Source organism: Moraxella sp. HMSC061H09 (genome assembly GCF_001809255.1).
GTDB classification, from domain to species: domain Bacteria; phylum Pseudomonadota; class Gammaproteobacteria; order Pseudomonadales; family Moraxellaceae; genus Moraxella; species Moraxella catarrhalis.
This window is the reverse complement of record NZ_KV796849.1, coordinates 1-57,671: the sequence shown is the minus strand read 5'-3', so window position 1 is coordinate 57,671 and position 57,671 is coordinate 1. Positions and strand designations below refer to the sequence as shown.

Below are 57,671 nucleotides of genomic sequence, written 5' to 3'. Positions count from 1 at the left end.
ATCAACAGGTACCGTGGTGATTGATACCCCAAAAAATGGTACAGAGCAATGGTTGGTGGATATGGTTGCCCGTCAAGCGCGTGAAGTTGGCATTGGTATGCCTGAGGTGGGTATTTTTGATAATGCCCAGCCCAACGCATTTGCGACTGGCTGGAATAAAAATAAGGCATTAGTTGCAGTATCGACAGGGCTGATCCATACGATGACACCTGATGAAGTCGAAGCGGTGCTTGCACACGAAATTGGCCATGTTGCCAATGGTGATATGGTGACTTTGGCACTGATTCAAGGTGTGGTCAATGCCTTTGTGATGTTCTTTGCGCGTATCATTGGTAATTTTGTGGATCGTGCGATCTTTAAAAATGAAAGCAGCTCACCTGGCATTGCCTATTTTGTCACCAGCATGGTGATGGATATTTTGCTTGGGATTTTGGCATCTGCGATTGTCATGTGGTTTTCTAGATTGCGTGAATATCGTGCTGATGAAATGGGTGCACGTTTGGCTGGTCGTGATAAGATGATCAGTGCACTCAATGCCTTGCGTCCTGCTGAGGCACGCCCAGATCAGATGCCTGAAGCAATGAAAGCATTTGCGATTGCAAGTGGTCAATCTCAAGGTTTTAGCATTGCCAGCTTATTTCGCTCACACCCCACTTTAGATGATCGTATCGCTTCATTGCAAAAATTTCATGGTTAATCTTTACTAGCTATTTTATCATCAAAAAAAGACTGCTTGATTGAGCAGTCTTTTTTTGATTATAAACAAAAGGGATTAAGCTGATCGTCTGACTTATCATCATGTTGCTTAAGCACTTCTTCAAATGGCTCAAGTGCAGGCTCTAAGCTTGCAGCTTCGTTTGGTGGTAGCACTTGTTTGGGATTGAGTGCATATTGACCAAGGAGCTGAGTCAGCTTAGCAGGCGACAGCTGTACGCTTAGGATTTGATGGCCCAATTCATCAAAGCTTTCTGACTCAATGACGCCAAGCTCGTGCAAGGTATTTTTTAGGGCGCCTGCATGGTGAGGTAAGGTCAGCGTATAATGGTTTAGCTGTCCTGATAAAAGTTCTTGGACTGCTAACATCAGCTGGTTTATGCCCAAATTTTCTTTGGCAGACACATAGACCCGATGTGGCACGCCATGGTCTTGATAATGTATTTTGGCAGGTTCACCACTTTTGTCAATTTTATTAAATACCAATAAAATCGGCGCATCTGCCTGTATTTGCTCAAGCACATCATTGACCGCCTCGATTTGAGCGTGCATATCCTCGCTGGCGGCATCAATCACATGCAGCAACAAATCCGCCTCAAGCGTCTCCTCTAGTGTCGCATGAAAGCTTTCTACCAGCTCATGTGGCAAATGGCGTACAAATCCTACCGTATCTGCCAGTACCACATTACCGACACCTGGCCATTTGACACGCCGTAGTGTTGGGTCAAGGGTCGCAAAAAGTTGATCGGCAGCATAGATATTATCGTCAGTTAAGCGGTTAAATAGCGTTGATTTGCCTGCATTGGTATAGCCGACCAATGATATGGTTGGAATGTCTGATTTTTGGCGTTTAGCACGACCTTGTTTACGGGTTTGTTTGACCTTATCAAGCTTGGCTTTGAGCTGTGTCACCCGAATCTGGAGCAATCGGCGATCCGTTTCTAACTGAGTTTCACCAGGACCACGCAGGCCAATACCACCTTTTTGGCGTTCTAGATGCGTCCAGCCACGCACAAGGCGTGTGGCAAGGTGATTGAGCTGTGCAAGCTCAACTTGTAACTTACCTTCATGCGTGCGTGCACGCTGTGCAAAGATATCCAAAATCAGCCCCGTGCGGTCAAGCACACGGCATTTGATCAATGATTCTAAGTTTCGCTCCTGACTTGGCGTGAGTGTGTGATTAAAAATCACAATAACATCATCTGTATTATCGTCATTGGTATCACGAAAACGCTTGACTGCTTCAGCGATTTCTTCGGCTTTGCCTGTACCAACAAAGTATTTGGCATGTGGCTTACTGCGACTGCCTGTGATGATTTCTATTTCGTTTGCACCTGCTGAATGTACTAACAAGCGAAATTCTTCTAGGTCATCAGGATCGGTGATTTGATGAATGTCTAAGTGAACCAAAATGGCATTTTCTCCGCCTTCGTGTCTGTCAAAATATTGCAATACGAATCCTTAAAATTAATATGTAAAATGCTTTAATGGGGATTACCTACCCAAAAAATCAAGTTATGGTATGATAAGGTATTTGAAAGCTTGAGTGTATTTTATGTCTTATTCTATGACCAAATCCATTCGCCACCGTAATAAAGTCATGACTTTTGATGTGCCAAAGGTGATGGGCGTACTTAATATGACACCAGATTCATTTTCAGATGGGGGGCGTTTTAACCATTTGGATGCTGCTTTGGTTCACGCCGAGCAGATGATCGCCTATGGTGTTGATATCATTGATATTGGTGGAGAATCCACACGCCCCTATGCCCCAAAGGTTAGTACTGATGAAGAGCTTGAGCGTGTGATACCCATCATCGCCGCTATTCGTGAAAATTTTGGTGAAGATTTGTGGCTGTCTGTGGATACCAGTGACCCTGCGGTGATGCTTCAGGCAATTGGTGCAGGTGCCGACATTGTCAATGATGTGCGTGGTCTAAGCCGAGAGGGCGCTTGTGATATGGTGGCTGATCTTGAGTGTCCTGTGGTCATCATGCACAGCCGTGGTACGCCTGATACCATGACTCAGACGATGAATGAGTTGACAAGTTATAACGATGTGCTTGCTGATGTCATCACTGAGCTTCAAATAAGAATTGATAAGGCGATGGACGCAGGCATTAGGCAAGAAAAAATTATCATTGATATTGGTATGGGATTTTCAAAAAATTATGAACATCACATTCAAATTATGCAAAATTTACAGCAAATCATTCAGCATTTTCAGATGCCTATGTTGTTTGGTGTATCCCGCAAGCGATTTTTGGGTGAGGTTTTAACCAATAGCGAACTTGAATATCTTAAAAATCATCAACCGATTGAGAGAGATAATTTGGGGACGCTTGCACATTTTATCGCACTACAGCAAGGCGTGCATATTGTGCGTGTACATGATGTTAAGCCGATGGCACAAGCCGTGCGACTGTGGCAGGCGTTATACGGCTAATTAAGTGGTGAGTGGTTAAGTTCGGCCAAAAGTGTCAATGCACTCAAGGCGACCACGGGCGCAGTTTCTGTACGAAGCACACGCTCGCCAATCCGCCATGGCACAAAACCATGATGAATCGCCAAATCAATCTCTCTTGGGCTTAAGCCGCCTTCGGCACCGATCAACAGGCTGATATTTTTTGGTACAAGTTTGTTAAAAGTAGGGTTATTTTCACTAAGTGCAAGTACCAGTTTCAGTTCATCTTGACAATTGGCCACCCATTCATCAAGTAAGATGGGTGCGATAATGTTTGGAATGATATTCATACCGCACTGCTCACAAGCAGCGACGGCAACACTTTGCCAATGTGTGAGTTTCTTAAAATCTCTGTCGTATTTGAGGTGGGCTTGGCAACGGTCGCTGGTCAATAGATGAATACAATGAACGCCCATTTCGGTGGCTTTTTGTATGGCATAATCCATACGATCACCACGGCTCATCACCAAGCCGATACTGGCACGAAACGGCGGTGTACGGTTGATGGGGTGATAGGCGTCAATCTTGACGCTGGCAGATTTTTTATGAATATGTGTCAGCGTTACTGTGTACTCACCGCCCATCCCATCAAATAAAAAGGCACAATCACCAACCGAAGCGCGCAGCACCTTGCACCAATGATGTGTGACATGATCAGGCAGGGCGATGATTTGTCCAATCAGGTTGGTGGTGAGCGGTGTATCAACAAAAAATCTTGGCATATTTGACCGGTTAAATGACTTAAATTAAACCCAAATCAGCGACCAATGTCGTATTGGGCTTGGTGTGAGTGATATGATTAATATAAGGCAGGCATGCTTTTTGCCAAGCAATCAGTAAATATACCTAGCGATCAGAATGATAAAAAACTGTGCTATGCGGTATTCTCAAAGATGTCTAAATCTTACTATTATAGCAAGATTTAATCAATTTGAATAAAATTATCGCAGCTTTTTGAATGATTTGGCGTCATTTTAAGTAAAAAAAATGGCACAAGCCTAAACTGTGCCATTTTTTATATTAATTAATAATTAAGGTTGGGCAGGCTTAATGAGTGGCAATAACGCCCCGTAGCCTTGTTTTTCCATGTCCGCTTTGGGGATGAATTTTAATGCATCGCCATTGATGCAGTAACGCAGTCCGCCCCGTGCCTTTGGACCATCAGGGAACACATGCCCCAAATGTGAATTGGCAATGCGTGAGCGTACCTCGGTGCGTATCATATTATAGCTTGTGTCGGTATGCTCGCTGATGACTTGTGGATCAATCGGCTTGGTAAAGCTTGGCCAGCCACAGCCTGAGTTGTATTTATCGGTAGATAAAAACAGTGGCTCACCGCTGACAATGTCTACATACAGCCCATCATCAAACAGATGGTCGTAGGCATGGCTAAATGCCCGCTCCGTGCCTGCGTTTTGGGTGATATCATATTGAGCCTTGGTTAAGCTTTGTTTTAAATTATCTTTAGTAAAAGCTTGGTAGCGTCTTGGGTCAAGGGCCTCTTGAACGGTGCTTGCCTTTGGTAGGGTGGGAGCTTTACTCGTGATTTTATCATTGGCAAGACTTAGATCCACATGACAGTAGCCATTTGGGTTTTTGGTGAGATAATCTTGGTGATACTCTTCAGCAGGGGAAAAATGCCTTAGAGGTAGATTTTCGACGACAATGGGTGCTTTATATTTTTGTTGTAATTCATTTAAAGCATTCTCAATAATCGCTTTGTCGCTTGGATCGGTATAATAAACGCCTGTGCGATACTGTATGCCACGGTCATGACCTTGTTTATTGACGCTGGTTGGGTCAACAATCCTAAAATAATATTGTAATAGAGTGTCCAAATCCACCTTATCGGCATCATAAACCACTTTGACGGTCTCGGCGTGTCCTGAGCCTGCAATGACTTGCTCATAGCTTGGATTGGCGATTGTTTCATTGCCATTGGCATAACCACTGACAGCATCTACCACGCCATCGATACGCTCAAAGTAAGCTTCTACACCCCAAAAACAGCCGCCCGCCAGATGGATGGTTTTGGTATTTAAAGGCTGGCCTTGATCGTTATAATATACACCATCTTTATTTTTAGTGGGCATGGCGGTCTGACCACCTTGGGTTTTAAGCTGGTCTAGCTCTTGTGGATTTTTTGCCAAATAAGACACTTGCTCAAAGCTAAGATTGCCTTTATTAAGATACACAAGTTGCCCATTTTTGTCCAAGATTGCCCAGCTGGGGTAGACCTGTACACCAAGTTCTTTAATGAGTTGGCCGCTACTGTCAATGAGCACGGGCAGATTTGGATAATCTGCTTGTAGCACTTGATACCAGTCGGTAAAATCTTGGGTATTTTTTTCGTTTAAGTGAGTGGGGCTGGCAACGGTAATGATGTTAAAGCCTGCCAAATTAGGGTCATCACGCCAATCATGCGTTTCTTGTAAGGTGGCTAAACACAAAGGGCACCAGCTTGCCCAAAACTTCACCAAAGTTGGCTTATTTGGGTCAATGACGCTTTTGCCTGTGTCGCCCAAACCTTGGGTAAGCTGGGGCAGGGCGGATAATTGTGCCAAGGTGTTGCTAGGTAACATATTTTGGTGCGTTATGGATGGTGTATGAATTTTGCTGGGTTTACCGCAAGCAGAGAGCATAGTTAGGCTAGCAAATATACCAAAACTGATGGCAAAGATATGTGATCGTAAGCGTGGCTTTGTCATAAAAGCTCCTTGTTGGATTGTTGATTGATAAGACGCTTTTGATGTGATGAACCTTAAAATCAGTCATCAAAGCTGATTTTATCATCTTGTGATTTGGATGTCATTACTTAAATGATACGACTATGCCAATTATATCATAGATTATTGGGGCTTTTGGTGAGATGTGGGTGATTTGGTCTTAATCTGTCAAGGTAATTATGAGTAAACATATCCTGATGACATAACAAAAGCGGTAATAGATTTACCGCTTTTGTCTGATGAATTTATCATATAATACTGATTAATACTTATAATCTTCTGCTTTAAACGGGCCATCTATCGGCACACCGATGTAGTCCGCTTGGGTTTGGGTGAGCTTGGTGATGACCCCATTAAATCCTGCCACCATGGCGGCAGCGACTTCTTCATCAAGCTTTTTAGGCAGGACTTTGACATACAGGCTGTCTGCTTTTTTGTCCACTGGCAAATTGGCAAATTTTTGTTGATACAGATACATCTGTGCTAGCACTTGATTGGCAAAAGAGCCGTCCATTACCCTAGAGGGATGCCCTGTGGCATTGCCCAAATTTACCAACCGACCTTCAGACAACACCAGCAAATAATCACGCTCATCATCAGAGCGGTAGACTTGATGCACTTGTGGTTTGACTTCAACCCATCGCCAGTTATCACGCATAAAGTTGGTGTCAATCTCGGTATCAAAGTGTCCGATATTACAGACCACCGCCCCAGATTTCAGGGCGGTTAACATGTCGCTGTTGCAGACATGATAATTGCCTGTGGTGGTCACGATAAGGTCGGTGTCTTGTAAGAGCGTAGTGTTCACGCCTTGACTTGGCTCACCATTGATAAAAGGCGAAACCAATTCATAACCGTCCATACACGCTTGCATGGCACAGATGGGGTCAATTTCGCTGACTCGCACAATCATGCCTTCTTGACGCAGGCTTTGGGCTGAGCCTTTGCCCACATCACCATAGCCGATGACTAAGGCACGGCGACCAGCCAGTAGCATGTCGGTGGCACGCTTGATGGCATCGTTCAGACTGTGGCGACAGCCGTATTTGTTGTCGTTTTTGGATTTGGTGATGGCATCATTGACATTGATGGCAGGGACTTTGAGTGTGCCTTTATTCAGCATGTCCAGCAGACGATGCACGCCTGTGGTGGTCTCTTCACTGATGCCATGAATGCCCTTGAGCATCTGTGGATAGTCATTGTGGATAAGGGCAGTCAAATCGCCACCATCATCTAAGATGAGGTTGGCATCCCAAAGTTTGCCCTGATTTTGAGAGCCACTGCCATCATGAATTTGTTGGCGTAAACACCACTCGTATTCTTCTTCGGTTTCCCCTTTCCATGCAAACACAGGGATACCAGCGGCCGCCATGGCAGCGGCGGCGTGGTCTTGGGTGCTAAAAATATTGCATGATGTCCAGCGGACTTGGGCACCCAAGGCAACCAAAGTCTCAATCAGCACCGCTGTTTGAATGGTCATGTGGATACAGCCTAGGATTTTAGCGCCCTTAAGTGGTTGCTGGTCTTGATAGCGTTTTCTTAACCCCATCAGGGCTGGCATCTCAGCTTCTGCCAAGGCAATCTCACGGCGACCATAATCGGCTAAACGGATATCAGCGACTTTATAATCGGTGAAGTTTTGGGTGGTACTTGGATTGATTGAGGTAGGCATATCTTTATTCCTAAGCTATTTTAAAGTATTTTTAACAATAATTTTGATTAATTTGAGATAATTGATGCTAAAAGGTTGAATGACCAAACCATCGCTAACAATCAATAAAAGACATTTTAAGCATAAAAAGCAAATGTGTCTTGATGGCTTATTATAACAGTTATTATGATAAATTTGGGTAGAAAGTTAAATGGATCGTTGGGTAAGTTTGTTGGCTATCCTTAATTAATTATAATTTTTTAACAATGCTTTTACTTTATTTTAAAAATAGAGTAAAAAATGGTTGGCTTTGGGTTTTTATCTCACTATGGTAGATAAAATTGATACAAAATGGTTTGTATTATCACTTGTATTTGTATTATAATTTTACTTATTTTTACAAACTATACACTAAAATCAAAAATTAATCACTTTGGTTGGGTGGTTTTAGCAAGCAAATGGTTATTTTGGTAAACAATTAAGTTCTTAAAAACGATACACGCTCATAAACAGATGGTTTTTGGCATCTTCAATTTGATGCCTGCCTTGTGATTGGTTGGGGGTGTATTGATGTATCCAAGTACAAAAGCCAACAGGTGGTCATTGATGAATCAATCCAAAAAATCCAAAAAATCCAAACAAGTATTAAAACTTAGTGCCTTGTCTTTGGGTCTGCTTAACATCACGCAGGTGGCACTGGCAAACACAACGGCCGATAAGGCGGAGGCAACAGATAAGACAAACCTTGTTGTTGTCTTGGATGAAACTGTTGTAACAGCGAAGAAAAACGCCCGTAAAGCCAACGAAGTTACAGGGCTTGGTAAGGTGGTCAAAACTGCCGAGACCATCAATAAAGAACAAGTGCTAAACATTCGAGACTTAACACGCTATGACCCTGGCATTGCTGTGGTTGAGCAAGGTCGTGGGGCAAGCTCAGGCTATTCTATTCGTGGTATGGATAAAAATCGTGTGGCGGTATTGGTTGATGGCATCAATCAAGCCCAGCACTATGCCCTACAAGGCCCTGTGGCAGGCAAAAATTATGCCGCAGGTGGGGCAATCAACGAAATAGAATACGAAAATGTCCGCTCCGTTGAGATTAGTAAAGGTGCAAATTCAAGTGAATACGGCTCTGGGGCATTATCTGGCTCTGTGGCATTTGTTACCAAAACCGCCGATGACATCATCAAAGATGGTAAAGATTGGGGCGTGCAGACCAAAACCGCCTATGCCAGTAAAAATAACGCATGGGTTAATTCTGTGGCAGCAGCAGGCAAGGCAGGTTCTTTTAGCGGTCTTATCATCTACACCGACCGCCGTGGTCAAGAATACAAGGCACATGATGATGCCTATCAGGGCAGCCAAAGTTTTGATAGAGCGGTGGCAACCACTGACCCAAATAACCCAAAATTTTTAATAGCAAATGAATGTGCCAATGGTAATTATGAGGCGTGTGCTGCTGGCGGTCAAACCAAACTCCAAGCTAAGCCAACCAATGTACGTGATAAGGTCAATGTCAAAGATTATACAGGTCCTAACCGCCTTATCCCAAACCCACTCACCCAAGACAGCAAATCCTTACTGCTTCGCCCAGGTTATCAGCTAAACGATAAGCACTATGTCGGTGGTGTGTATGAAATCACCAAACAAAACTACGCCATGCAAGATAAAACCGTGCCTGCTTATCTGACGGTTCATGACATTGAAAAATCAAGGCTCAGCAACCATGGCCAAGCCAATGGCTATTATCAAGGCAATAACCTTGGTGAACGCATTCGTGATGCCATTGGGGCAAATTCAGGTTATGGCATCAACTATGCTCATGGCGTATTTTATGATGAAAAACACCAAAAAGACCGCCTAGGGCTTGAATATGTTTATGACAGCAAAGGTGAAAATAAATGGTTTGATGATGTGCGTGTGTCTTATGATAAGCAAGACATTACGCTACGCAGCCAGCTGACCAACACGCACTGTTCAACCTATCCGCACATTGACAAAAATTGTACGCCTGATGTCAATAAACCTTTTTCGGTAAAAGAGGTGGATAACAATGCCTACAAAGAACAGCACAATTTAATCAAAGCCGTCTTTAACAAAAAAATGGCGTTGGGCAGTACGCATCATCACATCAACCTGCAAGTTGGCTATGATAAATTCAATTCAAGCCTGAGCCGTGAAGATTATCGTTTGGCAACCCATCAGTCTTATCAAAAACTTGATTACACCCCACCAAGTAACCCTTTGCCAGATAAGTTTAAGCCCATTTTAGGTTCAAACAACAAACCCATTTGCCTTGATGCTTATGGTTATGGTCATGACCATCCACAGGCTTGTAACGCCAAAAACAGCACTTATCAAAATTTTGCCATCAAAAAAGGCATAGAGCAATACAACCAAAAAACCAATACCGATAAGATTGATTATCAAGCCATCATTGACCAATATGATAAACAAAACCCCAACAGCACCCTAAAACCCTTTGAGAAAATCAAACAAAGTTTGGGGCAAGAAAAATACAACAAGATAGACGAACTTGGCTTTAAAGCTTATAAAGATTTACGCAACGAATGGGCGGATTGGACCAATAAAAATAGCCAACAAAATGCCAATAAAGGCACGGATAATATCTATGAGCCAAATCAAGCGACTGTGGTCAAAGATGACAAATGTAAATATAGCGAGACCAACAGCTATGCTGATTGCTCAACCACTCGCCACATCAGCGGTGATAATTATTTCATCGCTTTAAAAGACAACATGACCATCAATAAATATGTTGATTTGGGGCTGGGTGCTCGCTATGACAGAATCAAACACAAATCTGATGTGCCTTTGGTAGACAACAGTGCCAGCAACCAGCTGTCTTGGAATTTTGGCGTGGTCGTCAAGCCCACCAATTGGCTGGACATCGCTTATAGAAGCTCGCAAGGCTTTCGCATGCCAAGTTTTTCTGAAATGTATGGCGAACGCTTTGGCGTAACCATCGGTAAAGGCACGCAACATGGCTGTAAGGGTCTTTATTACATTTGTCAGCAGACTGTCCATCAAACCAAGCTAAAACCTGAAAAATCCTTTAACCAAGAAATCGGAGCGACTTTACATAACCACTTAGGCAGTCTTGAGGTTAGTTATTTTAAAAATCGCTATACCGATTTGATTGTTGGTAAAAGTGAAGAGATTAGAACCCTAACCAAAGGTGATAATGCAGGCAAACAGCGTGGTAAAGGTGATTTGGGCTTTCATAATGGACAAGATGCTGATTTGACAGGCATTAACATTCTTGGCAGACTTGACCTAAACGCTGTCAATAGTCGCCTTCCCTATGGATTATACTCAACACTGGCTTATAACAAAGTTGATGTTAAAGGAAAAACCTTAAACCCAACTTTGGCAGGAACAAACATACTGTTTGATGCCATTCAGCCATCTCGTTATGTGGTGGGGCTTGGCTATGATGCCCCAAGCCAAAAATGGGGAGCAAACGCCATATTTACCCATTCTGATGCCAAAAATCCAAGCGAGCTTTTGGCAGATAAGAACTTAGGTAATGGCAACATTCAAACAAAACAAGCCACCAAAGCAAAATCCACGCCGTGGCAAACACTTGATTTGTCAGGTTATGTAAACATAAAAGATAATTTTACCTTGCGTGCTGGCGTGTACAATGTATTTAATACCTATTACACCACTTGGGAGGCTTTACGCCAAACAGCAGAAGGGGCGGTCAATCAGCATACAGGACTGAGCCAAGATAAGCATTATGGTCGCTATGCCGCTCCTGGACGCAATTACCAATTGGCACTTGAAATGAAGTTTTAACCAGTGGCTTTGATGTGATTTTGGCATGCCAAATCCCAATCAACCAATGAATAAAGCCCCCATTACCATGAGGGCTTTATTTTATCATCGCTGAGTATGCTCTTAGCGGTCATCACTCAGATTAGTCATTAATTTATTAGCGATTAATTTATTAGTAATCACGCTGCTCTTTGATGATTTTAAGTGATGGGTATTCAAGAACGATGTCATACTCAGCACCGTTTTTATAGGCTTCTACTTCAAAGACAGGCTTGCCTAAAAAGTCATCAACTTCTATATCGCCGACTTGATAGCCACGAGCAGCAAGCATTTGAATGGCTTTTTGACGATTTTGGGCAAAGTTGCTGTCGCCATAAGCTTGTGCTTTAATACGGTCGTTAGCAACTGCGGTGGTAGAGATACCAACGGCAGGCAACAAAACAGCAGCACTTAGTACGCCAGCCAACAGTTTATTGGTTAAATTTTTCATAGTAGTTTCCTAATTATTATCATTGTAATTCATGTTTATCGTTATAAACAATCGTTATAAATAACTGTGTCGTGATAACCATTAATCACAAGTGGGTTAAATGCCTTTTGCCCAATGGCAAATAGGCACAATGCTCTGCTTGTTCTATGATGGTCTATTATGATCATCATTTTATTGACCTATTTTTTTAATCGTAATGTTTGTTTGATGTTAGTATAAATTTTATCAATCAAACAATCACAAATTATATCAATCATAGACGGTAAACAGGCTTCATATTTTACGCATATTTCCCCAGATGTCTGTAGTGTTTCATAGATGATTTGTAAAACAATTGTCGGTCATTATTATCAATTGTAAACTGATGGCTAATTTGTAACCTTATGGCTAATGATAATATGAATAAAGCGTTATACTGTATCAAATAATGAGTAAAAACCATCAATGGCATCTTATTTATCATCAGGTTGTGTTAATAAGATGCCAATTAAGCGACTAATTTTGTAAATTAATTAATAATCATTCATATTTGTATTTTTAAATACCATAAAAAATGGTAAAATATGCTCGCTTTTTTGATAGGAGCTGTCATGACAATCACGCCTGTTTATACCACATTCACCCCCACCAAAACACCCATAAGATTTTTTATGGCTGGCTTGACTTTTCTAATCGCTCATATCAGCCATGCCGATGATGGTCGCACCGACAATCAAGAGCCAATCAATCAAGAAATAGCCACCCTTGAACCCATCATTAACCATGCTCAGCCTGAGTTATTGTCCCATGATGCATTAACACCAAAAATAGAACCAATACTGGCACAAACACCAAATCCTGCCGAAGATACGCTCATCGCCGATGAGGCGTTACTGCTTGATAACCCTGATTTGCTCAATCACGCCCTAAATTCTGCTGTCATGACCAATCATATGGCAGGCGTTCACGCATTATTGCCCATTTATCAAAAACTGCCCAAAGACCATCAAAATGGCATTTTACTTGGGTATGCCAATGCCTTGGCTGCTTTGGATAAGGGCAACGCCAAAAAAGCCATTGATGAGCTGCGTCGCATCATCGCCATCATGCCTGAATATAATGTGGTGCGTTTTCATCTGGCAAGGGCATTATTTATGGACAAACAAAATGAAGCCGCCCTTGACCAGTTTAATAAATTACATGCTGACAACTTGCCAGAGGAGGTGCGGCAGGTTGTTGGGCAGTACAGACAAGCGTTAAAACAACGAGATTCATGGACATGGCAAGTAGGCATGAATCTGGCCAAAGAAGACAACATCAATCAAACCCCCAAAAACACCACGCAAGGTCAATGGACTTTTGACAAACCCATTGACGCCATCACCCTAAGCTACCAATTGGGGGCGGATAAAAAGTGGTCTTTGCCCAAAGGGGCATATGTGGGAGCGAACGCCCAAATCTATGGCAAACATCATCAAAATCACAAAAAATACAACGACCATTGGGGCAGACTGGGGGCAAATTTGGGCTTTGCTGATGCCAAAAAAGACCTTAGCATTGAGACCTATGGTGAAAAAAGATTTTATGGGCATGAGCGTTATACCGACACCATCGGCATACGCATGTCGGTTGATTATAGAATCAACCCAAAATTTCAAAGCCTAAACGCCATAGACATATCACGCCTAACCAACCATCGGACGCCTAGGGCTGACAGTAATAACACTTTATACAGCACCTCATTGATTTATTACCCAAATGCCACACGCTATTATCTTTTGGGGGCGGACTTTTATGATGAAAAAGTGCCACAAGACCCATCTGACAGCTATGAGCGTCGTGGCATACGCACAGCGTGGGGGCAAGAATGGGCGGGTGGTCTTTCAAGCCGTGCCCAAATCAGCATCAACAAACGCCATTACCAAGGGGCAAACCTAACCAGCGGTGGACAAATTCGCCATGATAAACAGATGCAAGCGTCTTTATCGCTTTGGCACAGAGACATTCACAAATGGGGCATCACGCCACGGCTGACCATCAGCACAAACATCAATAAAAGCAATGACATCAAGGCAAATTATCACAAAAATCAAATGTTTGTTGAGTTTAGTCGCATTTTTTGATGGGATAAGCATGCCCTACTTTTGTTTTTGTAAAAAAATGTACCATCATAGACAATATCAAGAAAAAATCAAGAAAAAAAGATTACAAATTTAATGATAATTGTTATTGTTTATGTTATTATTTATCAATGTAAATTTGCCGTATTTTGTCCATCACAAATGCATTTATCATCAATGCCCAAACAAATACGCCAAATGCACATTGTCAACATGCCAAAATAGGCATTAACAGACTTTTTTAGATAATACCATCAACCCATCAGAGGATTATTTTATGAAACACATTCCTTTAACCACACTGTGTGTGGCAATCTCTGCCGTCTTATTAACCGCTTGTGGTGGCAGTGGTGGTTCAAATCCACCTGCTCCTACGCCCATCCCAAATGCAGGCAATGCAGGTAATGCTGGCGGTACAGGAAATACAGGCGGTACTGGCAGTACTGATAATGTAGGCAATGCTGGCGGTGCAAACTCTGGTACAGGCAATGCAGGTAATTCAGGTAATGCAAACTCTGGTACAGGCAGTGCCAACACACTAGAACCAAAATATCAAGATGTGCCAACAACGCCCAATAACAAAGAACAAGTTTCATCCATTCAAGAACCTGCCATGGGTTATGCAATGGAATTAAAGCTTCGTAACTGGATACCAGGAGAACAGCAGGAAGAACATGCCCAAATCAGTACAGGTGATGTTGTAAAACTTGAAGGTGGCTTGGAGCATAAGCCATTTGACAACTCTATTTGGCAAAACATCAAAAATAGCAAAGAAGTACAAACTGCTTACAACCAAGAGAAGCAAAACATTGAAGATCAAATCATAAGAGAGAATAAACAACGCCCTAAAGAAGAAAAATTTGATGAAGCGACACTAAAAGCTTATATTAAAAAAGTTCTTGATGACCGTCTAACAGAACTTGCTAAACCCATTTATGAAAAAAATATTAATGATTCACATGATAAGCAGAATAAAGCACGCACTCGTGATTTGAAGTATGTGCGTTCTGGTTATATTTATCGCTCAGGTTATTCTAATATCATTCCAAAGAAAATAGCTAAAACTGGTTTTGATGGTGCTTTATTTTATCAAGGTGAACAAACTGCTAAACAATTGCCTGTATCTGAGGTTAAGTATAAAGGCACTTGGGATTTTATGACCGATGCCAAAAAAGGACAATCATTTAGCAGTTTTGGAGGACAAGCTGGTAATCGCTATAGTGCAATGTCTTACCATGAATACCCATCTTTATTAACTGATGAGAAAAACAAACCAAATGGTTATAACGGTGAATATGGTCATAGCAGTGAATTTACGGTAGATTTTAGTAAAAAGAGCCTAACAGGTAAGCTGTTTAGTAACCTACAAGACGGCCATAAGGGCAAGGTTACGAAAACCGAACGCTACGATATTAAGGCTAATATCCACGGTAACCGCTTCCGTGGCAGTGCCATCGCAAGCGATAAAGAAAAAGACAGCGAAACCAAACACCCCTTTACCAGCGATGCCAAAGATAGGCTAGAAGGTGGTTTTTATGGACCAAAAGGCGAGGAGCTGGCAGGTAAATTCCTAACCGATGACAACAAACTCTTTGGTGTCTTTGGTGCTAAACAAGAGAGTGAAGTAGAGAAAACCGAAGCCATCTTAGATGCCTATGCACTTGGGACATTTAATAAACCTGGTACGACCAATCCTGCCTTTACCGCCAATAGTAAAAAAGAACTGGATAACTTTGGCAATGCCAAAAAGTTGGTCTTGGGTTCTACCGTCATTGATTTGGTGCCTACTGATGCCACCAAAGATGTCAATGAATTCACCAAAGACAAGCCAAAGTCTGCCACAAACGAAGCGGGCGAGACTTTGATGGTGAATGATAAAGTTAGCGTCAAAACCTATGGCTATGGCAAAAACTTTGAATACCTAAAATTTGGTGAGCTCAGTGTCGGTGATAGCCATAGCGTCTTTTTACAAGGCGAACGCACCGCTACCACAGGCGATAAAGCCGTACCAACCACAGGCACAGCCAAATATTTGGGGAACTGGGTAGGATACATCACAGGAAAGGACTCATCAAAAAGCTTTAATGAGGCCCAAGATGTTGCTGATTTTGACATTGACTTTAAAAACAAAACAGTTAAAGGCAAACTGACCACCAAAGACCGCACAGATCCTGTCTTTAACATCAAAGGTGAAATCGCAGGCAATGGCTGGACAGGCAAAGCCAGCACCGCCGAAGCGAACGCAGGGGGCTACAAGATAGATTCTAGCAGTACAGGCAAATCCATCGTCATCAAAGATGCCGAGGTTACAGGGGGCTTTTATGGTCCAAATGCAACCGAGATGGGCGGGTCATTTGTACACAAAAACAACGGTGATGATGGTAAAGTCTCTGTGGTCTTTGGCACAAAAAAACAAGAAGTTAAGCAGTAATTTAAACACAATGCTTGGTTCGGCTGATGGGGTGGATGCTTAATCAAATATGAATGATTAAGATGATACGCCCAAGCCATGCCAATGACTGATAGCAACGATGGCAGATGATGAGTGTTCATTATCTGCCATTATTATTGCTTGTCATTTGGTGGTGTTATCACATTAATCATTAAAATTAACATAATAAATGATTAAATGATATTTAATGAAAGTCAGGGTTATTTTGGTCATGGTTTTTCATGATTATTTAACTTATAATGCGTTATGGTTAGTAAAAAGCTAAGTCTGTCAATGAAGCTATGGTGAGTGATTGTGCAAAAGATGGTCAAAAAAATCGGTATGGTGCTGTCAGGCGTGGTGATGGTTCTGTTAATGATAATAACAACGCCAAGCCATGCTACTGCCAAGTTGTTGCCAACATCTCAAGAAAATCCAACCAAAACCATGGTAGATAGCTTTGGTCGTGAAACGCCACGAGGGGCAGTTCAGGGGCTATTGCGTGCAATTGCAGCAGAAGACTATGAGCTGGCTGCCAACTATTTGGACGGCCGTTATTTGGCAAAAACCCAAACGCCCAATCGTGAGATTGTTGAGCATTTGGTGGTTGCACTAGATGCAGGTGGCAAGCTGTATCCAGATTTACAAATCAGTCATGCCAGCGAAGGCGATTTGTCGGATAATTTGCCAAGTGATATTGATAAAGTTGGCGAGCTTCATCTGATGAATGAGCATATTGACATTTTGCTCAATCGCCGTGTGACTGATGATGACATGGTATTTTGGCAAGTGTCATCACAGACCTTGTCATCATTGCCCAAGATGACCACACACGCCCAAACGCTTTCAGAACGGCTTGGGCTGTCTGATGATACCACACACGCTCAAACCAAATATTGGCTTGAGCTTTCAGCATTGGTGCTGCTTGTGACGGTTTTATATTTGGCGATTAATTTGGCGGTATGGATTTTGTATTGGGTGAGTAAGGGGCTTTATACCACACTCACCAAAAAGCCTTTTCGCATTATGCCCAGTGTGATTATGCCGTTGTCTTTGGTGGTTTTATCATTAATCTTACCGATAATTATGATCAGTGTTGGCGTGCCTTTGACATTGCGAAGTTCATTTGGTCGGATTAAGGATATTGTCGCTTGGGGTGCGACCGCTTGGCTGATGCTTCGTCTGCTTGATGGTATTTTTCGCCGTGCTGAGGCAAATTCATTAAAACGAGGTCGCCCTGAACAGGTTTCTATTTTAAATTTATTAAGAAAAGTTGCCAAAGCCTTGATGATTATTTTGGCGGTTATTTTAATTTTTGGCAATCTTGGGTTTGATTTAACCACAGGCATCGCCGCACTGGGGGTGGGCGGTTTGGCACTGGCTTTTGGTGCCCAAAAAACGCTTGAAAATCTCATCGGTTCGGTTGTGGTGGTTGCCGACCGCCCTGTGTATGTGGGGGATTATTGTAAATTTGGTACTTATGAAGGCACGGTGATTGATATTGGCATTCGCTCAACTCGTATCCGCACCTTAAACCGCACAATTGTGACTGTGCCAAATGGCGAATTTTCATCGCTACAGATTGAAAACTTTACTGCAAGGGATATGTTTTATTTTTTGCATGATTTATTTATCAAGCGTACCGCTGATTTGGCGGAAATTGAGCGAATGATAACCAATTTACAAGAATTTTTGGCAATGCATCGGCTGACCAACCATGAATGGAATCAAGTTTGGATTAAGCAGTTGCGTCAAGAGTGTTATGTCATTGAGATGCGTGCTTATATTGATGCTGATGGTGCTCAAGATTTTTATGCCAAACAATCGGTACTGATTTTGGAGATATTAAAATTTTTAGAAAGTTATCATATTGAACATGCTTTACCATCACAATCCATTACAGTGCATCAAAATCATGACCAAACAACCCCAAAGCATGAAAAAACCCCCAAGACATGATAAAATACGCCCCAATTAGCATCACTTAGGTTACCAAAGTGATTAACCAATACTTATCAAGGGCAAATCATGTATACAGACAGTCATGCACATTTGACTTATCTAAAGCTTGACCATTATGATAACAGACCTGAAAATCTGCTCAAAGCCATGTACCAAGCAGGCGTGAGGCGTACCATGGCAATCATGTGCCAGTTGTCTGAATATGACGATATTCACGCTTGGGTTGAGATGTCAGCAGATACCATGCCTGATATTGGTATGAGTGTCGGTGTCCATCCTTGCCAAGATGAACATACGCTGGCTGCCATCAGTCCTGACGAACTGCTAAAGCGTGATCATGAAAAAGTTTGGGCATTTGGTGAGACGGGGCTGGATTATTATTGGGATAAGGATAAATCATCTGCCCAAAAACACAGTTTTGCTGCACACATTGACGCAGCAAAGACCGCTAAAAAGCCCATTATTGTACATACTCGCAGCGCTTATCAGGATACTTTAGAGGTGCTGACAGCTGAGCGGTGCGAACATGGCATTATTCATTGCTTTACCGAAGATTATGCCTTTGCCAAGCGTGCATTGGATATGGGGCTGTATATTTCATTTTCGGGCATTTTAAGCTTTAATAAATCACAAGACCTAAGAGAGGTCGCTGCCAAATTGCCTTTAGATAGGGTGCTTATTGAGACCGATAGCCCATATTTGGCACCTGTTCCTAAGCGTGGCCGTGATAATGAACCAACCTTTGTGCCATATGTGGCAGAAGCTTTGGCAAAGATTTATCAAAAATCTGCCGAAGAAATTGGCCACATCACCAGTCGCAATTTTATCACTTTGGTCAATCAATATAAACCTATTATCTCACGCTTATGATGACAAATAAACGCTTAAGCCTTGCCCCAATGATTGATTATACCACCATGGATTTTCGGGCATTTGCAAGGCTTTTTAACCCAAATATCCATCTTTATACTGAAATGATTAGCACCAGCGCCATCTTAAAAGGTGATGCCAAGCATCATCTTCGGTGTCATCCAACCGAGTCGCCTGTTGTGTTGCAGTTGGGTGGCTCAAATCCAGACGAGATGGCTAAAGCGGTTCGTGTAACCGAAGCACTTGGTTTTGGATATTGTGAATATAATATCAATGTTGGTTGCCCCTCAGATAGGGTGCAGCACAATAAAATCGGTGCATGTTTAATGGCAGAACCGCAGATCGTGGCTGATATGGTGCGTGCCATGAAAAATGAAACCGACAAACCGATTACCGTTAAGCATCGCATTGGTATTGATGACTGTGATAGCTATGAATTTATGCGTGATTTTGTGCAGACGGTGGCAGAGGCAGGTTGCACGCATTTTATTACCCATGCTCGCATTGCTTGGCTTCAAGGATTATCACCCAAACAAAACCGAGAAATTCCGCCATTACGATATGAAGAGGTTTATCGGCTGAAACAAGATTTCCCTGATTTGACCATCGAGATTAACGGTGGCATTAGCCATTTGGATGATATTAAGACGCAGTTGGCAAAGGTCGATGGCGTGATGATTGGGCGAGCATTTTATCATAATCCGTATCTGATGGCGGAGTGTCATCTTTTATGGGGCAGTCAGCCGCCCAGTCATCGCCAAATTTTTGAAAATTTAATCAGCTATCTAAAAAAGCGTGCTGATGAAGGTGTGAATCTTGCGGTATTGACACGCCATTATTTGGGGTTATTTCAAGGCATGGCAGGCGCGAGACGCTGGCGTCAAGATCTAAGCGGTAAGTCTGTTTTGACGGTCGATGAGATTTATCAGTCAGGCGATCGAGTTTTATCCCAAAATGGTCAATAAGTTCATCGCTGACAGATTGGCTTATGAAAAAATCATCAAAAGCAGCACTAAGCTATTATTGATACTGTGAAGTAGCATCGGTGCAAAAATTGATTGTGTAGACAGCCGTGTATAGCAAAGTATTAATGACAATGTCGCCATCATCACAAGGTCAATATAATTGTATTGAAAGTGCAAAAAAGAAAAAATACCGCTGGATAATAAACTAACAGCGATATTTGTGTGTCGCTCTTGGGTGAAAAAGGGGCTAAAAATATCCTCACCCAATCGCCAAAATAGCCCACGACAAATCAGCTCTTCATAGATTGGGGCACAAATCAGCACCAACAGTGCAAATAACCACATGGGCGTGCTGCCATCAACCAAACTTTTGACATCAATTGATGGCATGGGTTTTAGCCAATCGCTGAGTATGGCAACGAACCCACTTGATAAGATGATACCAACCAATAAAATCGCCAAAGCTTTAAAAAACGCCTTTGAATTCATGGCATGAAAGCCAAAATAACATTGCCATATTAAGATGGTTGTTTTGGTCGTATGACCCATAGTTTTGATACGCAGATATTGCCAAATCACAATAATCCATACCAAGCTGACAGCGGTTAATATCAATGACATGATTATCAGCGTATTTTTGGCAATAAAAGATGGATTGAGCAGGTCATTAATACCGCTAAGCAATAACAACCAAGTATATTGAAGAACAAACATACTTGCAATCATCGCAATCATCAGAAACAGTGCGATGATTGCTGGGTATTTGGGTAATAAGGCGATGGATTTGGGCGTTAGTGACATTCAAGCTGTAATTGTTCAATGAGTGTATTTAGGATATCATCAGCGGTTTGTTCAGGATACTCAAGCGGAAACATATGCGACCCTAGAACATAATAAACAGGTATATCAAATTTTTTGTGGGCATCATCATAAGAGCCAATTTTGGTAAAATCGCTGTCTTGACCTGCAATTAAAGCGACTGGCTTGGCAGGTGAGATGGATTTTAGCCAATATAGTGATGGCATGGTGCGAAAAATTGCACTCTCTACAGATTTGGGAATACTTAGCGTATATTTGCCATCCGCCGTTGGCTTAAAACCGTATTTGATATAATTTTGAAAACTGCGTTCATCAAATGATGCAAACAAAGCCTTATGCCTTAGGGCTTGATATGCGTCATCACGGCTATCAAAGACATCTTTGCGGTATTTGGATTTTTGGGCGGGCGTTAATTGATCAATCAAATGGTATTGAAATTTTGGAATACGCCCTATGTATTTATCCATCGTCTTAGTTACATGATATAAAAAAGCAGAACGAGCTGTCAGCAAAGAAGGGTCTAATAAAACTGCTTGGCTGATGGGTTTTGGGTTAGCAATCAATGTCTGTAAGGTCGTCATGGCACCCAAAGAATGTCCAACTGCCACCAGTGTTGACACGCCATGCTCACGGCAGGCATCATCAATGCTATCACCGACTTGATGGGTCATACTTTGCCAGTGATGATCAACAGGATAGTTGGGGTGTGTGCCTAATTCATTGATTGACACGATGGTAAAATATCTGGCAAGCCTATCTAGCATGACTTGATATGTTGGTGTAGGAATACCATTGGCATGTACAAAATGTAACAGTGGCTTGCCAGTTTTTTTGGGTTTGGGCAGCTTATTTAGCTGATGAATTTGAGTGAGTGTCATAAGATCATCCTGATTGAGTGTTTTTATTACTATGATTCATCGCCAGTTAGTTATAGTTATGGTTTGTATTAATCAAGCATACATGACTTTAGGTAAATTTTCCAGTATTTAACACACAAGCCGCAACAAATCCACCAAGGTTTGGTGTTTCTTAGTCATTTATTGTCTTAAAATATGCTATAATTTTCATGATAAATCATCAATTTTGGGATATTGCTGTCATTTATCCCTAAGTTTAGCTCTCACATGAAGTCATCAATATTAACTGTACTTAAGTTAATCACACCAATTTTGTATTTTAAGAAGGATGAATGATGAGTTATTTTGGCACCGATGGTATTCGTGGACAATTTGGAGTTTTTCCAATCACACCTGATTTTTTATTACGCTTAGGTTTTGGTGCAGGTCAGGTTTTAATGCGTCAATCGCTCAATAAACGCCCAAGCGTCTTGATTGGCAAAGATACCCGATTGTCAGGCTATGTCATCGAGGCGGCATTGCAGGCAGGATTTAACGCAGCAGGCGTTGATGTGCATATGCTTGGACCACTGCCGACGCCTGCAATTGCTCATTTGGTGAAAAGCTTTCATGCGGATATGGGCGTGGTCATTTCAGCATCGCATAATCCATATCAAGATAACGGCGTAAAATTTTTTAATCATGAGGGCAAAAAAATCTCTGATGAGATGCAAAATTCCATCAATGATCAATTAACCGCTTTGGTTGATGATACAAATGCCAGTTTGGCTCGCCTAGAGGGCATTAAAGCTGACGCTATTGGTAAAAATCACCGTATCGCCGATGCCAATGGTAGATATATTGAGTATTGCAAGGGAAGTTTTCCGTATCATCTAAATTTATCCAATCTTAAAATTGTGATTGATTGTGCCAATGGTGCAGGCTATAGTGTTGCTCCCAGAGTACTTCAAGAATTAGGTGCACAAGTCATTGCAATTCATAACACACCAAATGGCATTAATATCAATGACAACTGTGGTTCAACTCATCCTAATATTATTCAGGCGGCAGTGCGTGAGTATGGTGCAGATGTTGGCATTGCCCTAGATGGTGATGGCGATCGCATTATTATGGCAGACAATCAAGGAAACATTATTGATGGTGATGGGATTTTATACATTCTTGCCAAACACCTTAAGCCTGTAGGCGTGGTAGGAACGCTGATGAGTAATGTCGCACTTGAGCTGGCGTTGGCTAATCAAGGGATTGGATTTTACCGAGCTCAGGTTGGCGATCGTTATGTTATGCAAGCACTCCAAGAGCGAGGCTGGAGTATCGGCGGCGAGCCATCGGGTCATATTTTATGCTTGGATAAAAGCCGTACTGGAGATGCGATTGTGGCAGGCTTGCAGGTGCTAAGCTGCATAGCAGAAACAGGCAAATCTTTAAGAGAGTTGGTTTTGGATTATACGCCTTTTCCCCAAACGCTCATTAATGTACGCTTAACTCAAATGAGCAACCCTTATGATAATGATGAGCTAAATACTATCTTTAAAAACGCAGAAGAACAGCTGTCTGACCAAGGTCGGTTGCTGATTCGTCAATCAGGTACCGAACCTGTCATCCGTGTGATGGTTGAGCATCAAAATCAGGCGGTATGCCAAGAGGTTGCCCAAAAATTAGCGGCAGAAGTTCGGCGTGTTTTGGCTTAAGTGAATTGACATAAAAGTAACTGGTAAAATGTCAAGTATATCATTAGTATACAATAAGTATGTAACTTGTCAGTACTATAGCCCATAAGCTCTATGAGATACGGGTGTGGTAAATAACTATTTTGGCAAGTTTGGGTGATTTGTGATGACAATGAGGAGATTTGAATGGATTTAACCGATTATCGACAATCCTATGAAAAATACAGTTTGGCTGATACAGGATTGCCAAGCAATCCATTGACTTTGTTTCGTGCTTGGTTTGATGAGGCGGTCGCTGCCAAATTGCCTGAACCGTATGCGATGAGCTTGGCAACTTGTGGCGGTGATAATCGTCCCAGCGTTCGTATTGTGTTGATGCGTGAGCTCACCGAGCAAGGTGTGGTATTTTATACCAATTATGACAGTGCCAAAGGTCAGGATATTGCTGACAATCCTAATGCTGAAGTGTTATTTTTTTGGCACAGTCTTGAGCGTCAGGTTCGTTTAAGTGGGCAAATGGTTAAAGTTTCGGCCGAAAAATCAGCAGCTTATTTTGCCAAGCGTCCACGAGAAAGCCAGCTGGGTGCTTGGGTGAGCCAACCACAAAGCGGCGTTGTTGATAATCGCCAAACAATGGAGGAAAAATTCTTGGCACTAGAGCGGCAGCATACTCAAAATGTGCCTTATCCAAGTTTTTGGGGCGGTTATGAGCTAATCATCGACCATGCCGAATTTTGGCAAGGTCGTCTTGGGCGTATGCATGATCGTATGGCATACACCAAACAAGGTGATGAGTGGCAAATTATGCGTCTTTTGCCGTAGTGCCAGCTTATGGGCGATTGGTTGATTTGTGATGATTGGTGTTTGGTATTTTATCCATACCTAAAACCGAATCAGCCAATGACGCATTTTGGCAACCTTTACAACCTTATCAAAATTGCTACATATCGCAACCATTTAATCAGTTTATTTGCATTTTTTATGTAGATTGTCATACAGTGATTTGGCAAAATAAAAATAGATGCTATCAAATATATCACATAGCATTATATCAAGAATATCAAGGGAAATTTATGTTAACTTCAACCCTAAAAACCGCCGTAGTAAACGCCGTTATCAGTGGTGCTATTATGGCATCTGTTATGATGCCTGTCGCTTTGACAACAGTTGCCCATGCTGCCGCTGCTTCTCAATCACAGGCTACCAAAAATTTAAACAGCCAACTATCAGGCATTCGCTCGATGACGGCAAACTTTAGCCAAACTACACAAGCAGGCAATAAAAAAACCAATTTTACAGGCATGATGGGCGTTCAGCGTCAAAATCAGTTCCGTTGGGAAACCAAATCGCCTGCCGAACAGTTGATTGTCGCTAATGGTAATACCATGTGGATTTATGATAAAGATTTGCAACAAGCAACTCGGCAATCGGTTGGCAGTCAAATCGGAGAAGTACCCGCATTATTATTGTCAGGCGATCCAAGCCAAATTGATCGCCATTTTAATGTCAGCCAACCTGATGCGAATAAAAACTACTTTATTTTAACACCCAAATCCAGTAATGCTAATTTTGGTAGCCTATCATTAAGCTTTAATGGCGGCCGTCCCGTGATGATGGTACTTCAAGATTCTATTGGTCAGACCACAACCATTCAATTTAGTAATATTGCTTTAAATAAAAAATTGCCAGCAACGCAGTTTAATTTCACGCCGCCAAATGGTGTAGATGTGATTAATCAGTAATTTTTTACAATAAAAGGATACGCTATGAAACAAATTAAGATTAAGATTGAAGGTATGACTTGTGGTGGCTGTGTCAGTAGCGTCCAAAAAGCCTTACAAGCGGTGGTTGGCGTTGAGGCAATCTCTGTCAGTCTAGAAGATGGCTTGGCGGTGGTGGCATATGATGAGTCAGACTGCGATGTTCCAGCAATCGTTGAAGCAATTGAAGAGGCAGGCTTTGATACGCAATTGGTTTAGTTGATAATACAACTTAAATATGTTTGGATAGATTTTGGTATACCATTTGTTGAAAAAATCTCACCATAATCATTTGAAATGATTTCTTGGGATAAATTCATTGCTAAAATGATGTAATTTTGTAAAGTGTGTTATAATATCCCCATTTTATAAAATTGAGATCACATGGGGTGATTATGCCAGCCGAATGGTCAGCCATTGTCTATTTACTTGCCAGTTTAGGGCTTGTCGTCTTTATGCTTGTCGTGCCACGCCTATTGGGTGGGCGTTCAAGCGGTTCTCAAAAACAAGAAAACTTTGAAGCAGGCGTGGTTTCAGCAGGGACGGCTCGCATTCGTTTGTCTGCCAAATTTTACCTTGTGGCGATTTTCTTTGTGATATTTGACTTAGAGGCCTTGTACTTGTATGCCTATGCGGTGAGTGTGCGTGAAGTAGGCTGGGCAGGGTTTGCCAGTGCTTTTGTCTTTATTGCCATTTTATTTGTGGGGCTTGTCTATGAGATGCACCTTGGTGCGATGAACTGGGCACCTGCCGATAAGCGTCAGAAAAAACCACGCATCCTAAGCCGTCCTGCCGACTTTGATTTGACCGCCATTACCGCTTTTCATGGCATTGATGAACTGCATACCGACCCCACAGGAAAAGTCCCTGCTCAGTCATCAGGGCGGATTTTTGCAGGGCGTAAAGGCTTACAAGCGGTGCTTGACAAGGACAGCGAACAAATGGCAAACATTGACCACATTAATACCACAGGTCGGGTAACCACCCAAGATTTTAATTCATAATAGCACCGCCAATTGATTGACAGTGTTTGTTGGTATGGGTGATTTTTAAGTGATAAGGAAGGCTTATGATAATAAAAGGGTATAAAATTGATTGGATATTTGCCATGCTTGCCATGAGTTTTGTGATGGCAGCGATTGTTTCTGATAATTTTGCATTCATGGGCGGGGTGATTATTTGTTTGATTTTTGGTATCAAGAAAATAAAAAACAATTCTGATCATTAAGACAGTGGAGCAGATGGCGATGATAAATCAAAAGTTAAAATCTGATTTGTAACCCTAAAACAGTCATTTGGATAAATCCAAAACCAAATCTAAAATAACGCCAGTTTATTAACCAGCAAGATTAAGACGATGAAATATACTCTCACCAAACCAAACCAAAATACCAAGCAATACCCACAACAAAGCCGTGAAATCATTGATGATATCACCCAAGCCGAGGTGGATAAAAATGTTTTTTTGGGCAGATTGTCCGATTTGACACACAATCTTGCTAACTGGGGTCGCAAAAACTCCTTATGGCCCTTTAACTTTGGCACAAGCTGTTGTTATGTGGAGTACGCCACGACCTTGACAGGCGTGCATGATTTGTCTCGTTTTGGGGCGGAGGTCATTCGTGCCTCCCCTCGCCAAGCTGATGTGATGATAGTGGCGGGGACTTGTTTTGTCAAAATGGCACCTGTGATTCTCAGGCTGTATGAACAAATGTTAGAACCCAAGTGGGTCATCTCCATGGGGGCGTGTGCCAATTCTGGCGGTATGTACGACATTTATTCGGTGGTGCAGGGGGTGGATAAAATCTTGCCTGTGGATGTGTATGTTCCGGGGTGTCCGCCCAGACCTGAGGCACTCATTCAAGCCATCATGCTATTACAAGAGAGCATTCAAAAAGAACGCCGTCCGCTGGGCATTCATCTGAATGAACAAGGCGTTATCCAACCTATCATGACACCCGAACGAGACCGCAAGATGGCTGACCGCATTGCTACGGTCAACTTGCGTAGCCAAGATGATGCGTTTTAAGCTGCTTAAGTTTACCCTCATCACCTAAATATGGCTGAGTAAATAAAAATTTCAAAAATGCGTAAATTTTTATACTTTTAAAAAATTGGTAAATACGAATGAGCATAAATCACACTCATGATTTTGGCGTGTTGGAAGAATTGACCGCAAACAACCATACTTATATCACACAATCTACGGCAGACGCCATACCAACCATTTGGGTGGCTTGTGATGAGCTGCTTGATGTTTTGCTGTTTTTACGCACATTGCCCAAGCCCTTTGTCATGCTTGTGGATTTGTCCGCCATTGATGAGCGTTTGCGTCAGTACCGCCATGGTTTGCCTGACAGTGATTTTACGGTGTTTTATCATCTGATGAGCTTGGAGCGAAATTCAGACATTCGCATTAAGGTTGCTTTAAAAGAAGGTGAGCATGTCCCATCTGCGACCAAGATTTATCCCAATGCCAACTGGTATGAGCGTGAGGTGTGGGACATGTTTGGGGTGGTGTTTGATGGGCATCCGCACCTGACACGCATTTTATTGCCCAAATATTGGGAAGGACACCCATTACGCAAAGAATATCACGCACGAGCCACCGAATTTACGCCCTATTTTTTAAACACCGCCAAACAAGAGTTTGAGCAAGAGAACTTACGCTTTGTACCAGAAGAGTGGGGCATGAAACGCTCTGGGCGCGATGAGGATTTTATGTTTTTAAACATCGGGCCAAACCACCCATCTGCTCATGGGGCGTTTCGTTTGGTGTTGCAGCTTGATGGTGAGGAGATTGTGGATTGTATCCCTGACATTGGCTATCACCACCGTGGGGCGGAGAAGATGGCGGAGCGTCAGACTTGGCATTCGTTCATTCCTTATACCGACCGCATTGATTATTTGGGTGGGGTGATGAATGAGTTGCCTTATATCATGGCGGTGGAGAAACTGGCAGGCATTATCACCCCTGAGCGTGCCAATATCATTCGCATCATGATGAGTGAGTTTTTTAGGATTACCAATAACCTGCTTTATTGGGGTACATTTATCCAAGACGCTGGTGGCATGACCCCTGTGTTTTATATGTTTGCTGACCGTCAAAAGGCGTATGATGTCATAGAAGCGGTAACAGGCTATCGCATGCACCCTGCGTGGTTTCGGATAGGCGGTACGGCTCACGATTTGCCAAATGGCTGGCAGCGGTTGGTGCGTGAGTTTTTGGACTGGATGCCAAAACGGATAGATGAATATGTCAAGGCAACCATGACCAATAGTGTGCTAAAAGGACGCACGCAAAATGTCGCCCAATATGATGCCAAACATGCTCTGGCGTGGGGCGTAACAGGGGCAGGACTAAGGGCGACGGGCATTGAGTTTGATTTGCGTAAAGCAAGACCGTATTTGGGTTATGAAAACTTTGAGTTTGATGTTCCCGTGTTTTATAACGGTGATGCCTATGACCGCTGTTTGGTTAAAATTGAAGAGATTCGCCAAAGTCTACGCATCATTGAGCAATGCCTAAATAACATGCCATCTGGGGCATATAAGGCTGAGCATCCACTGGCTGTGCCACCGCCAAAAGAGCGTACCTTACAAGACATTGAAACGCTGATTAACCACTTTGTATCAGTATCATGGGGGCCTGTCATGCCAGCAGGAGAGTCGGCGTGCATGGTAGAGGGGGTTAAGGGGCTTAACAGCTATTATGTCATATCCGATAAATCCACCATGAGCTATCGCACACGTATTCGCACGCCAACCTTTGCCCATTTGCAGCAGATGCCCAGCGTGATTAACGGCTCTTTGGTGTCTGATGCGATTATTTATTTGGCAAGCATTGATATTGTGATGGCAGATTGTGATAGGTGATAATTAAAAAACCCATTTATTAAACACTGGTATTATTATTAATATTTGTCTTAAATTGATGACCAATGAACATATATAAAGTGATTAATATGCTAAAAATTAGTGGTAAAGCAATAAAGCCCATTTTTTGTATAAGATAGGTAATTGCAGGAAAAATAATCAGTAATATGGTACGACTGATAAAAAATGCCATGCCATCAAGCAGTGAACGATAGTTGTTGGGTATAATGTCATGAAATTTAGCTGAAGCTTCAATCATTAAAAACTTAATGCCAAAAAACATAATAAATAAAGAGATGACTATTAATACAACCCCTTTTGTCGAGTGCTGAAACAGTGTGATTGCAGATAGCATGAGCAGTAGTGATAAAAATAGACAAATCAGAATATATGTGTATTTGTTTTTAATGTTACTATTAATGGCATAACTTGACAAAAGCTGAGCAAGAGAGACGATGGAAAAAAACATGCCATAAATCCATCCCAAATTGCCTGTATTAAAGTTTTTAATAACTGGTTGCCATAGTTGTAATATAGTTTGAAAATATATTAGCAAGATAGATAGCACTATTAGCCCATAACATATCTCTTGTTTTGTTTTGAGTATTGAGATTAAACGACCCAAATTTTCTGAGAAGTTGGGTGTATTAATCTTTAAATCACTTATATTATTATGCGTACTTTGGTAGATATCACTGGGTAGTTGTAAAAAAGCACCCATACTGACTATAAATAATAATGTGCCTGCAATAATCCATATGATATTTGATGCTGGTTCTAAAAAACTGGCGCCTACAAAAGCACAAATTGCCATACCTAGGCTGTTGTATTTATTGTCATAAGAGAGTAAAGTTTTATTATCTAGATCTGGGTATTGTTTGTTTTTTATATCTATTAAATAAGATATATAAGCACCACCAAATAATGATAAGGAGATGGCATTAAATGCTTCTGCAACATAAAATTGCCAAATTTCTGAGGCAAAAGCGGTAGTCAACAACCAAAATGACCCAAATAAAATTCCAAGTATGGTAGATAGTTTTCGGCTATATCTATCGGCAATGTAAGATAAGGGTAAATCAATTATCATCATTAACCCAAATTGAAATGATTTTAATAAGCCTAAGTCAATTAAATCAATATTTTTGCTCAAAAGATATAGGGTGGATATGCCACCAATGAGCATACGAAAGCTACCAAAGGCAACACCATAAAAAATGATGGTTTTTAATGTTTTTGGTATGGCAATGATTGCTGACATAAACAATCCTTATTAATAGAAAAAATTTGTTCCTCAACTTTTAGTGTATTAAAGTGTATGCCTATTCGTTTATTTATTGTTTGTGTTTGTAAGAATTCATTAAGAATAAGTGATACACTTTCCCATAATTATCCTATTTTAGGTTTGTTTATGTTTAATTATTGTTAAAAATAATATTAAGTATATTTAGAGTTTTCTTTGTTGAATGAGATCAAAGAATAATGATTCTCAAAAACAAGAGTCTCTCCAAATTTTTTAGTTGCGAACGGTAGAAATCATACTACTCACCTCCTTGTCTGTTGTGGTATTTTGATGTAGAATAATCAAATTTTATGGTGTGGCTATATGTTTGATTGGTTGAATATTCCTTTAATAATTAGACTAGAATAAAAGTCAACTCATGTCAAGATATATTTTATATATATTCAAGATATATTTTATATATTAATCTCAAAATGGGTTTTATATAAAAAACCGAAGGGCTTAACAGCTATTATGTCATATCCGATAAATCCACCATGAGCTATCGCACACGTATTCGCACGCCAACCTTTGCCCATTTGCAGCAGATGCCCAGCGTGATTAACGGCTCTTTGGTGTCTGATGCGATTATTTATTTGGCAAGCATTGATATTGTGATGGCAGATTGTGATAGGTAACTGCCTTTTTTCCAAAGATTGATGGTGATTTAACAATCAGTCTAAGAGCTATTAAATAGGCATTTATACAGGACGGTCATGCAAGAAATAATACAATCCATTGTTTTTATTGCTGCCGCCATACTGCACGGAATTACAGGCATGGGATTTCCGATGCTTGGTACAACCGCATTGGCTTTTATCATGCCATTGTCTAAGGTTGTTGCCTTGGTGGCATTACCAAGCCTGTTAATGAGCTTGTTGGTTCTATGTAGCAATAACAAAAAAGGGTTTTACCAAGAGATTGTTTATTATTTAAAAACCTATAAATTGCTTGCTATCGGTAGCGTCGTTGGCAGCATTTTGGGGGTAAAGCTGCTTTTGATACTTCCAGCGTCTTGGCTGTTTTTACTGATGGCAGTCATTACATTGTATTATTCTGTCAATGGCATTTTAAATGTATGTGCAAAAGCAAAAAATATTCAAGTGGTTGCCAATAATAAAAATATGGTTCTGTTTGGGTTTTTGGCAGGCATCATCGGCGGTTCAACCAATGCCATGTCCCCCATATTGTTAATATTTTTGCTGAGTGAAACAGAGAATAAAAATCGCATCGCAAAAGCAAGTAATCTATGCTATCTTTTGGCGAAAATTGTTCAAATATATATGCTAAAAGACCAGTATTTGTTATTAAATAAGAGTGAATACGGTTTAATATTTTTACTGTCCATATTGTCTGTTATTGGATTGTATGTTGGCATTTGGTTAAGAGCTAAGATTAGCCCAAATTTTTTTAAAATGTTAATTTTTATTGTTTTATTGGTATTGGCTCTAAAAATTGGGCATTCAGGTTTAATTAAACTTTAATTCATTATTAAATGCCTTAACTCGTTATTAAATGTCGTTATTAAATATTGATATTAAATATCGTTATTAAATCATTGGCACAATGTTTTAGAATTTTAAATACAAAAGGTTACCATGAAAATTGTTACCGACAAAACCCCCAAAGTGGACATTCACGCCATTTTAACGCCCCAAGAAATTGATGGCATTCATCATCACATTCATCATTATCCACAAGCCCGTGCGGCGGTGCTTGATGCTTTGAAACTTGTGCAAAAGCGTAACGGCTGGGTCAATGATGCCCAAGTGGTCGCCATTGCCAACATGCTTGGCATCAGTGTGGCAGATGTTGAGGGGGTGGCAACATTTTTTAATCGCATTTATCGCTTGCCTGTTGGGCGACATGTGATTTTGGTTTGTGATAGCATTGCTTGCTATTTGACAGGTTATGAGACGCTTTTGGCTGAGTTTAAGGCACAGCTGGGCATTGAGTTTGGGCAAACCACAGCTGATGGCAGGTTTACCCTGTTGCCAATTTGTTGTTTGGGAAATTGTGATAAAGGGGCAAGTGTGCTGATTGATGAGGACACTTATGGCCCTGTGCTGCCGTCCGAGGTCGGTCTATTATTGGAGCAATATGTATGAATAAGCCAAATGTCAGCGAACAGATTGACGCTCGTAAAAATGGACTTGCCCCAAGCCAGCTTAACCGCCAAAAAACGCCAATTTGGGGCGTGGGACTGACGGACGGGCAAGCACCAACGTCACTTACGCACCCTTTGACATGGCGACTGTATCATCATGATGCACTGCTGACACTGGCAGATTATGAAGCCTTGGACGGTTTTGTTGGCTTAAAAAACGCCTTGACCAAATCACCCAAAGAGGTCGGCGAGATGATAAAAACCGCCAATGTGCGTGGGCGTGGTGGGGCAGGGTTTAACGCAGGGCTAAAATGGACATTCATGACCCCGCCTGATGGGGGCGTGCGTTATTTGATTTGTAATGCCGATGAGATGGAACCTGGCACATTCAAAGACCGCTTATTGATGGAGCGTCTGCCTTTTCAGCTCATTGAGGGCATGCTCATCAGTGCCTATGCCATTGGGGCGAGCGTGGGTTATGTCTTTATCCGTGGTGAATATGTCCTAGCTGCCAAGCGCTTAAAAAACGCCATTAATGAGTGTGTTGCCAATCACTTGCTGGGTGATGGGATTTTGGGGACGGAGTTTAACTTTACTTTGCATATTCACACAGGGGCGGGGCGATATATTTGTGGTGAAGAGACGGCACTCATTAATTGCTTAGAGGGCAGGCGTGCCAACCCACGCACCAAACCGCCATTTCCCCAAGTCTCAGGGGCGTGGGGTCGCCCAACGGTGGTGAATAATGTTGAGACACTAAACAACATGCCTGCCATTTTGTTAAATGGGGTGGATTGGTATTTGAATTTGCCAAAAGCCAAGGGCAAATCCACCACCCCTGGCACCAAAATCATGGGCGTGTCAGGGCGTGTCAAAGATGCAGGGCTTTGGGAGTTGCCATTTGGTCATACCGCAAGAGAGTTAATAGAGCTGGCAGGGGGTATGCAAGAGGGGCTTAGCTTAAAGGCGTGGCTACCAGGTGGGGCGAGTACCGACTTTTTGACCGCAAGTGATGAGCATTTGGATTTGGTGATGGACTTTGACCCCATCATGAAAGCGGGTAGTCGTTTGGGTACTTGCTTGATGATGGTGGTGGACGAAAGCCAAGACATGGTGAGTTTGTCAAAAAATCTACAACAGTTTTTTCAGCGTGAAAGTTGTGGCTGGTGTACCCCTTGCCGTGATGGCTTACCGTGGGGCGTTAAAATCCTTGATGCCATGGATAACGGACAAGCCCAAGCGGACGACATTGACAAACTCTCCGAGCTGACACGAGATTTGTGGCTTGGCAAAACCTTTTGTGCTCATGCCCCAGGGGCGATGGAGCCACTCATGAGTGCGTTAAAATATTTCCGTCATGAATTTGAGCAAAAAGTGAACAACTCAAAACCACAACAAAACAAGGTGGGGGTGTAACATGGCAGTCATTCATATAGATGGCAAAACTTATGATGTGGACGGCTCGGATAATCTGCTCTCAGCCTGCCTGTCGCTTGGCATTGATGTGCCTTATTTTTGTTATCACCCTGCCTTAGGTTCGGTCGGTTCTTGTCGTCAGTGTGCCGTCAAACAGTATAATAACGCCGAGGATTATCAAGCAGGCAAAGGGCGGTTGGTGATGAGCTGTATGGTTGCCCCCAGCGATGACATGTACATCTCTGTTGATGATGATGAAGCCAAGGCATTTCGCAAAAGCATTGTGGAATACTTGATGACCAATCACCCCCATGACTGCCCCACTTGTGAAGAGGGTGGTCATTGTCATTTGCAAGACATGACTTATATGTCAGGTCATCATCGTCGCCGTTACCGCTTTACCAAACGCACTCACCACAATCAAGAGCTTGGGCCTTTTATCGCTCATGAGATGAACCGCTGTATCGCCTGCTATCGCTGTGTGCGATTTTATCAAGATTATGCAGGTGGCGATGATTTGGGCGTGTATGCGTCTAATAACCGTGTTTATTTTGGTCGCCCAGAAGATGGGCAGTTTGACAGTGAGTTTAGCGGTAATTTAACCGAAATTTGTCCCACAGGGGTGTTTACGGATAAAACCCATTCTGAGCGTTACAATCGTAAATGGGACATGCAATATGCCCCAAGCATTTGCCATGGCTGTTCGGCAGGCTGTAACATTTCAGCAGGTGAGCGTTATGGTGAGCTTCGGCGTATTGAAAACCGCTATAATCACGATGTCAATGGCTACTTTTTATGCGACCGTGGGCGTTTTGGTTATGGCTATGTTAACCGAGCGGATAGACCTACCCATCCCCTTAAAAAGGTGAATGGACAATTTGTCAAAACCAGTGCAGACCTTGCTGTGGATGGTGTGGCGGACTTGCTAAAAGGTAAAAATGTGATTGGCATAGGGTCAGCCAGAGCCAGTTTGGAGAGTAATTTTGCCCTAAAAAGACTGGTTGGAGCAAACAATTTTAGCACAGGCGAGCGAGCGGCCGTCAAAGATGTGGTGGAATTGGGTGTGGTATTATTACGCCATGAAGCGGTGCATCAGGCATCATTGGCACAGATTGAGACGGCAGATAGTGTGTTTATTTTAGGGGAGGACATTACCCAAACGGCAAGCCGTGTTGCCTTGTCAGTACGCCAAGCGGCTAAGAATAAATCCCGCCAAATGGCAAGTGCCCTAAAAACCGAGCATTGGCTTGCTGAACCTGTCAAGCGTATCGGACAAAGTGCGTACAGTCCGATTTATGTGGCGTGTGTGGCAGATACTAAGCTATCCGACATTGCCAAAGTGTCCGCTGTTGCCACACCAGATGACATTGCCAAATTGGGCTTTATGGTGGGCGATGTCATCAAGGCATATGCTGATACGCTAGATGAGATTGGCAAAAGTGAGAACGCCATTTTTGCCAAAGAAAAACAGACGGATTTGGTGATTGATGATGACATGGCGATGCAATTTTTGGCGCATCATATCGCTTATGATTTGATTATGGCAAATCGTCCGCTTGTTGTTACAGGCACAAGTTTGACATCAAAAGCAATCGTTCAGGCCGCAGGCTATATTGCCCAAACCTTGACCGCCAAGCGTGCCAAAATCGCCCATGTGGAGCGTGAATTTATAGAAGTACAAAACGCCAAAATCCGTGATGAGGTCGCCCGTCAGTTCATTGACCCTGATAAAGATGCCAAAACGGACGGTACGCACACCACAGAGCGAGACCCCAATGACTTTGAAAAAGAGCTGTCATCTCGCCTATTAAAGACAAATACTCTGTATGCTGATAAAACAGGCGTGTATGTTGCCATGCCAGAGGCCAATAGCGTGGGTGTGAATTTATTGGGTGGGCAGGCGATGGAGGAGGTTTTGGCACAAGCATTTGAGGCGGTGGTCGTGTTAGAACATGATTTGTCAAATCTGACCCCAAGCCAATTTGACAAATTAACACAAAAGACACTCATCGTACTAGACCATCAGTCTTATGAATGGCATGATAAAGCTGATTTTGTGTTATCAAGTGCATCATTTGCTGAAAGTGATGGCACGCTTGTCTCTGCTGAGGGGCGAGCAGGGCGGTTTTTTGCAAGCTATGATAAAAAATATTATGAACCAACCAGCGAGCTAAAAGACAGTTGGCGTTGGCTACATGCACTTGACAATGCCATGACAAACAAGATGGGTGAACCCATCTGGCGCCATCTTGATGATGTCATTGATGAGCTGGTTGTAGAGTATCCACACCTTGCTCAAATCAAAGATGCTGCCCCAGAGTCAGATTATCGCATTACAGGGCTAAAAGTTGCCCGTGAGCCACGCCGTTATTCGGGGCGGACGGTGTTACGCTCACCTATTTCTATTCACGAACCCATGCAACCTAAGGACTTAGACAGTGGTTTGACTTTTTCAATGGAGGGTTATGTGGGCGATAAAACCAATCCAAGCCTTATCCCTTTTGCGTGGTCAGCAGGCTGGAACTCCCCACAAGCATGGAACAAATACCAAAATAAAGTCGGTGGGCGATTAAAAGGTGGCGATGTGGGCATTCGTCTGTTTGAAACACTGCCAAAGACGCAAATGGTGTTTGGGCGTGTTGATATTGATAATGCAAATGTTGCTACAAGCATTTTTTATGGTCGTGCGGTGATTGTGCCTGTACATAACCTATTTACAAGCTCACGCATGATAAGCCGTAGCCCTGTGGTAGCAAGCCAAATCAAACCTGCCATGTGGATGATAAACCATGATGATGCAGAGCGTTGGATGGTTAAGGTGGGCGATAAATTAACCCTAAGCCAGCATGGGGCAGAGATTACCTTGCCTGTGGAGGTGGTGGATTATTTGGCAGACGGCTGTATTGGTTATCCTGATGGTGCTGTACCGCTTATGGTCGGTATACCAACGACTGTCAAAAAAGCAGATAAGGACACGCCTGTCTATGTGCCTGACCATCAAAAGAGCATGCAGAGATTGGCAAGTATCAAGCGTGAGAATATCTTTACACCAAAGGCAGGGTTTAATAACGCACCGTTTGCGATGAATAAAGTGGGGGCATAAATGAGTATTCGTGTGATTCCTGATGTGCCATCATGGCTTGGTGCTTGGTCGTTTGAGTGGTGGTCGTTTGTTTTTATGACTGTCCAAACGCTGATTATTTTTTTGGGGCTTGTCATGACAGCGGCCTTGATGATTGTGTATGAACGGCGTATGTTGGCGTTGTGGCAAGACCGTTATGGCCCAAATCGTGTTGGCTGGCAAGGCTCGCTACAACTGGTGGCGGACATGCTCAAAATCTTTTTTAAAGAAGATTGGACACCCAACTTTGCCGACAAACGCCTATTTACCCTAGCTCCTGCCATTGCCATGTTTGGTGCTTTGGCATCTTTTGCCATCATTCCCTTATCGCCCACATTGGGGGCAGCGGATTGGAACATTGGCATTTTATTTTTCTTTGCCATGGCAGGTTTGGCGGTGTATGCGGTGATGTTTGGCGGCTGGGCTTCTGCCAATAAATTTGCTTTGCTTGGCGGTCTGCGTTCAGCGGCTCAGACGATAAGCTATGAGGTCTTTTTGGGCTTATCGCTCATGGGCGTGGTGGCGATGACAGGGTCATTTAACCTGCGTGAGATTGTCTTAGCTCAGGCAGATGTTTGGAATGTCATTCCACAATTTTTGGGGTTTTTAACCTTTTGTGTGGCAGGGGTGGCAGTTACCCACCGCCATCCTTTTGACCAGCCAGAAGCGGAACAAGAGCTGGCAGAGGGCTATCATGTGGAATACTCTGGCATGAAATTTGGCATGTTTTTTATCGGTGAATACGTCAATGTGGTTGTCATCTCAGCACTCATGACCTGTTTATTTTTTGGGGGTTGGCTTGCCCCATTTAATCTGGATTTGCCCTTTATTCCCCCAGTGTTTTGGTTTTTGATTAAGACTTTGTTTTTTATGACTTTATTTGTGCTAATTCGTGGTTCGCTTATGCGTCCCAGATACGATCAGGTGATGAATTTTGGCTGGAAAGTGTGCTTGCCCATAACACTGCTAAACCTTTTGGCGACTGCTTTTGTGATTTTGATGGTGAATTAAATGTTTGCAACTTTAAAAAATACGGCGGTGGGCATGTTTACCATTGTACGCTCCATGTGGATGGTCAACAGCCACGCCCTAAGACCCAGAGACACGATTTTATACCCTGAACAGCCCGTGCCTGTACCGCCCCGTTTTCGTGGTCGCATTGTGCTGACCCGAGACCCTGATGGTGATGAACGCTGTGTGGCGTGTAACTTGTGTGCGGTGGCTTGCCCTGTGGGTTGTATTAGCCTACAAAAGGCAGAGCGAGAAGATGGGCGTTGGTATCCTGAGTTTTTTCGCATCAATTTTAGTCGCTGTGTGTTTTGTGGCATGTGTGAAGAGGCATGCCCAACCACCGCCATTCAGCTCACCCCTGATTTTGAGCTTGGTGAATATGACCGCCAAAATCTGGTGTATGAAAAAGAACATTTGCTCATCAGTGGTGTGGGTAAATACCCAGAATACAACTATTATAGAGTAACAGGCATGGCAACGGACGATAAACCCAAAGGGTCGCACGAGCGTGAAGCAGAGCCTGTTAACGTGCGGAGTTTGTTGCCATGATTGATGTGTTAAAGGCGTTTTTGGCAAATGGCAGTGTGGTGGGTTTTTATGTCTTATCGCTGGTGGCAATTTGGGCAAGCCTAAGGGTGGTAACGCACGCCAATGCTGTGCATGCCATTTTATCCATGATTGTATCATTATTAGCTGTGGCGGGTATTTTCTTTTTTTTTGGTGCTCCCTTTGCAGGCATTCTTGAAATCATTGTCTATGCTGGGGCGATTTTGGTGTTATTTGTGTTTGTCATCATGATGCTAAATCTAGGCACAGATACCACAGAAGAAAAAACATGGCTTACCGCCAATGCGTGGGCGATGCCTGTGTGTCTGATGATGATTGTTGGGGCGGTGCTGATTGGTTTTATTGGCTATGGCACAGACCAATCCATACAGCTACAAAGCGATACCATCTCTGCCAAAGATGTGGGTGTACGCTTATTTACAGGGTATGTGTTGCTTGTGGAGGTGGCGGCATTTTTGCTTTTGGGGGCATTGGTTGCGGCATATCATTTGGGTAAAAAAGCACTTGATGATGAAAACATCAGCCACAGCCAAACATGCCCTGATGTCACCTCTAATACATGGGCAAATCAAGACAAAGAGCAACAGGAGAGAGCCGATGCAAAATTATAATGTAGATACTCTAAATACCCCCTTTGCCCATGAAGTCGCCAAATTGGCATCTGATATGGGCGTGCCTGCTCATCATGGGCTGATTTTGGCGGCCATTTTGTTTGTTATTGGACTGGCTGGCGTCATGGCAAGACGCAATGTGTTGTTCATGCTCATGAGTTTGGAGATTATGATGAACTCAGCTGCCCTTGCCTTTGTAGTGGGGGGTAACATGTGGGGCAAGGCAGATGGGCAGGTTATGTTTGTGTTTATTTTGACGCTGGCAGCAGCAGAGGCGGCGATTGGGCTTGCCATGATTTTGCAATTTTATCATCGTTTTAGAAGTCTTGATGTCAATCACGCCAGTGAATTAAAGGGGTAGGGTGGTATGAATTTGTTAGCATTGACCTTTATTTTCCCTTTAATTGGATTTTTGATATTGACCATGGGGCAAGGCAGAATTGGCGAAAAACCTGCTACCATCATTGGGGTGGGGGCGATGGGGCTGTCGGCTGTGTGTGCCTTTGTCAGTATTTTTGGGTTTTTGACAAAAGGGCAACAGGCGATGTCTGTGCCACTTTGGACATGGCTGTCGGTGGGCGATTTTACTCCCAAATTTGGGCTGTATCTTGATGGATTGTCTGTTACCATGATGGGCGTGATTACAGGCGTGGGCTTTTTGATTCATCTGTTTGCCAGTTGGTATATGAAAGGTGAGGCAGGATTTGCCCGTTTTTTTAGTTATCTGAATTTATTTGTGGCAAGCATGCTCATGCTTGTGCTTGCTGATAACCTTTTGCTCATGTATTTGGGCTGGGAGGGTGTGGGCATTTGCTCATATTTGTTAATTGGCTTTTATTATCAAAACCGAGCCAACGGGCGGGCGGCGATAAAGGCATTTACCGTCACTCGTGTGGGTGATGTGTTTTTGGCGATTGGGCTGTTTTTACTGTTTGTTGTATTTGGTACGCTTGATATGACCGCCATCAATGCCAAAGCAGATGCCATGTTTGCTGTTAATGACCCCATGCTACTACTCATCGCGGCAATGCTTATCGGCGGTGCGTTTGGTAAATCAGCACAAATTCCACTGCATACCTGGCTTGCAGATGCGATGGCAGGCCCTACGCCTGTTTCCGCTCTTATCCATGCAGCCACCATGGTAACCGCAGGGGTGTATTTGATTGCCCGCATGCACCCTTTATTTGTGCTGACCCCCCAGATGCTCCTGTATTGGGTGGGCGGTGTTGGTGCATTGTCCATGCTGGTGGCAAGTTTTTGTGCGTTGGCACAAACCGACATTAAGCGTATTTTGGCGTATTCAACCATGAGTCAATTAGGGTATATGTTCATTGCCTTAGGGGTTGGAGCGTGGCAGGTGGCGATTTTTCACTTGATGACGCACGCATTTTTTAAGGCGTTATTATTCTTGGCATCTGGGGCGGTGATTGTCTCAACACACCACGAGCAAAACATTTTTAAAATGGGTGGTCTGCGTCATAAAATTCCCCTTGTGTTTTGGTCATTTTTGGTAGGTGGTGGGGCGTTGGTTGCCTTGCCTTTTGTAACGGTTGGCTTTTATTCCAAAGAAGCCATTTTATGGGAGACTTATGCCACAGGACACATGAGTCTGTTTTGGGCAGGCGTGTTTGGGGCGTTTTTGACGGCTGTTTATACTTTCCGTTTGATTTATCTTGTGTTCTTTGGAGAGCAAAAAACGCATGGCGAGTCTTTAAAGGGCATAAGTTACGCTTTGCCTTTGGTGGTGTTACTGCTATTGTCAACAGGAATTGGAGCATTAATCCATCCCCCCTTGGCAAATGTTTTACCGATGAGTGTGGGCAGTACTCTAACAGATGCTAAGCATACCGCTGAAATTATCGCTGTTAGCTTTACTGTCTGTGGCTTGGTGTTTGCCTACTTTTTATATGTCATAAATAAAGGCAAAATTTTGACAAAATGGACAAATTCTACCTTTGGCACAGCATGTGTTTATTGGTGTTACCATGGATTGGGCTTTGATGCGTTGTATGACATTATTTTTGTTAAACCCTTTTTGGGCATCACAAAGGCATTAAAATCTGACCCAATAGACCGCCTAATAAATATCTTAGCCATAGGTGCTTCATGGGGTAATAAATTAACAACAAAAACCCAAACTGGGCTTTTGCATACTCATGCCATCAGTTTTGGTGTAGGTCTGGCGGTTATTTTAATCTTAGCATTGATGATGGTGGTGTAACATGGCATTAGAACAAAATTGGATACTACCAGCATTGATCGCAATTCCATTGATTGCAGGCTTTTTATGCTGGTTAATTGAAAAAATCAGCGATCGCCTGCCACGCTGGATTGCACTGATTGGCATGGTCATTACTTTTATTTTGACCTTAGTGCTTTGGCAACAAGGGAATTTTAATACGCTACTGGTAACAGATACAGCGGTCAGCGGTGAGACATTGCCTTGGGCGGCACAGTTTATCCTGCCATGGATTCCAAGTTTTGGCATTAAATTTCATTTAGCGATGGATGGCTTGTCTTTACTGATGATTGCGTTGACGGCATTTTTGGGTATTATGGCGGTGGGCTGCTCATGGGGCGAAATTCAGCGCCGTGTGGGATTTTTTCATCTTAATCTGCTGTGGTCACTAGGCGGCGTGATCGGCGTATTTTTAGCCATTGATTTGTTTTTGTTTTTCTTTTTTTGGGAATTGATGCTGTTGCCGATTTATTTTTTGATTGCACTTTGGGGACATAATGCCACAGGGGGTAAGAGCAAAGAATACGCAGCAACCAAGTTCTTTATTTATACACAAGCCTCAGGCTTGATCATGTTAATTGGCATTTTATTATTAGTCATTATTCAGTTTAGCCAAACAGGTGTTTTAAGTTTTGATTATCATGATCTCTTAGGGGTAAATCTTGGTGATTGGGAATATGCCATCATGCTTTGCTTTTTTATTGGTTTTGCAGTTAAGCTGCCAATATTTCCCTTGCATGGTTGGCTGCCTGATGCCCACGCCCAAGCACCAACGGCAGGTTCGGTAGATTTGGCGGGGATTTTGATTAAGACGGCGGCATTTGGCTTGTTGCGTTTTGTCATTCCATTATTTCCAAATGCCTCGGCACAATTTGCCCCAGTGGCGATAACTTTGGGCATGATTGGCGTATTTTATGGGGCATTTTTGGCATTTGCCCAAACCGATATCAAGCGACTGCTCGCTTATACCAGTGTGTCGCATATGGGTTTTGTCGTGCTTGCCATTTATGCTGGCACACTTGTATCGTTACAAGGTTTGATGGTGCAAATGCTCGCTCATGGTCTATCAAGTGCAGCACTGTTTATTATGGCAGGTCAAATTTATGAGCGTTTGCACACTCGTGATATGACGGTAATGGGTGGCATGTGGGGACAGTTTCGCCGCCTTGCTCCATTTATGATGTTCTTTTGTGCGGCATTGTTGGGCATACCTGGTACGGGTAACTTTATTGGTGAGATTTTGATTTTGATTGGTGCTTTTGCCATACATCCGATCTTTGTCACACTTGCCACAGTAAGCCTTGTGATGGCAGGACTGTATTCTTTGATGATAATTTATCATGCGTTATTTGGTCAAAATACCACGCTTGAATTGGTGAAGCAAAATCACGGTACGCTAAAAGATTTGGGTAAACGAGAATTGGTATTGCTACTTTCTTTGGCAATCGGTTTGGTATGGCTTGGCTTGTACCCTCAGCCTGTTATGGATAAGTCTGAAGGGTCAATGCAGTGGATTGCCAGTGCTTATGCACATGATGTCATCATGGCAGATGAGCCAATGCATGGCATTCGATTGATTGAAGGGAATATGGGTGACTATATGCATGCCCATCACCATCAGCTGCATGGTCAAGGATATGACGCTGGTATACATCATCACAAAGGCTCTGATGGCCATCATCACGATCACCAAACCAAGCAGGGGGAATAATCATGAATCCGATGATTTTTGAATCTATTTTATCAATACTGCCTGCTGTGATCGTGGCACTCACTGCGCTCATCGTAATGATTACCATTGCTGTCAAGCGTTCTCATTTTTGGGCGGCAACACTCAGCGTCGTAGGTCTAAATATGGCGTTGCTGGCAGTTATTTCCCAAGCCTTAGGCTTAGTGCCTGCAGGCGTATCTTTTGGCGAATTGTTTATCTTTGATGGTTTTGCAATTTTCAATATGGGTGTGATTTTGATTGCAGCATTGGCTTGCTGTACATTAGCATACGGCTATTTTGAGACCTTACAAGATCATAAAGATGAACTGTATTTGATTATGCTAATCTCTACGCTAGGGGCAATGCTAATGACAGGTGCAGCGCATTTGGCGGCATTTTTTATGTCGCTTGAGCTGTTGTCTGTACCGATGTATGGTATGTTAGCATACACCTTCTTGCGTTCTCGATCACTTGAGTCGGGTTTAAAATACCTTATCATGTCCGCCACCGCCTCTGCCACCTTGCTGATGGGCATGGCGTTGATTTTTGCTGATGCAGGTACTTTATTATTCAAAGATTTGGCAAGAAATCTTTTGATTGGTAATTTGTCAGGCTTAAGTGTGGCTGGGGTGGTCATGATGTTGGCAGCTGCAGCATTTAAATTATCAGCAGCACCATTTCATTCATGGGTGTCAGATGTCTATGAAGGTGCACCAGCACCAATCGCTGCTTTTTTAGCAAGTGTGAGTAAAGTGGCAATGATGGCACTTGCACTTAGATTCTTTGTGGGTAGTATGTTTACTGCCATGCCAGCTTTTGAGACGATTTTGATTGTTGTCATTGTTTTGTCTATTTTAATGGGTAACTTGCTTGCAATCCACCAAAATAACATTAAGCGTATGCTTGCTTATTCTTCGATTGCACATATTGGCTATGCATTGACAGCACTTTTATCAATCGGTGCAGGTAGCTTGCCTTTGGTGAGTATGTATATGGCAGTTTATGCACTGACATCTATTGGAGCGTTTGGGGTGATCACACTGATGTCAAGCCCATATCGTGAGCGTGGACGCACTTCTATCAGTGGCGAAGCTGATGACCTGCGTTTTTATCAAGGGTTATTTTGGCGTCGTCCCGTTCTAACGGCGGTACTGACTGTGATGCTACTATCATTGGCAGGTATTCCTCTGACGGCAGGATTTGTTACCAAATTTACCATATTCTTTGCGGCTGTACAAGGCATGCACTTCTTGGCGGCTGGTATGATTATTTTGGGTAGTGCCATCGGTTTGTATTATTATTTGCGTATTTTGGTCAATCTGTACCAAAAACCCAAAGTCAATCTTGAGTTTGATGCACATCAACATTGGGGCGTTAAGGCAGGCGGAGTCATGGCGATGATTATCACTGCACTTATCGTTATCTTTGGCGTACTACCAGAAGCAATGATGCAAATGGCTGCCCGAGCAGTGATGTTGTAATAAAGATTACGATTTATCAGTAAATCAGCACCCAAATGAGTGCTGATTTACATTTATGCCAATCTTGGTCATATCAAGTTAAACCTTGACAATAAAAAAAGAGCTTAATCATAAGCCCTTTTTATCGCATCGTCAGAAAATTAAACGGCACAAGCATCACTTGCCAAATAAGTTTCAAGTTCTTCTGAACCGCCGATGCGTTTGCCACCAACAAAGACTTGTGGCACTGTCTCATGGCCAGTGATGGCACGAACACTTGTCATGCTGGCATCTCGGCCAAGTACAACTTCTTCATATGCAACACCATGAGATTTTAAAGCCTCTTTAGCCTTGGCACAAAAATCACAACCAGGCTTGGTAATAATGGTTACAGACGGCTTATCTTCCCAATCTGGATTTAAAAATTTGATCATGGTATCAGCATCAGAAACCTCAAACGGATCGCCATCTTTTTCAGGCTCATCAAAGATTTTGACAATCATGCCATCATCAACAAGCATCGAATAACGCCATGAACGCTTACCAAAGCCCAAATCTTCTTTGCTAACCAAACGATTCATACCTTCGGTAAACTCACCATTACCATCTGGGATTAAAGTGATCTTGTCACTTTCTTGGTCGTCTGCCCAAGCATTCATCACAAAGGTATCATTCACCGATACGCACAAAATATCATCAATGCCCAGTTTTTTAAATTCATCCGCCAATTCATTATAACGAGGCAGATGCGTTGATGAACAAGTCGGCGTAAAGGCACCCGGCAATGAAAAAACCACGACTTTTTTGCCACTAAAAAGTTCATCAGTGCTAACATCAACCCACTGATCACCTTGGCGTGTATGAAATACAGTGCTTGGGACTTTTTGTCCTGTCATGTCTTTAAAAGCCATAATAATGTTCCTTTTGGTTGTGATAAAACTTGTATGAAAAAAATTGATAGTATTTAATTTAATTTATATTTATTATATAAGAATATTTATTAATATTTCAAGTGATAATTTTAAAGGCAATCAAGGCAGTTTTTTGGATTTGATGCGTGACTGATGATTTGACTAAAGCCAAATTATCAGTCAAAATACACAATAAAAGTCCAATGTCTGTTAAGATGACATTGGTGATTAAGATGATAATGACAAAGAGAACATCATGAGTGATGACAAAGCAGTGACATTGACGGTGCTATCAAAGACAGTTTGGTCGCCCAATTTATTTAGTTTTACGACAACCAGACCTAAGGGTTTTCGGTTTGAGGCGGGGCAATTTGTTCGGCTGGGATTATGTGCAGATGAGCTGATTTATTATCAAGATAAGCATCAAGATACGCCTAAATCTGAGAGTGTAAGTCCAATTTTTCGTGCGTATTCTGTAGTATCGTCTCCGTATGATGAGACACTTGAGTTTTTTTCGGTGGTGGTGGCTGATGGGGAGTTTACATCACAGCTTCAATACTTACAAGCAGGTGATCAGTTGTATCTTAATACAATACCGTTTGGGTTTTTGACGCTATCACGCTACCAAGAACCAACGCCAAAAACATTATGGTTATTAGCAACTGGCACAGGGCTTGCACCATTTTTATCTATTCTACAGGATTTGTATGCTTGGGAGTACTATGATGACATCGTGCTTGTATACAGTGCACGAACTCAAAGTGAATTAGCGTATCAAGACAAAATTCATTCATTGGCAACAAGCTTTGGGGGGTTGGTGGATAATCCTGCTCGTTTTTATTATGTGCCAATCGTAACGCGTGAAAAAGTCGCTGGCTGCTTATCTGAGCGTATTCCAAGCTTAATTAATAATGGTGAGCTTGCCAAGACAGCAGGGGTAGCACTCGACACTCAATCGCATGTCATGCTGTGCGGTAATCCACAAATGGTTGAGGACACCAAAGAAGCACTCAAAGCACAGGGGCTTAGCATGAATCGTCGTGGCGTTGGTCACATTGCCGTAGAAAATTATTGGTAAAAACCACCAGTACGCTCTCAGCTTGGCTTATATTTGTAACTTGTATTTGGTTAAATCGTGGCTTGTATCATAAAAATAGCCAATTTTGATGCTAATGCCTAATAAAAATCCCATCATGCTGGTCATGAGCAATAAGAAATAAGATGGCTGATACTAAAATCATCCCCTAAAGATATTAGGGGATGAAAATTAGGGGATGAAAAAAGGTAATTTACATTTTTTCTACGGTCTTAATACCAAGTAATTGCAGGCCTTGTTTTAGAGTTTTGGCGGTCAGTGCTGCAAGTCGTAGGCGAGAGGTCTTTGTCTTATCATCAGAGCTTAGGATTGGGCAGGCTTCATAAAAACTTGAGAAAATACCCGCCAATTCAAATAGGTATTGACACAATAGATGTGGCATACCGTCTTTGGCAACCAATAATAGCACTTCTTCAAATTGAAGTAATTTGACCGCCAAGGCTCGCTCTTTATCTTCATGAATCACAATCTCACCGCCAATATCTGCCATATCAAGCCCTGCACGCGCAAAAATCGAGCGAATGCGTGTATAGGCATATTGCATATAGGGTGCAGTATTGCCCTCAAATGACAGCATATTATCCCAATCAAACACATAATCAGTATTACGATTTTTGGAAAGGTCGGAATATTTAACCGCACCAATGGCAACCGCTTCAACGACAGCACGCTTTTCTTCAGCACTAAGATCGGGATTTTTTTGCTCGATTAGGGTGGTTGCACGCTCGATTGCTTCATCAAGCAAATCGGCAAGCTTAACCGTGCCACCTGTGCGTGTTTTAAAAGGTTTACCATCCTTGCCAAGCATCATACCAAAGGTAAAATGCTCCATGACAAATTCATCAGGTACAAATCCTGCCTTGCGTGTGATGAGCCATGCTTGCTGTGCATGTAGGGTTTGGCGTGCATCGGTAAACAAAATGACACGGTCAGCATGAAGTGTATGATAGCGGTAAGCTGCTGCAGCGATGTCGGTGGTTGTGTAAAGATAGCCGCCATCCTTTTTTTGGATGATGACGCCCATTGGGTCGCCTGCTTTATTTGTAAATTCATCCAAAAAAACCACCACAGCACCATCATCTTCGACCGCCAAACCTTTGTCTTTGAGTGTTTGAACAATGCTGGGCAGCATTGGATTATATAGGCTTTCACCCATGGTATCATCACGCGTTAAGGTAACATTTAGGCGGTCATAAGTGTGCTGACATTGTGCCATGGTGATATCTACAAGTTTTCGCCACATTGTTAAGCAATACTCATCACCGCTTTGGAGTTTTACCACATAATTACGAGACTTTTTGGCAAACGCTTCATCGCTGTCATAGGCGTGTTTTGCTGCACGATAAAATGCTTCTAAATCAGATAAATCCAAATCCTTGACATCGTCATTTTGTACCTTTTCAAGATAAGCGATGAGCATGCCAAACTGCGTACCCCAATCACCCACATGGTTAGCACGGATAACGGTATTACCTAAAAATTCAAGCGTGCGTACGACGCTATCACCGATGATGGTTGAACGCAGGTGACCGACATGCATTTCTTTGGCGACATTTGGGGAGGAGTAGTCAACCACCACGGTATCATTTTGGGCGGCATTTACGCCCAAAGTGCGACTGATATTGGCTTGATTGGCATGTTTAGATATCCACTCATTTTTTAAGAAGATATTAATAAATCCAGGGCCTGCAATCTCAAGTTTTTCGGCGATATCATCAATGCTTAAATGATCAAGCACCGTTTGGGCAAACTCTCGTGGATTTATACCCAGTTTTTTGGCAGCACCCATGATGCCATTGGCTTGATAATCCCCAAATTGTATTTTATTGGATTGACGCACTAAAGCCTCAACCTCGCTGCCTGCACCAGCTGCGATCATTGCCTTTTTAATTTCATCGTTTAAAATTGCTTGAATATTCATCGATTGCCTATGGATAAATTATAAAAATAAAAAAAATTCTGATTAAATAAGCCGTGATTTTAGCAAATTTTCTATAAAAAATCTTGATTAATTGGCAAATGATGCCAAGCAAGCTTTTGTATGTTTCATTAAGTTAAATAAGCTAAAATACTCAAAATCAAAAAAACCGCCCAATCTCTAAGATAGGCGGTTTTTAATAATGGCGGAAGCTGAGAGATTCGAACTCTCGGTGGGCTATGAACCCACGCCGGTTTTCAAGACCGGTGCATTCAACCGCTCTGCCAAGCTTCCATAAGCGGTGTATTAATAAAAAATGGCGGAAGCTGAGAGATTCGAACTCTCGGTGGGCTATGAACCCACGCCGGTTTTCAAGACCGGTGCATTCAACCGCTCTGCCAAGCTTCCAATGCGTCGTATTATAGACGAATTTTTTGTAAATGCAAGGATTTTTTATAAAAATTGGCATAATTTTGTTATATTTAAACACCAATTGCCAATGGGGCGATTATGGAAGCTCAAACCTTTCTATAAAGGCGAAACTAAGAAGTTATTAAAATAATTTCGGCTGACGGCGAGGGGTACCAATCTCCTCGATACTAATTTCATCGGTTGTACGACAATTTGTTTGGGGGGTGATAATATCTCGTGCCAGTGCTACCAGTTCATAGATCGTACGGCGTGTATGGATCAGATTATCTTTAGGGTTTTGCCAGCTGGAGCGAATGGCAAGGGGTGCAGGGGCGGGTATAGTATGGATGCCAGCCTTGGCAAATTGACGGCGCGCCCGAGCCATATGATAGCGATCTGTCACCAAATAAACTGTCGTTGATAGCTCATGATGGCTGAGTAATTTGGCAGTAAAAACGGCATTTTCGCAAGTATTCATACTGGCGTTTTCGTTGATAATCACCACCTTTGTCCTGCCAATATGCTCAATCAAATAGTCGCGTAGCCATGGGGATTCGGCACCACTGGTAATAATGCTCAAAGGATACAGCTTGTGCAGATGAATGGCGGCATTTGCACGGCTTTGGGTAAAGTGGTTTAGGCTGATTGTACCAGCTGAGTTTTTGGTTAATCCACCGCCAAGCACAACGATACTTGTGGCATCATCTTGAACGGTAGCTAAGGTGAGGGCAGAATACAGATTAAGTAGACCAACACCAAGATTGGCAAATATAGGCGTTAAGGCACTCGCTATGCCAATCAGTATCACAGTACTACCCACTGCAATAAATTTTAAGGATTTTAATACCACACATCTCATGGTGGAAGTGCGTTTTTTTGATCTGTTAGTTGTAGCTGCCATCAGCATTAATCCAGGCAGGTTCACGCACTAAGGTGATGTCAAATTTTTGTTTAACTGCAGCGATGATAACATCAGCTGTGGCTTTGATATCCTCTTGGGTGGCAATAAACGGCATATGATTGGTTAAAACAAGTGCTTGTTTGGCGTGGGTTAATATCGGCGGCACACCTTGACCTTTAAGTCCTGCTTGGTCAATCAGCCATCCTGCAGGTACTTTAACCAAAGTTTTGGTAATAAGATAGCATGGCAAATTAGGATAATCCACGCACAGTTTTTGATAATGTTCTGTTGAGATGATTGGATTTTGAAAAAAAGAGCCACAGTTGGCCAAAACTTTTGGGTCGGGTAGTTTGCTTTGGCGGATGGCAATAACTGCATGATACACATCTGTCGTGGTAACGGCAGTCCTGCCTTGATGATTTGCCAGCTGTTTTGCATATGTGTGCAAATCGCCATAGCTACTTAGAATGCGTGTTGGGTTTTTATGTAATCGCAGTGTCACCGCACAAATGAAGTAGCGATTTGGCTCATCTTTAAAAATGCTATGACGGTAGCCAAATTGGCATGCTTGTTTAGACAACTGTTTAAACTGCTTGCTCGCCCATTCATAAACCTGTACGCTGACCAACACATCGTCAAGTTGTACACCATAAGCACCAATATTTTGCACAGGTGCAGCACCGACAAGCCCTGGAATTAAGGCAAGATTTTCAAGTCCAAACCAGCCTTTATGCACGCAATCGGTTACTAAATCATGAAAATTTTCACCTGCTTGCACCTCTAAGATGATTTCTTGGTCATCTTCAAACAGCACACGCCTACCCATCATGCGAGGTAAAAGCACGGTGGTATGCAGTCTGCTTGGCAATAAAACATTACTGCCACCTGATAGCACAAACCAAGTGTTATTTAGCTTAAGTGTTGGCAAAGCGGCTGCATCATGAATGACGATCGCTGTATCTGCAACAGACGACAGTGCCATAGTATTCATCGAAGACAGGTCATAATTTTGGTAAGTGTCAAGCATGGAATATGTCAATTGATGGGCAATGGGTTGCATTATAGCGGTAGCAGGTTTGATAAGTCAATCCGCAGCCAGTGAATCTTGATGATCAAGCTGCCATACCGTGATATACCGATCGGCAATTTGCTGAAGATGGGTGTACATTTGCTCAAAATCTTGCTCATCGCCATAATAAGGGTCAGCAACCGACCGACCTTCTGGATCAAATAAGCTAAGCTTTGCCATATCTCGACCATTAGCATGCATCATGGCAGTAGTTTTAAGAGTTTGTAAGTCTGATAAATTGGTGTCATCCATCGCAAAAATGAGCTCAAATTCATAAAAATCTTCCAAAGAAACTTGGCGTGCACGAAGCCGACTTAACTCAAAACCAAGTGACTCACCAGTGGCGATGGCGCGTGGATCGGGTGGATTGCCAATGTGATAGCCCGCTGTACCTGCTGAATCCAAATAAACATCAGGCAAAAAATTGGTCAGTTTGGCACGCATGACAGCTTCAGCGGATGGACTTCGGCAGATATTACCCAAACAAACAAAAAGAATCGATCGTGGTATGGTCATAGTAGCTACCAATGGTGTTTAAATTTATTTAATTCTCGACGCTGCTTTTTATCAGGCCGGCTGTCTGGACGCGCCAAATTAAGCAGTTTTCTTTGTTCAGCCATAAAAGCACGCTGAGTTTTGCTTGCATCAGTTTCTTCATACAATGTCGCTGCAAGGGTAGCATTACCCCGATTTTCAGATAGGGCTTTGATGATGATTGTTTTTTCTTCAAGGCGTGTCGCATGCCCTTGGCGAATGGTGAGTGTATCGCCGACTTGTAGCTCTTTGCTGACTTTGATTTTAGCACCGTTCATATGTACTTTGCCTGCTTCGATGGCTTCTTTGGCAAGGCTTCTGGTGCGAAAAAATCGTGCTGCCCATAGCCATTTATCAGCACGCACCTTAGTAAGCTTCGTTTGATTCATAAAATTTATCACTTTATTTAATTTTATAGGTGGTTGGTGGCTTGATGGTTTTGTAGGCAATCATGGATGGCGATGGCAATTTCATAAGCCAAATTTACCGGTACAGCATTATCAATCATTTTATAACCGTCATTGACATTTTGATAAATGAATTTAAAGTCATCTGGAAAGCCTTGTATTCTTGCCACTTCTCGGACGGTCATTCTTCTGTATAGATGCTCTTTGCCAATAACAAAACGAAAATCGTTGGTGCCATGTTTTTGCATTTTGGGCGCTTGTGGGTGTAATTGGCACTGACGACCTGATGCCTGTACCGTAAAGCCTTGTTCGTGCCATGCCTTGACATGATTTCGGCTCATATAAATGGGTGAAAAACTGCCAATGAAATATTCATTATTATTAATGGCTTTGGGATTGGTTTGATTTTTATCTAACGCTGCAACAGCTGTTTGTTGTAAATCCCAAATAACATCTTTGAGCGTAATTTTGTTATCGTCTTCTGCAGTTGAACCAATTGGGAAGTTAAAGTTAATGGCTAAATCTTTACGAAACCCAATATAAAAAAACGCTTTCTTTCTTGAGCAACACCATAGTTTTTGGCATTCACCATATTCACAGTAACATCATAACCGCAATCATCAAACATGTTTAAAATACTTTTAACAGCGTCTGAATGTCTATTAGCAAGCATACCGCTAACATTTTCTGCCAAAAAAACTTTGGTTGTTTGTTTTTTAAAATACGAATATAATCATAAAATAACTGACCACGAGCGTCGTTAATACCACGCAAAGCACCCGCTTCTGACCACGATTGACAAGGCGGTCCACCAATAATGCTATCAATATCGTTTGGGAAATCCTCTTCTAAGATATGGCGAATATCGCCTTCAATCAACTTGGTATTATGATGGTTGGCTTTAAAGGTTGCCCAAATAGTTTTATCATATTCGTTAGCAACAGCAATGTTAAATCCTGCTTTTTTAAATCCCAAATCAAGACCGCCACAACCACTAAATAAACTGATAATATTCATACACTAAAACTAATTAACTTGGCTGATTTTAATTGAGCTGGATTGTTGGGATTTTTGATATAAACATCTTGAATATTAAATCCATCAATATAACTTAGCAAAAATATCTTTTACCCATTTTTCTAATGCTCCACCCATTTGATTGGCACGATTGAGTCCATGTAAATCACGGGTCAGTTCATAAGAAAAATCTGTGACAATATTAAAAATTGCATTAATAATATTCATAATATTACTTCAAAAATAGCTGATAGCCCACATCTTCTGTCAAACCTTGACATTCGTAGCCAATATCAGTAAGTGCATCTAGAATTTGGCGGCTATTACTATGGCTGGCCTGTAATCCTACCAAAATTCGTCCTTCGGCAGCACCATGATTTCGATAATGAAATAGGGTAATATTGAAATCTTGACCCAATTTTTCTAAAAAATTGAGTAGTGCACCGGGCCGTTCAGGAAAAATCACTCTAAATAATCGCTCATCTTCTAGATTGGCATGCCCCCCAATTAAGTAACGAATGTGTGTTTTGGCCGCCTCATCATCGGTTAAGTCATAAGCTGTATAGCCGTTTTTTACCAAAGTATCGCTAATTAAGATGCGTTCTTTTTGACCTTCTTTTAGTCCGATACCAACAAAAACATGGGCAGTATTGGGGTTAGTGGCGTCCATACGATAATTAAATTCAGTGATATTTCGACCTTGTAGTACACGACAAAAATCCAAAAATGCACCAGTTTTTTCAGGCAATTGTACCGCAAAAATTGCTTCTTTTTGTTCACCGATTTCGGTTCGCTCAGCAATATAACGCAAGCGGTCAAAGTTCATGTTTGCACCCGAGATGATGGCAACGCAGTTTTTGCCACTTAGGTTGTGCGTTTGGATAAATTTTTTCATACCTGCTACCGATAAAGCACCTGCCGTCTCAACAATGGAGCGATTTTCTTCAAAAATATCTTTGATGGCTGCACAGATTTCATCGTTAGTACAAGTGACCACTTCAGGCTCAATCACAGTACCTGAGCCATCAGATTTTGATAATTTGGCAATTTGATAAGGCAGCTCGCCAATTTGGGCAACTGCTACGCCATCAGCAAATAAAGATACCTGCGGTAGGCGGACACGCTTATTGGATGCTAGGGCGGCTTTTAGGCAAGCTGCACCTTCAGGCTCAACAGCAACCACCTTAATATGTGGTGCAACTTCTCCTAAAAAAGCTGCTACGCCCGCCAACAGACCGCCGCCACCACAAGCAATAAATACATAATCAATATTACGCCACTGCTGTGTCAGCTCAAGCCCAATAGTTCCTTGTCCTGCAATCACCAGTTCATCATCATAAGGTGCGATATAAGTCATGCCGTCGGTTTCAGCTTTATGCATCGCAAAGCGGTTGGCTTCATCGAAGCTATCACCATGCAAATACACCGTACCACCAAAGGATTTGACTGCCTGAACTTTGATATCAGGCGTCGTGGTTGGCATGATAATTAAATTATTAATACCCAAACGGTTGGCAGAATATGCCACACCTTGGGCATGGTTACCTGCTGATGCACAAATGATGCCTTTTTGTTTTTGAGCGTCGGATAATTGGCTGATTTTATTATAAGCACCTCGTAACTTAAAACTAAAAACAGGCTGTAAATCTTCTCGTTTTAGACGAATGTGGTTATCAAATTTTTTGGAAAGTTTGGTGGCAGGTTCAAGGGGGGTATGAATGGCAACATCATAAACAGTGGCTTGTAAGATGGCACGGACATAGGGGGTAAGCATGAGTATTCCTTTATTCTACCGTTGTTTTTAATTTTTTATCACTAGAAATTTAATGGCTCATAAAACGATTTAACCTTAAGATCAAGATGTATTAAGTGGATCATTGACTTGGTTACTGCCTTATTGGTCATATGACCAATTAAAAACACGCAGCAGTAACCAAATCTAACATCATTTAAGCATCAAGGCTTGCCATGACCGCTTCGCTAAAATTGACATTGGTATAAACCTCTTGAACATCGTCCAAATCCTCAAGCATGTCAATCATTTTAAGAACTTTTTGAGCATCATCAATATTATCAATGTCCGCTGTCGTACTGGGCGACATGGTAACCTCCATGCTATTTGGCGTCAATCCAGCAGCAATCAGTGCATCAACAACAGTACCAAAATCTGCAGGCGAGGTGATAACCAAAAGGCTTTCGCCATCGTTTTCGATATCCTCTGCACCAGCTTCTAAGGCAATCTCCATGATGCTATCTTCTAGGCTTAAATCATGAAAGATGATTTCGCCACGCTTACTAAATAAATACGCAACCGAACCTGAAGTACCCAGATTGCCGCCATTTTTACTAAAGGCGTGACGCACCTCGCCGACAGTACGATTGACATTATCAGTCATGGTTTCAACAATGACCGCTACGCCACCAATACCATAACCTTCATAGGTAATCTCTTCCATATTGTCATTATCACCACCCCCAGCACCACGCTCAATCGCACGCTTGATGACATCTTTGGTCATGTTGGCGGCGTTTGCTTTTTCTAGAACGGCACGCAGGCGAGGGTTATTGGCAGGGTCTGGATCACCTGATTTGGCGGCTGAAACGATTTCACGGATAATTTTGGTAAAAATTTTACCCTTTGCAGCATCCTGCTTGGCTTTGCGATGTTTGATATTTGCCCATTTACTATGACCTGCCATAATGCACCTTTACTAAAACAATAAAAATACTAAAAAGTAAAGTGATTGTATCAAAAGGCTTGGGTAACTTAGATAATTATCCAAGCCTTTGATGGATTCAATCACACAATCAAAGAAAGTTAAAAAGATAAATTTTAGCAAATTTTTAGGGATTTGATAAGCCTAAAAAATCACAATCTTTATAATCAGGTAAAAAGAGGATAAATCTGATCAATGAATTGTTAACCAATTTTGATTGTCAACCAATGCTGATTATTGCAAAACCTGACCTAACCAAAGCTTGCAAACAAATCATAGTCACTTGCTTCATCAATCACGACTGTCAGCATATCACCTGCTTTGACTGTTGCATCAATATTGTCCACATAGACATGACCATCAATTTCGGGTGCATCAGCATAGCTTCGGCAAATGGCAATATTTTCTTCTGTATCAATCTCATCAACCAAAACAACCAATGTCTTACCGACTTTTTCGGCAAGTTTTTCGGCACTGATTTTTTGTTGTAATGCCATCAAGCGTTCATAACGAGATTGTTTGACTGATTCAGGCACAGGATTGGGTAAATCGTTTGCCACCGCACCTTCAATCTCTGAATAAGTAAAGCAGCCAACACGATCCAAGCGAGCCTTGGTCAGCCAGTCAAGCAGATACTCAAAATCTTCGTCGGTTTCACCAGGAAAGCCTACCACAAAAGTTGAGCGTATGACGATATCAGGGCAAATGGCACGCCATGCTTGAATACGCTCTAAAGTATTTTCGCTCATCGCTGGACGCTTCATGGCTTTTAGTACATTGGGACTGGCATGCTGAAATGGAATGTCCAAATAGGGCAATAAACCTCCCATGCCAGCAGAAGCTGTCATGCTGTCCGCCATAATTTGAACGACTGCATCCACATGTGGGTAAGGATAAACATAGTGCAGTCGTACCCAAATGCCTAATTTTGACATCGCCTCACACATATCATAAAATTTAGACTTAAGCGGCCAACCTTCCCAAAATACAGTTTTATATTTTAAATCCACGCCATAAGCTGAGGTATCTTGAGAGATGACCAAAAGTTCTTTGACGCCTGATTTTTTAAGTGCAACCGCTTCTTTCATGACGCTGTCTATTGGACGACTGACCAAATCGCCACGCAGCGATGGGATAATGCAAAAAGTGCAGCGATGATTACACCCTTCAGAAATTTTTACATAGGCATAGTGTTTGGGCGTAAGTTTGATGCCTGCATCATTAATCAAATCAATTTTTGGGTCGTATTCTTTTGATTTGATCGGTTTTGGTACATGATGATTGACCGCAGAAATGACCTCTTCATAAGCATGAGCACCTGTAACCGCCAAAACGGCAGGGTGCATGGTGCGAATTTTTTCGGCGTCTTTACCCAAACAACCTGTAACAATCACTTTGCCATTTTTATTAATCGCTTCACCAATGGCATCCAAAGATTCTTGTACCGCTGACTCAATAAATCCACAGGTATTCACCACGACCAAATCTGCACCATCATAATCATTGGCAACTTGATAACCCTCATAAGTCAGCTCTGTGATGATGCGTTCACTGTCCACCAACGCCTTAGGGCAGCCGAGTGATACAAAGCCAATTTTTGGAGTGTCATTTAATGTGGATGTCGCCACTGCACCGCTTTGGTCGATACTGCGGTTTTGGTTATGGTTTGCCTTGTGATGATAGGCAGGTTCGCTGGGCAGTGGTGTGTTTTGGTTGTTGGTTTTTGGGTGAACTGTTTTTGGATGAAATACGATTGGGCTTGACATAGTTGTTTGGCTCGAATGATACTGGCGAATTAAAATAGCTGGTAAAAATCATCATAGTTTAGCACAACTGCCTTTATTGGGCATCTGAATTTGGCTTGGTGTAGGTGGTATTGGGTGTGCTGACCATACCGACCGATATTTGCCATCAAAGAAAAAATCCCCAAGCCAGGGGAGACTTGGGGAGAAAGTGAAAAGCTCATAAAAGCTACACTAAAAATGGCGCAGCGGACGGGGCTCGAACCCG

47 protein-coding genes, 2 tRNA genes and 2 pseudogenes (1 of these 51 running past the window's edge) are annotated in these 57,671 nt (G+C 42.4%); 29 read left to right on the top strand and 22 right to left on the bottom strand.

Annotated elements, in window-relative coordinates:
- On the top strand, positions 1 to 697 hold the 3' portion of the coding sequence (gene htpX, locus HMPREF2573_RS04435; protein ID WP_003659420.1) for a protease HtpX. 209 nt of this gene lie to the left of the window's left edge; only the last 697 of its 906 coding nucleotides appear in the window; its start codon lies off the left edge, out of view; it ends in the stop codon at positions 695 to 697.
- Positions 698 to 756: 59 nt separating this feature from the next.
- Here htpX and hflX read toward each other — a convergent pair whose 3' ends face one another.
- On the bottom strand, positions 757 to 2,166 hold the full coding sequence (gene hflX, locus HMPREF2573_RS04430; RefSeq protein ID WP_003659422.1) for a ribosome rescue GTPase HflX: 1,410 nt from the start codon (positions 2,164 to 2,166) through the stop codon (positions 757 to 759).
- A gap of 103 nt (positions 2,167 to 2,269) precedes the next feature.
- Between hflX and folP the strand changes: the two genes are divergently transcribed.
- Positions 2,270 to 3,160, top strand: a complete 891-nt coding sequence (folP, locus tag HMPREF2573_RS04425; RefSeq protein WP_070472703.1) for a dihydropteroate synthase — start codon at positions 2,270 to 2,272, stop codon at positions 3,158 to 3,160.
- On the opposite strand, the gene HMPREF2573_RS04420 is transcribed toward folP, so the two are convergent.
- From HMPREF2573_RS04420 to ahcY, 3 genes are all read right to left on the bottom strand, one after another.
- Positions 3,157 to 3,900, bottom strand: coding sequence for a 16S rRNA (uracil(1498)-N(3))-methyltransferase (locus HMPREF2573_RS04420; protein WP_003667647.1), 744 nt, complete (start codon positions 3,898 to 3,900; stop codon positions 3,157 to 3,159). The two genes, folP and HMPREF2573_RS04420, sit on opposite strands and share 4 nt — an antisense overlap.
- A gap of 309 nt (positions 3,901 to 4,209) precedes the next feature.
- On the bottom strand, positions 4,210 to 5,886 hold the full coding sequence (gene msrAB, locus HMPREF2573_RS04415; RefSeq protein WP_003665181.1) for a bifunctional peptide-methionine (S)-S-oxide reductase MsrA/peptide-methionine (R)-S-oxide reductase MsrB: 1,677 nt from the start codon (positions 5,884 to 5,886) through the stop codon (positions 4,210 to 4,212).
- A gap of 280 nt (positions 5,887 to 6,166) precedes the next feature.
- Complete coding sequence (gene ahcY, locus HMPREF2573_RS04410; protein ID WP_003664389.1) at positions 6,167 to 7,576, bottom strand: adenosylhomocysteinase; 1,410 nt, start codon at positions 7,574 to 7,576, stop codon at positions 6,167 to 6,169.
- Between the two features lie 585 nt (positions 7,577 to 8,161).
- On the opposite strand from ahcY, the gene HMPREF2573_RS04405 reads away from it, so the two are divergent.
- Positions 8,162 to 11,377 (top strand): lactoferrin/transferrin family TonB-dependent receptor, encoded by a 3,216-nt coding sequence (locus tag HMPREF2573_RS04405; RefSeq protein WP_070472701.1) that lies wholly within the window; start codon positions 8,162 to 8,164, stop codon positions 11,375 to 11,377.
- A gap of 151 nt (positions 11,378 to 11,528) precedes the next feature.
- Here the strand turns inward: HMPREF2573_RS04405 and HMPREF2573_RS04400 are convergent, their stop codons facing one another.
- Entirely contained in the window at positions 11,529 to 11,846 is a 318-nt protein-coding gene (locus tag HMPREF2573_RS04400; RefSeq protein ID WP_003661311.1) for a PepSY domain-containing protein, read from the bottom strand.
- A 590-nt stretch (positions 11,847 to 12,436) separates the two neighbouring features.
- On the opposite strand from HMPREF2573_RS04400, the gene HMPREF2573_RS04395 reads away from it, so the two are divergent.
- From HMPREF2573_RS04395 to dusA, 5 genes are all read left to right on the top strand, one after another.
- Positions 12,437 to 13,948: a surface lipoprotein assembly modifier gene (locus HMPREF2573_RS04395; protein WP_070472698.1), complete on the top strand. Its 1,512-nt coding sequence runs from the start codon at positions 12,437 to 12,439 to the stop codon at positions 13,946 to 13,948.
- A gap of 274 nt (positions 13,949 to 14,222) precedes the next feature.
- Positions 14,223 to 16,376, top strand: coding sequence for a transferrin-binding protein-like solute binding protein (locus HMPREF2573_RS04390; RefSeq protein ID WP_070472696.1), 2,154 nt, complete (start codon positions 14,223 to 14,225; stop codon positions 16,374 to 16,376).
- Between the two features lie 315 nt (positions 16,377 to 16,691).
- Positions 16,692 to 18,335, top strand: a complete 1,644-nt coding sequence (locus tag HMPREF2573_RS04385) for a mechanosensitive ion channel family protein (protein ID WP_003664400.1) — start codon at positions 16,692 to 16,694, stop codon at positions 18,333 to 18,335.
- Positions 18,336 to 18,404: 69 nt separating this feature from the next.
- Positions 18,405 to 19,208 (top strand): TatD family hydrolase, encoded by an 804-nt coding sequence (locus HMPREF2573_RS04380; protein ID WP_003673740.1) that lies wholly within the window; start codon positions 18,405 to 18,407, stop codon positions 19,206 to 19,208.
- Positions 19,205 to 20,173 (top strand): tRNA dihydrouridine(20/20a) synthase DusA, encoded by a 969-nt coding sequence (gene dusA, locus HMPREF2573_RS04375; protein WP_070472692.1) that lies wholly within the window; start codon positions 19,205 to 19,207, stop codon positions 20,171 to 20,173. Before HMPREF2573_RS04380 ends, dusA begins: the two co-directional genes overlap by 4 nt.
- A gap of 21 nt (positions 20,174 to 20,194) precedes the next feature.
- Here the strand turns inward: dusA and HMPREF2573_RS04370 are convergent, their stop codons facing one another.
- Positions 20,195 to 20,974, bottom strand: a complete 780-nt coding sequence (locus HMPREF2573_RS04370; protein WP_003656570.1) for a CPBP family intramembrane glutamic endopeptidase — start codon at positions 20,972 to 20,974, stop codon at positions 20,195 to 20,197.
- Positions 20,965 to 21,870 carry an alpha/beta fold hydrolase gene (locus tag HMPREF2573_RS04365; protein WP_070472688.1) on the bottom strand — a complete coding sequence of 302 codons (906 nt, stop codon included), beginning with the start codon at positions 21,868 to 21,870 and terminating at the stop codon, positions 20,965 to 20,967. Before HMPREF2573_RS04365 ends, HMPREF2573_RS04370 begins: the two co-directional genes overlap by 10 nt.
- Positions 21,871 to 22,184: 314 nt before the next feature.
- On the opposite strand from HMPREF2573_RS04365, the gene glmM reads away from it, so the two are divergent.
- The 8 genes from glmM to nuoC all read left to right on the top strand — a co-directional run bounded on the left by glmM (position 22,185) and on the right by nuoC (position 29,155).
- Positions 22,185 to 23,540 (top strand): phosphoglucosamine mutase, encoded by a 1,356-nt coding sequence (glmM, locus tag HMPREF2573_RS04360; RefSeq protein ID WP_003659441.1) that lies wholly within the window; start codon positions 22,185 to 22,187, stop codon positions 23,538 to 23,540.
- Positions 23,541 to 23,705: 165 nt separating this feature from the next.
- Entirely contained in the window at positions 23,706 to 24,341 is a 636-nt protein-coding gene (gene pdxH / locus HMPREF2573_RS04355; RefSeq protein WP_003659443.1) for a pyridoxamine 5'-phosphate oxidase, read from the top strand.
- Between the two features lie 251 nt (positions 24,342 to 24,592).
- Complete coding sequence (gene lolA / locus HMPREF2573_RS04350; RefSeq protein WP_003673744.1) at positions 24,593 to 25,261, top strand: outer membrane lipoprotein periplasmic chaperone LolA; 669 nt, start codon at positions 24,593 to 24,595, stop codon at positions 25,259 to 25,261.
- Between the two features lie 24 nt (positions 25,262 to 25,285).
- Positions 25,286 to 25,498: a heavy-metal-associated domain-containing protein gene (locus tag HMPREF2573_RS04345; protein ID WP_003656558.1), complete on the top strand. Its 213-nt coding sequence runs from the start codon at positions 25,286 to 25,288 to the stop codon at positions 25,496 to 25,498.
- Positions 25,499 to 25,674: 176 nt separating this feature from the next.
- Positions 25,675 to 26,283 carry an NADH-quinone oxidoreductase subunit A gene (ndhC, locus tag HMPREF2573_RS04340; protein WP_038519778.1) on the top strand — a complete coding sequence of 203 codons (609 nt, stop codon included), beginning with the start codon at positions 25,675 to 25,677 and terminating at the stop codon, positions 26,281 to 26,283.
- Positions 26,284 to 26,348: 65 nt separating this feature from the next.
- Positions 26,349 to 26,507, top strand: coding sequence for a hypothetical protein (locus HMPREF2573_RS09310; protein ID WP_162472462.1), 159 nt, complete (start codon positions 26,349 to 26,351; stop codon positions 26,505 to 26,507).
- 129 nt (positions 26,508 to 26,636) lie between these two features.
- Complete coding sequence (locus HMPREF2573_RS04335; RefSeq protein ID WP_038519775.1) at positions 26,637 to 27,308, top strand: NuoB/complex I 20 kDa subunit family protein; 672 nt, start codon at positions 26,637 to 26,639, stop codon at positions 27,306 to 27,308.
- A gap of 98 nt (positions 27,309 to 27,406) precedes the next feature.
- Positions 27,407 to 29,155 (top strand): NADH-quinone oxidoreductase subunit C/D, encoded by a 1,749-nt coding sequence (nuoC, locus tag HMPREF2573_RS04330; RefSeq protein ID WP_038519772.1) that lies wholly within the window; start codon positions 27,407 to 27,409, stop codon positions 29,153 to 29,155.
- 19 nt (positions 29,156 to 29,174) lie between these two features.
- On the opposite strand, the gene HMPREF2573_RS04325 is transcribed toward nuoC, so the two are convergent.
- The gene (locus HMPREF2573_RS04325; RefSeq protein WP_003656539.1) at positions 29,175 to 30,416 is read right to left on the bottom strand and encodes an MFS transporter; all 1,242 of its coding nucleotides are present in this window, start codon (positions 30,414 to 30,416) and stop codon (positions 29,175 to 29,177) included.
- 476 nt (positions 30,417 to 30,892) lie between these two features.
- Between HMPREF2573_RS04325 and HMPREF2573_RS09050 the strand changes: the two are divergent.
- The 12 genes and pseudogenes from HMPREF2573_RS09050 to HMPREF2573_RS04270 form a co-directional block, all read left to right on the top strand.
- A pseudogene (locus HMPREF2573_RS09050) lies at positions 30,893 to 31,075 on the top strand (NADH-quinone oxidoreductase subunit C/D); the annotation flags it as partial.
- Between the two features lie 78 nt (positions 31,076 to 31,153).
- A complete protein-coding gene (locus HMPREF2573_RS04320) occupies positions 31,154 to 31,921 on the top strand; it encodes a sulfite exporter TauE/SafE family protein (protein ID WP_070472684.1) in 768 nt (255 codons plus the stop codon).
- A 114-nt stretch (positions 31,922 to 32,035) separates the two neighbouring features.
- The gene (nuoE, locus tag HMPREF2573_RS04315; protein WP_003671579.1) at positions 32,036 to 32,545 is read left to right on the top strand and encodes an NADH-quinone oxidoreductase subunit NuoE; all 510 of its coding nucleotides are present in this window, start codon (positions 32,036 to 32,038) and stop codon (positions 32,543 to 32,545) included.
- The gene (gene nuoF / locus HMPREF2573_RS04310) at positions 32,542 to 33,960 is read left to right on the top strand and encodes an NADH-quinone oxidoreductase subunit NuoF (protein ID WP_070472681.1); all 1,419 of its coding nucleotides are present in this window, start codon (positions 32,542 to 32,544) and stop codon (positions 33,958 to 33,960) included. The genes nuoE and nuoF overlap by 4 nt, the downstream gene beginning before the upstream one ends.
- Before the next feature lies 1 nt (position 33,961).
- Positions 33,962 to 37,063, top strand: coding sequence for an NADH-quinone oxidoreductase subunit NuoG (gene nuoG, locus HMPREF2573_RS04305; protein WP_070472678.1), 3,102 nt, complete (start codon positions 33,962 to 33,964; stop codon positions 37,061 to 37,063).
- On the top strand, positions 37,064 to 38,092 hold the full coding sequence (gene nuoH, locus HMPREF2573_RS04300; RefSeq protein ID WP_003659461.1) for an NADH-quinone oxidoreductase subunit NuoH: 1,029 nt from the start codon (positions 37,064 to 37,066) through the stop codon (positions 38,090 to 38,092).
- Positions 38,093 to 38,641 carry an NADH-quinone oxidoreductase subunit NuoI gene (gene nuoI, locus HMPREF2573_RS04295; protein WP_003659463.1) on the top strand — a complete coding sequence of 183 codons (549 nt, stop codon included), beginning with the start codon at positions 38,093 to 38,095 and terminating at the stop codon, positions 38,639 to 38,641.
- Entirely contained in the window at positions 38,638 to 39,270 is a 633-nt protein-coding gene (nuoJ, locus tag HMPREF2573_RS04290) for an NADH-quinone oxidoreductase subunit J (protein WP_070472675.1), read from the top strand. The genes nuoI and nuoJ overlap by 4 nt, the downstream gene beginning before the upstream one ends.
- A 55-nt stretch (positions 39,271 to 39,325) precedes the next feature.
- Complete coding sequence (gene nuoK / locus HMPREF2573_RS04285; protein WP_070472841.1) at positions 39,326 to 39,631, top strand: NADH-quinone oxidoreductase subunit NuoK; 306 nt, start codon at positions 39,326 to 39,328, stop codon at positions 39,629 to 39,631.
- Positions 39,632 to 39,637: 6 nt separating this feature from the next.
- Positions 39,638 to 41,491: an NADH-quinone oxidoreductase subunit L gene (nuoL, locus tag HMPREF2573_RS04280; protein ID WP_070472672.1), complete on the top strand. Its 1,854-nt coding sequence runs from the start codon at positions 39,638 to 39,640 to the stop codon at positions 41,489 to 41,491.
- Position 41,492: 1 nt separating this feature from the next.
- Positions 41,493 to 43,220 carry an NADH-quinone oxidoreductase subunit M gene (gene nuoM, locus HMPREF2573_RS04275; protein ID WP_003659469.1) on the top strand — a complete coding sequence of 576 codons (1,728 nt, stop codon included), beginning with the start codon at positions 41,493 to 41,495 and terminating at the stop codon, positions 43,218 to 43,220.
- Between the two features lie 2 nt (positions 43,221 to 43,222).
- Positions 43,223 to 44,701 (top strand): NADH-quinone oxidoreductase subunit N, encoded by a 1,479-nt coding sequence (locus HMPREF2573_RS04270; protein WP_070472670.1) that lies wholly within the window; start codon positions 43,223 to 43,225, stop codon positions 44,699 to 44,701.
- A 140-nt stretch (positions 44,702 to 44,841) separates the two neighbouring features.
- On the opposite strand, the gene HMPREF2573_RS04265 is transcribed toward HMPREF2573_RS04270, so the two are convergent.
- Entirely contained in the window at positions 44,842 to 45,591 is a 750-nt protein-coding gene (locus HMPREF2573_RS04265) for a glutathione peroxidase (RefSeq protein WP_070472667.1), read from the bottom strand.
- Between the two features lie 256 nt (positions 45,592 to 45,847).
- Between HMPREF2573_RS04265 and HMPREF2573_RS04260 the strand changes: the two genes are divergently transcribed.
- Positions 45,848 to 46,669 (top strand): ferredoxin--NADP reductase, encoded by an 822-nt coding sequence (locus HMPREF2573_RS04260; protein ID WP_003663811.1) that lies wholly within the window; start codon positions 45,848 to 45,850, stop codon positions 46,667 to 46,669.
- A 211-nt stretch (positions 46,670 to 46,880) separates the two neighbouring features.
- Here the strand turns inward: HMPREF2573_RS04260 and argS are convergent, their stop codons facing one another.
- The 13 genes and pseudogenes from argS to HMPREF2573_RS09305 form a co-directional block, all read right to left on the bottom strand.
- On the bottom strand, positions 46,881 to 48,608 hold the full coding sequence (argS, locus tag HMPREF2573_RS04255) for an arginine--tRNA ligase (RefSeq protein ID WP_003672328.1): 1,728 nt from the start codon (positions 48,606 to 48,608) through the stop codon (positions 46,881 to 46,883).
- Between the two features lie 200 nt (positions 48,609 to 48,808).
- Positions 48,809 to 48,899: transfer RNA gene (locus HMPREF2573_RS04250), tRNA-Ser, on the bottom strand.
- A 23-nt stretch (positions 48,900 to 48,922) separates the two neighbouring features.
- A tRNA-Ser gene (locus tag HMPREF2573_RS04245) sits at positions 48,923 to 49,013 on the bottom strand.
- A 145-nt stretch (positions 49,014 to 49,158) separates the two neighbouring features.
- Complete coding sequence (locus HMPREF2573_RS04240) at positions 49,159 to 49,917, bottom strand: YdcF family protein (protein WP_003663782.1); 759 nt, start codon at positions 49,915 to 49,917, stop codon at positions 49,159 to 49,161.
- Positions 49,901 to 50,977: a UDP-N-acetylmuramate dehydrogenase gene (murB, locus tag HMPREF2573_RS04235; protein ID WP_070472664.1), complete on the bottom strand. Its 1,077-nt coding sequence runs from the start codon at positions 50,975 to 50,977 to the stop codon at positions 49,901 to 49,903. The genes HMPREF2573_RS04240 and murB overlap by 17 nt, the downstream gene beginning before the upstream one ends.
- A 24-nt stretch (positions 50,978 to 51,001) precedes the next feature.
- Positions 51,002 to 51,502, bottom strand: coding sequence for a low molecular weight protein-tyrosine-phosphatase (locus HMPREF2573_RS04230; RefSeq protein WP_003663786.1), 501 nt, complete (start codon positions 51,500 to 51,502; stop codon positions 51,002 to 51,004).
- Between the two features lie 5 nt (positions 51,503 to 51,507).
- Positions 51,508 to 51,909: an RNA-binding S4 domain-containing protein gene (locus tag HMPREF2573_RS04225; RefSeq protein ID WP_003664820.1), complete on the bottom strand. Its 402-nt coding sequence runs from the start codon at positions 51,907 to 51,909 to the stop codon at positions 51,508 to 51,510.
- Positions 51,910 to 51,932: 23 nt separating this feature from the next.
- Positions 51,933 to 52,944: pseudogene (locus tag HMPREF2573_RS04220) on the bottom strand (DNA cytosine methyltransferase).
- An 84-nt stretch (positions 52,945 to 53,028) separates the two neighbouring features.
- On the bottom strand, positions 53,029 to 53,172 hold the full coding sequence (locus HMPREF2573_RS09180; RefSeq protein WP_003656514.1) for an NgoPII family restriction endonuclease: 144 nt from the start codon (positions 53,170 to 53,172) through the stop codon (positions 53,029 to 53,031).
- A 4-nt stretch (positions 53,173 to 53,176) separates the two neighbouring features.
- Positions 53,177 to 54,718, bottom strand: a complete 1,542-nt coding sequence (ilvA, locus tag HMPREF2573_RS04215) for a threonine ammonia-lyase, biosynthetic (protein WP_070472661.1) — start codon at positions 54,716 to 54,718, stop codon at positions 53,177 to 53,179.
- A 175-nt stretch (positions 54,719 to 54,893) separates the two neighbouring features.
- Positions 54,894 to 55,643: a YebC/PmpR family DNA-binding transcriptional regulator gene (locus HMPREF2573_RS04210; RefSeq protein ID WP_003656512.1), complete on the bottom strand. Its 750-nt coding sequence runs from the start codon at positions 55,641 to 55,643 to the stop codon at positions 54,894 to 54,896.
- Positions 55,644 to 55,912: 269 nt separating this feature from the next.
- On the bottom strand, positions 55,913 to 57,427 hold the full coding sequence (rimO, locus tag HMPREF2573_RS04205; protein WP_152699214.1) for a 30S ribosomal protein S12 methylthiotransferase RimO: 1,515 nt from the start codon (positions 57,425 to 57,427) through the stop codon (positions 55,913 to 55,915).
- A 29-nt stretch (positions 57,428 to 57,456) separates the two neighbouring features.
- Positions 57,457 to 57,671: hypothetical protein (locus HMPREF2573_RS09305; RefSeq protein ID WP_210383687.1), on the bottom strand; the 215-nt coding region annotated here is incomplete at its 5' end.

Excerpts from the sequence above, each read along its gene's own strand:
- nuoF (WP_070472681.1), top strand. The coding sequence starts at position 32,542 with ATGAATAAGCCAAATGTCAGCGAACAGATTGACGCTCGTAAAAATGGA.
- folP (WP_070472703.1), top strand. The coding sequence starts at position 2,270 with ATGTCTTATTCTATGACCAAATCCATTCGCCACCGTAATAAAGTCATG.
- HMPREF2573_RS04320 (WP_070472684.1), top strand. The coding sequence starts at position 31,154 with ATGCAAGAAATAATACAATCCATTGTTTTTATTGCTGCCGCCATACTG.
- nuoM (WP_003659469.1), top strand. The coding sequence starts at position 41,493 with ATGGCATTAGAACAAAATTGGATACTACCAGCATTGATCGCAATTCCA.
- HMPREF2573_RS04390 (WP_070472696.1), top strand. The coding sequence starts at position 14,223 with ATGAAACACATTCCTTTAACCACACTGTGTGTGGCAATCTCTGCCGTC.
- HMPREF2573_RS04395 (WP_070472698.1), top strand. The coding sequence starts at position 12,437 with ATGACAATCACGCCTGTTTATACCACATTCACCCCCACCAAAACACCC.
- HMPREF2573_RS04345 (WP_003656558.1), top strand. The coding sequence starts at position 25,286 with ATGAAACAAATTAAGATTAAGATTGAAGGTATGACTTGTGGTGGCTGT.
- HMPREF2573_RS04420 (WP_003667647.1), bottom strand. The coding sequence starts at position 3,900 with ATGCCAAGATTTTTTGTTGATACACCGCTCACCACCAACCTGATTGGA.
- HMPREF2573_RS04380 (WP_003673740.1), top strand. The coding sequence starts at position 18,405 with ATGTATACAGACAGTCATGCACATTTGACTTATCTAAAGCTTGACCAT.
- HMPREF2573_RS09180 (WP_003656514.1), bottom strand. The coding sequence starts at position 53,172 with ATGAATATTATTAATGCAATTTTTAATATTGTCACAGATTTTTCTTAT.
- HMPREF2573_RS04230 (WP_003663786.1), bottom strand. The coding sequence starts at position 51,502 with ATGACCATACCACGATCGATTCTTTTTGTTTGTTTGGGTAATATCTGC.
- pdxH (WP_003659443.1), top strand. The coding sequence starts at position 23,706 with ATGGATTTAACCGATTATCGACAATCCTATGAAAAATACAGTTTGGCT.
- glmM (WP_003659441.1), top strand. The coding sequence starts at position 22,185 with ATGAGTTATTTTGGCACCGATGGTATTCGTGGACAATTTGGAGTTTTT.
- ndhC (WP_038519778.1), top strand. The coding sequence starts at position 25,675 with ATGCCAGCCGAATGGTCAGCCATTGTCTATTTACTTGCCAGTTTAGGG.
- nuoE (WP_003671579.1), top strand. The coding sequence starts at position 32,036 with ATGAAAATTGTTACCGACAAAACCCCCAAAGTGGACATTCACGCCATT.
- HMPREF2573_RS09310 (WP_162472462.1), top strand. The coding sequence starts at position 26,349 with ATGATAATAAAAGGGTATAAAATTGATTGGATATTTGCCATGCTTGCC.
- HMPREF2573_RS04365 (WP_070472688.1), bottom strand. The coding sequence starts at position 21,870 with ATGACACTCACTCAAATTCATCAGCTAAATAAGCTGCCCAAACCCAAA.
- murB (WP_070472664.1), bottom strand. The coding sequence starts at position 50,977 with ATGCAACCCATTGCCCATCAATTGACATATTCCATGCTTGACACTTAC.
- dusA (WP_070472692.1), top strand. The coding sequence starts at position 19,205 with ATGATGACAAATAAACGCTTAAGCCTTGCCCCAATGATTGATTATACC.
- nuoL (WP_070472672.1), top strand. The coding sequence starts at position 39,638 with ATGAATTTGTTAGCATTGACCTTTATTTTCCCTTTAATTGGATTTTTG.
- msrAB (WP_003665181.1), bottom strand. The coding sequence starts at position 5,886 with ATGACAAAGCCACGCTTACGATCACATATCTTTGCCATCAGTTTTGGT.
- HMPREF2573_RS04325 (WP_003656539.1), bottom strand. The coding sequence starts at position 30,416 with ATGTCAGCAATCATTGCCATACCAAAAACATTAAAAACCATCATTTTT.
- HMPREF2573_RS04240 (WP_003663782.1), bottom strand. The coding sequence starts at position 49,917 with ATGGCAGCTACAACTAACAGATCAAAAAAACGCACTTCCACCATGAGA.
- HMPREF2573_RS04210 (WP_003656512.1), bottom strand. The coding sequence starts at position 55,643 with ATGGCAGGTCATAGTAAATGGGCAAATATCAAACATCGCAAAGCCAAG.
- HMPREF2573_RS04225 (WP_003664820.1), bottom strand. The coding sequence starts at position 51,909 with ATGAATCAAACGAAGCTTACTAAGGTGCGTGCTGATAAATGGCTATGG.
- HMPREF2573_RS04260 (WP_003663811.1), top strand. The coding sequence starts at position 45,848 with ATGAGTGATGACAAAGCAGTGACATTGACGGTGCTATCAAAGACAGTT.
- HMPREF2573_RS04270 (WP_070472670.1), top strand. The coding sequence starts at position 43,223 with ATGAATCCGATGATTTTTGAATCTATTTTATCAATACTGCCTGCTGTG.
- HMPREF2573_RS04405 (WP_070472701.1), top strand. The coding sequence starts at position 8,162 with ATGAATCAATCCAAAAAATCCAAAAAATCCAAACAAGTATTAAAACTT.
- nuoK (WP_070472841.1), top strand. The coding sequence starts at position 39,326 with ATGGGCGTGCCTGCTCATCATGGGCTGATTTTGGCGGCCATTTTGTTT.
- nuoG (WP_070472678.1), top strand. The coding sequence starts at position 33,962 with ATGGCAGTCATTCATATAGATGGCAAAACTTATGATGTGGACGGCTCG.
- rimO (WP_152699214.1), bottom strand. The coding sequence starts at position 57,427 with ATGTCAAGCCCAATCGTATTTCATCCAAAAACAGTTCACCCAAAAACC.
- HMPREF2573_RS04400 (WP_003661311.1), bottom strand. The coding sequence starts at position 11,846 with ATGAAAAATTTAACCAATAAACTGTTGGCTGGCGTACTAAGTGCTGCT.
- HMPREF2573_RS04265 (WP_070472667.1), bottom strand. The coding sequence starts at position 45,591 with ATGGCTTTTAAAGACATGACAGGACAAAAAGTCCCAAGCACTGTATTT.
- nuoI (WP_003659463.1), top strand. The coding sequence starts at position 38,093 with ATGTTTGCAACTTTAAAAAATACGGCGGTGGGCATGTTTACCATTGTA.
- lolA (WP_003673744.1), top strand. The coding sequence starts at position 24,593 with ATGTTAACTTCAACCCTAAAAACCGCCGTAGTAAACGCCGTTATCAGT.
- nuoC (WP_038519772.1), top strand. The coding sequence starts at position 27,407 with ATGAGCATAAATCACACTCATGATTTTGGCGTGTTGGAAGAATTGACC.
- nuoJ (WP_070472675.1), top strand. The coding sequence starts at position 38,638 with ATGATTGATGTGTTAAAGGCGTTTTTGGCAAATGGCAGTGTGGTGGGT.
- ahcY (WP_003664389.1), bottom strand. The coding sequence starts at position 7,576 with ATGCCTACCTCAATCAATCCAAGTACCACCCAAAACTTCACCGATTAT.
- argS (WP_003672328.1), bottom strand. The coding sequence starts at position 48,608 with ATGAATATTCAAGCAATTTTAAACGATGAAATTAAAAAGGCAATGATC.
- ilvA (WP_070472661.1), bottom strand. The coding sequence starts at position 54,718 with ATGCTTACCCCCTATGTCCGTGCCATCTTACAAGCCACTGTTTATGAT.
- HMPREF2573_RS04335 (WP_038519775.1), top strand. The coding sequence starts at position 26,637 with ATGAAATATACTCTCACCAAACCAAACCAAAATACCAAGCAATACCCA.
- nuoH (WP_003659461.1), top strand. The coding sequence starts at position 37,064 with ATGAGTATTCGTGTGATTCCTGATGTGCCATCATGGCTTGGTGCTTGG.
- HMPREF2573_RS04370 (WP_003656570.1), bottom strand. The coding sequence starts at position 20,974 with ATGTCACTAACGCCCAAATCCATCGCCTTATTACCCAAATACCCAGCA.